Genomic DNA, 57,671 nt, shown 5'->3' with positions numbered 1-57,671 from the left:
CGCGACGACCTGCCCGCGGAGGCCACGGCGCGCGCCGTGCATGCCGCCTTCGACGGACTGCAGGTGCGCTCCCGGGTGGCGACCGATCGCGCGTCCGTCGAAGCCGATCTGGATGCCGTGATCGCCCTGCTCTGACAGCTGCCGCCGACAGCCGGGTCGCCCTCGCTGGTCTCGACTCCTGCGTCGGGGACCGCCCACATTCTGTACCGATCAGTTCAGAACCGATGACCAACCCGGAGGACCCTCATGACCGAGACCCGACCAGCTGGCGCCCCTGACGGTGCCAGGCCGCCGCTGCCCCGTGCCGTCCTGCTGCTGGCCCTGACGATCTTCTGTCTCGGAACCTCTGAGTTCATGATCGCCGGCCTGTTGCCGTCCATCGCAGACGATCTGCGGGTGAGCGTGCCGGCGGTCGGCGGCCTGATCAGCATCTTCGCGATCGGCATGCTCGTCGGTGCTCCGGTGATGACGCTGCTGACCCTCGGCCTTCCCCGGCGGCTGACGTTGCTGCTCTCGACCCTGGTGTTCGCGGCGGCCCACCTCGAGGTGTTGATCAGCGATGCCTATCCGCTGCTCGTGGTGTCCCGGCTGGTCGGCGCGGTCGCCTGCGCCACCTTCTGGGCGGTCGCAGCCGCCACCGCCGTGGCGATCACCGACAGCAGGAGCACGGCGAAGGCCATGGCGGTGCTGGTCGGCGGCCTCACGATCGCGAACGTCATCGGCGTGCCTGGAGGCACCTGGATCGGCGAGCACTGGGGCTGGCGGGCGACCTTCGTCGTGGTCGGTGTGCTGACCCTGGTGACCGGGTTCATCGGCTGGCGAACCGTTCCCGAGACCTCACAGCACACCGGCGAGAAGCTCGGCCGACTCGCCGGACGTGAACTGCGGGCGCTGCGCAACCCTCGACTGCTCGTCGCACTCGCGACCACGGCGGCGTTCCAGGCGGCGATCTTCTGCACGTTCTCCTACCTGGCGCCGCTGCTCTCGGAGGTGTCCGGGGTTCCGGAGGAGCTGATTCCTGTTGTCCTGCTGGTGTTCGGCGCCGGAACCCTGCTGGGGATCGCGGTGGGTGGACGGTACGCGGACCGGAATCTGTTGCGCGCCGTGGTGGTCTGTTTCGTCCTGCTGCTGGGTGGCCTGGTGCTGTTGCGGGCCGCCGCAGGCAGCCCGGTCCTGGTGTGGTTCGCGGTGTTCGTCTTCGGAGCGACCGGATTCTCGGTCGCGTCGGCGATCAATGCCAGGGTGTTCTCCCATGCCGGCGCCGCCCCCACCCTCGCCTCGGCGATGAACGTCTCGGCGTTCAACGTCGGTAACGCCGTCGGCCCTGCCCTCGGCGGCTGGGTGATCGCCGCCGGCGCCGGCCTCACCGCGCCCATCTGGGTCTCGATGGTGTTGGTCGCCATGGCGCTCTCACTGGCCGGCACCTCGTGGCTGTTGGAGCGACCGTCTCCGGCCGCAGCGCCGGTGCGGGTGAGCGCGACGAAGGTGAACTGCGACACCGCATCCTGATCGACCCGTCGAACAAGACGGGATCTCGACTCGTTCGTTCCTCTCTCGCTCGATCACCGGATGGCTCGATCAGCGCGCAGTGTTCATCCGATGTCCCAAGAGTGTCGCGGAGGAGGGCGATGCGCAGCCCTCTGCAGCATCGGACGCGCCGGCGAGCTTGCGAACCGGCGCGTCCGAGCGTGTCTCGTCTCGTTCCTCGCTCGACAACCGAAGCGGTGCGGCGGCCCCATCCGCGGCGCAGGAATCAACGAGCTACCGACCCGAGGATCCGCTCGAGGTTGGCGGCAGTCTCGTTGCCCAGCTTGTGGAAGATGGGTCGTGTCAACGGATCTGCGAGCTTGGCGAGGCCGTGGAAGGTGACGTCGGAGACGTAGGTGATCTCGGTACCGCCCGGCACGGCACGCAGGGTGATGTCGTCGATCGACGTCACCGTCTTGTTCTTGCCGACCAGCATCACCCGCTCCGGTCCGAAGTGCTCGAGCCGGTACCGGATCTTCGACTCGCGACCCAGGAACTTGGTGACGTTGTCCCACTCGGCGCCGACCTCGATCTCACCGCTGCCGCGCCGCGGGCAGCGCACGGTTCCCGGGTCCCAGTCGACAGCGTTCGAGAAGTCGGCGAGGTAGCTGCGCACGTGGCCCAGTTCGGCGGCCACGGTCACGATCCGCTTGGTGATCGGCATCAGGAGTCCCTTTCGTCAGGTATTTCCCCTCCCACTACCCCGACCGCCGGTGAGCCAAGCGGTGGCGACGGGTCAACGACCCGGCGTGCTCCATTCGCTGCGCCGCTCGACGCCGGTGGCAGCGGTGCGCGCCGCCACCGCGGGCGCGCCGCGGGCGGTCAGCGAACCGCTCCCGGCAGGAAGTTGTCGTGCGCGGGGGGCCCTTCATCCGGTGGTCTCAGCGCACGGCGAAGGTGACGATCCCCGACTGCGCGCGCTCCCAGGTGGCGTTGCCGGGCCAGCGGACCTGGTAGCGCGCAGCGGGTCCGGCCGGCCTGAAGGTGAAGCTGTAGCTGCCGCTCCGCAGCGCGGTGGTACCGATCCGGGTCCAGGTGGCGCTGCCGGAGAGCTGCCGGAAGATCTGCACCACCGGCGCCGAGAGCTGCTGCTTGGTCGTCGTCGTGAGGGTCCCCCCGAGCGCCTTCAAGGTGCCCTTGGCGACGGTGGTCGATGGAGTGGTCTGACTCAGCCTGGTGTCCAGGTTGCCGGGCATCCAGGCGGTGCCGACCCGGGTGGTGATCACCGGCTTCTTGGCCGGGTCCAGCCAGCGCAGGATCGCCTGGAGGTCGGCCTGCGTGATGGACACGCAGCCGGCGGTCGGTTTGCCGGTGCTCACGTGCAGGAAGAACGCCGACCCCGCGCCCGGGACCCGGCCGGGGTTCCAGGCCATGTTGACGCCGTAGTTGTAGGCGCTGCCGGGGTAGTAGAGGTTCTCGCTGGCCCCGCCGGGGCTCGATGAGCGGCGCACGTGCAGGTTGTAGGTGGACGACGACGGGTTCTCGTCCCACCAGTCGAGCGGGTCGGTGACGAAGTACGGCAGCTTCGTCCCCGGGTTCGCCAACCGTCCGAACGACTGGTCCAGACGCATCGTGCCGGCAGGGGTGTACTGCGAGCCCTCCTCCGCGGGACCGATGCCGCGGCTGCCGACCCGCGCAGCCACCGGACCGATCCGGCGCGCCCAGGATCCGTCGGAGAGTTTCTCCCAGGCCGTCAACGTCGCGTAGGTGGAGCCCGCCGCGGGCGACCCGACGGCGATCACCTGACGGGAATCCGCCGGCACTCCGGCCAACGGCGAGCCGATCCGCGTCTGCAGCATCGGTACCGGTGGCGCGGCCCGGACGGGCGTGCCCGCCAACGACGAGGTCAGCACGACAGCAACGAGGGTGCACAGCACGCGCAGTGATCTCACGACGGCTCCGATTCTGGACTGCGGAGATTCTTCGACAGCGGGTCCGCCCCATCATGGCCCGCCGGACGCCCCGCGATCCAACCTGGACAACAGAGAGCGGCGCTCTTGCTATTGCCAGGCAGTAGGTGCAGAGTGAACAACGAGAGCAGTGCTCTCGTTTCTCGACCGGTGTGTCGTCGGGCGTGGTCCGGCAGCCGGTCGTGCAAGAAGGAGGAGTCATGGGACTTCACGTCATCGCCGGATCAGGTCCGATCGGGTCGGCCGTCGCCGCCGCTCTGCTGGAGCGCGGGGAACAGGTCACGATCGTCACCCGGGGCGTCAGCGGACCCGAGGGCACCCAGCGGATCGCCGGCGATCTGGGCGGGAAGGGCGGCGCCGAGTTGCTCACCGAAGCCGCCGCCGGGGCCACCGCGATCTACAACTGCGTCAATCCCGCATACCACCGGTGGGCCACCGACTGGCCGCCGATCGCCGATGCGCTGCTTCTCGCCGCGGAGCGCACCGGTGCCGTGCTGGCCGTCACCGGCAACCTCTACGGCTACGGACCGGTCAGCGCACCGATGACCGAATCCACCCCTGCCGGCGCGCTCGGCACCAAGGGAAAGGTACGGAACACCATGACGGACAACGCGTTCGCCGCGCACAGAGCCGGTCGGGTCCGCACCTTCGAGGCCCGCGGTAGCGACTACCTCGGCGGTTCATCGATGCTGTCGATGATTGCATTCCCGGCGTGGCGAGCCGGCAAGCGCGCCCTGCTGCCCGGCCCGGCAGGTGTTCCGCACACCTTCACCGATGTCCGCGACATGGCGGCGATGCTGGTGACGGGGGTGTTCGACGAGCGGGCGCACGGAAGGATCTGGCATGTCCCGAGTGGCGAGCCGACGACGCTCGGGACCGTGATCCGCGCTGCGGCCGACCGCCTCGGCGTACCAGGGAACGTGCTGCACCTGCCCCGCTGGGCGGTGTACGCGGCCGGCGTCACCGACCCGTTCGTCAGGGAGCTGCGGGAGACCCAGCACCAGTTCCGCGGGCCGTTCGTGATGGATTCGACTGCGGCGCAACAGACTTTCGGTCTGCGTCCGCACGGTTTCGACGATTCGATCGGGTTCGACATCGCTCGCAACTGGGCTGCCTCTCCGGCGGCGAGGTCCACAGCCGGAGCCTGAGCGGTGCAGCTCAGCCCTCGGATCCAGGCCCGGGATCGCGACGGCGTACCCGCGCGGCCGACGACACCGCACCCACGTTGGCCGCGACGACGATCGCCATCCCGATCAGCTCGTGCCCATCCAGGCGCTGTCCGAGCACGATCAGACCGGCCAGTGCCGCCATCACCGGGTGGATGCTCATGAACACGCCGAAGAACCTCGACGACACCCGCCGGAGGGCGAGAAGGTCTGCGGCATAGGCGATTGCGGAGCACATCACGCCGGCGACTGCGGCCTGCAGCAGCGAAGCGCCGGTGAACCGGCCGGCGAAGGCGATCACCACCGCGACCGGGACGTAGGCAGTGGCGGAGACTGCCGCAGCAGCCGCCGGGGCCTGCAGTCCGGGCAACCGGATCCCCAACGTGCGGTTCAGCAGGATGTAGGCCGCCCAGCAGGCCGCGGCACCGAGCGCGAGACCGACGCCGAGGTAGTCGGTGCTGGCACCGGGCAGCACCAGCACGTACACGCCGGCGGCCGCAGCCAGGGCGAACAACCCGTCGATCAGGGTCCGGGTACCGGCCAGCGCCACGGCCAGCGGACCGAGGAACTCGAGGGTCACGGCGAGGCCCAGGCCGATGCGTTGGACGGCCGAGTAGAGGAACAGGTTCATCACCGCGAAGACCAGCCCGAGCAGCAGCGTCGGCCACCACTGGGCCCAGGTGAAGCGCCGGAACGGTGGCCGGGCGACCGGCAGCAGGATCGCGGCCGAGACCAGTTGCCGGATCGCGACAACGCCGATCGGTCCGATCGCCGGGAACGCCTGCGCCCCGATGGCGGCGCCGAACTGGTTGGAGGCGCTGCCGCCGGCCATCAACGCGACCCCGGTGAGGGTGTTGCGCTGGTCGTCGGACCGGGGTGAGCTCATGCCCGCCATTGAACGGCAGTCGCCGAGCCGGTCGGACACCGGGCGACGACCCGGAACTCAGATGGGGACCGAGCGGGTGACGTCGAGCAGATCGGCGGACGTGTGCTCGATGCGCTCGTAGATCGCGTCCGCGCCCTCGGGGTCGGTATCGATCAGCGCGATGTCGGCACTGATCAGCGGGAGCAGGGTGACGACGTGCAGGTCGATGTCGCCGGACTCGGTCTCCACGAGGTCCAGTTCGGGGAACCACAGTCCCGGGCTCAGCAGCAGACCGCGGATGTCGGTGCCCTGCAACAGGGGTGTGGCGTTGGCGAACTGGGAGTCAACCGTCACCTGCGCACCGCGGGCGGCCATCTCGACGCCGACGGACACCAGGTGGTGCGCTGCCTGCACCTGACCCTCACGGACCGAGCAGACGAATTCCGTGGGCTGCAGCGCGTTGATGGCCTGGGTCGAAAGCCCCAGCGTCGCCACGTGCACGGCTTCCAGGTCTGGGTCCTCGACAGCGACGATCGCGACGTCCTCGGTCGCGGAGAGCACGGTCAGCTCACGCACTCCGCGACCCAGCACCGCCGTCAGATGGCGCGTCGCCAGGGCCAACTGGGCCTCAGGGGTGAGCGCCATCAGGTCGCCACGTCGAAGATCGAGGGGTCCATGCCGTCGGCCAGGTTGACGTAGTCCAGCGGCGAACTCCCGTACTTGTTCTTCACGGTGCGATCAGCTCCCGCGGCGATCAGCGCCCGCACGATGTCCGGGCCTGATTTCGGGCTCGAGACCGCCTCGGCGAGCGCCGTGTTGCCGGCGATGTCCTGCAGGTCGGGATCCGCTCCGGCCGCCAACAGGGCAGCGACCGTGTCGCGCGCTCCCATCCGGACGGCATAGTGCAGCGCGGTCGCGTTGGCCTGCGGTCCGCGCGCGTTGACGTCGACTCCCTTGCGCAGCGCCTTGCGCACGCCTTTGACGTCGTTCGCACCGGCTGCCGCGGTGAGGTCCACCGCGTTCATTGCCATCTCGTTCACTCCTTGCGCTGTCAACACCGCTGCAGTTCACCTGGCCGCTGGGACCATGTCAGCCTAGGGCAGCAGGTTCTCCAGACGGGTCTGACTCTGGTTGGCGCGATTGGCGGCCCGGTCCTCGAACCCGTGGAAGATGTTCGGGTTCTGCTGGCTCGCCCGCACCTCCGCCTTCGTCCAGCCTTCCGCCGTTGCCTGCACGCTGGTCCACGACCAGGCGTGATCGAATTCGTGACCGATGTCGGCCTTCTGCGGATTCGGCATCGCGACGCCGTCACTCTTCGGCCGACCGGTCTCCGGATTGCGGCGCACCGGCCGGCCGTTCCTCATCTGTACGTCGAGCGGCTGCTTCGTGGTCGGGCAGATGAGGTTGTCGCCACTCTTCTTCTGGGCGGCCGCGACCTTGGCCCGCGTCGTCATGTTCGCGCTCGCGCGCTTGGCAACATTCGGATTGGCTCGGACCGTCGCAATGCCGTCATCGCCGTGGCGTTTCACGTACGCCTTGGCCGCCTGGTAGGGCGTGCGACCCTTGTTCGCCACCCGCCAGAGAGCGGGGGAGTTCTTGAACCGGGTCAATCCCCGCGCTCCGTAGGTACCTGCCTTGCTGTTCTTGAGGGCGGTGAGGGTCTTGGCCATCGCGGCGTTCTTGGCACCCTTGAGCCCGTTCAGTGCCTTCGCGCCGTTGGTGGTGGATTTCAGGGCCTTGCCCACCAGCTTGCCGGCACCCGGGAGCAGCATCAGGGCCGCGTCCAGGCCGATGGAGGCCCACGAGCCCTCGCCGGTGATGACCTTCAGGCCGACGTCGATGAGCAGCGCCGCGCCACCGGTGACGAGGGCGATCGGGCCCATGATCGGGGTCAGGATCGGGATGAACGACAGCACGCCCGCGATGGCCGAGATGATCTTGAGGACGCCGGAGATCTGCTTCAGCACATCGGCGTGGTCCTTGACCCAGTCGACGACGGAGTCCTTGAGCTTGCCCCAGAAGCCCGGCGGCTTCTCGAACCGCTTGCCCTTCGCGTCCTCGATCTGACCGCAGCAGGTGTTGAGCGCTGTGCGGTGCTCCGAATGCACCTGGTTGGCCTTGTTGATCGTGTCCTGGACGGCGTTGTTCGCCTCGTTCAGCTGCGACTGCGCGGCCGACGCACCCGAGGAATAGGTGCTCGGCGGCAACGTCTCCCCGGGCTTCAGCTTCGACTTCGCGTCGGTCTGCTGCTGGTCGTGCGTCTTGTCCGCCGACTTCGCGCCCTCCAGGTTGTTCGCCTTCGCACTGGCCGTCTGGGTGGCGGAATCGTGCTGGGTCTTGAGCGTCGCGAGCCGCGACTGCAGATCATCCAGCGTCGAGGCGTAGGTGATCAACGCCGAACCCACCTGCTCCCACGCCTCATGGGTCTTGTCCAGGCGAGGCGGCAGATCTTCGTTCACCTTGCCGCGATACGTATCGCCCTCATCGCCCTGGAACGACGCCGCGTCCACGCTGCGGATGTCGGAAGAGGCGGAGGACGCCGCGGAAGCGAAGGACTTCCAAGTCTGGCCGGAAGCCTTGATCGACCCCGGGTCACCACCCAGCGAGAACGTGTCCGACATCGTCTGCACCGCCTTGATCGCTCGTGCCGTGTGGCCCGGTCATGGTTCGGCGCAAGTTTCGCGCCCGTCTTCTTCCCCGACGCAGCGTCCCACGCTCAGGTTCCCCCGGGCCACCGTTCCACATGGGGTGAACTCCCCATACTGTCGGCGCCGGGCAGAATGAGGCCGACGGCGGTCACGGACCGAGTGTGACCACCGGCTCGACCAGGAAGGTGTCATCGTGGCGTCCACCCCACCCCCGACGATCCGACAGGGGTCCCTCGGCGACCGGGTCGCCCACGAGCTGCGGGCCCGGATCATCCGTGGCGAGATCCCCGCCGGGACCCATCTGGTCGAGGACACCCTCGCTGCCGAGTTCGACGTCAGCCGCGGCCCGATCCGGGACGCTCTCAGGGCGCTCGACACCGAGGGCCTGGTGCGTTCGCAACGACGCGGGGTCCTGGTGCCGGGGTTCAGCATCGGTGACGTCCGGGAGCTCTACTCCGTGCGCGGCGCGATCGAGGAACTGTCCGTGCGGCAGGCCGTCGAGGCCGGCCCCGACTGGGCGGACGCGGCCGCCGAGGTCGACACCATGCGTCGGGCGGCCGCCGCCGGGGACCAGCACCTGTTCGCCCGGGCCGACCTGGCCTTCCACACCGAGATCTACCAGGGCTGCCGCAACCGACCGCCCGGGGGCACAGTGGAGACATGACTTCTTCGCACGGCACGCAGCCGACAGAGACCGAGTTCGACCTCATCGTGATCGGTGCCGGACCGGTCGGCGAGAATGTGGCCGACCGCGCCGTCCAGGGCGGGCTCACCGCAGTGATCGTCGAGAGCCAGCTGGTCGGCGGCGAATGCTCGTACTGGGCATGCATGCCGTCCAAGACGCTGCTGCGCCCCGGTTCGCTGCTCCGCGAGGTGCAGGCACTCTCCTCCACCGCCGGGTCGGTCGCGGGCAAGCTCGACGTGCGGGCGGTGCTCGCCGCCCGCGATGCGATGACGTCGCACTGGAAGGACGATGGCCAGGTCAAATGGCTAGACTCCGCCGGCATCACCCTGGTCCGCGGTCATGCCCGGCTGGCCGGGCTGAAGAAGGTCGAGGTCACCGCGCCCGACGGCTCTGTCACCACGCTGACCGCCCGGCACGCGGTTGCCGTCTCCACCGGCACGACGGCGATCGTGCCGCCCATCCCGGGCCTCGCTGACGTGAACCCGTGGACGAGTCGTGAGGCCACCTCCGCCACCGAGGTTCCCGGACGCCTGGCGGTGATCGGCGGCGGTGTGGTGGCCGCCGAGATGGCAACCGCCTGGAGTGATCTCGGCAGCGAGGTGACCATGCTGGTGCGGGGCGACAGCTTCCTCGCCGGCGTCGAGCCGAGGGCGGCCGAACGCGTGCTTGAGGCGATGCGCGAGCGCGGCGTCACCGTCACGATGAACGTGTCCGCGAAGTCCGTGGCGCGCCGGGACGATGTAGCCGTGCTGGAGCTGGACAACGGTCAGCAGCTGATCGCCGACAAGGTACTGGTAGCGACCGGCCGCGCACCGGCCACCAGCGATCTGGGTCTCGCATCGGTCGGCCTGAAGGACGGCGACTGGCTGACGGTCGACGACACGATGCTGGTGCAGGACGTCGAGGGCAATTGGCTGTACGCGGTGGGCGACGTCAACCATCGGGTGCTGCTCACGCACCAGGGCAAGTACCAGGCCCGGGCGTCCGGCGACGTGATCGTGGCGCGGGCGAAGGGCACTGCGGTCGACGACCAGCCCTGGGGCACGCATGTCGCGACCGCCGATCACGCTGCGGTTCCGCAGGTCGTCTTCACCGATCCGGAGGTCGCCGCGGTCGGGCTCACCGAGGCGCAGGCCCGCAAGGCCGGCCATTCGGTGCGGGTGGTGGACGTGGAGCTGTCGTCCGTCGCTGCCGCCTCCATCCAGGCGGATTCCTTCGCCGGCGCCGCCCGGCTCGTTGTCGACACCGAGCGGGAAGTGTTGCTGGGCGCGACTTTCGTCGGGCCCGGGGTCGCCGAGCTGGTGCACGGGGCCACCATCGCGGTGGTCGGCGAGGTGCCGATCAGCCGGCTGTGGCACGCCGTCCCGTCGTACCCGACGCTGAGCGAGATCTGGCTACGGCTGCTGGAGGCATGGGGACGACCCCCACGCTGATCGAGCACCCAACCCCCCGCTGGTCGAACGAGCGACTCCTCCGGTGATCGAGCAAGCGAGGAACGAGCGCGTCGAGATCCCGACGGATCATCGACCGAGTTCACGACGGGGGTACTCGAGCCATAGGGACGACCCCCACAGTGATCGAGCGAGCGACCCCCCGTTGATCGAGCAAGCGAGGAACGCGCGCGTCGAGATCCCGACGGGGGTACTCGAGGCGTGATGACCCCACGCTGATCGAGCAAGCGACGAAGGAGCGCGTCGAGATCCCGACGGATCATCCACCGACGCTACGACGCGGTCATGCTGCGGTACGGGACGGGTCAGTGGAACATCGAGACCTCCGTGGTGCCGTGGTGCTGAAACCTGCTGTCTCCCAACGGTAGGCGGCGGCAGGCCTCCGGAACGAGATGCACCACAGATGTGGACAACTTTGTCCCGATCAGGTCGAGTCGCACGGAATCGGTCCGCAGCAGGTGGCCGAGTCGGTAGCGTCCCGAGCGACCAACCGACCGGAAGGCCCACCGTGACGCTCCGTCCCGAGATCACCAACACCGACTCGAACCTGCCCCGCCGGCGCCGCCGCGCGAACGGCATCTTCGGGCTGCTGCCGTTCGTCGCGCTGTCGGCGCTTCAGGTGGTGCTGTTCTTCGCCGGCTACCCGGGCCACGACTGGCGCTACCTGACCGGGCTGCCGGTCACGGCGATCGGGCTGACGATCGCGATCAAGAACTGGGGACGGCCGAAGATGCTGCTGCTGGGAGCGGTGATCGCATTCGTGGGCTGCGTGTTCCCGTTCTTCATCACCGACTGATCGGGGCGCCGAGTCGAAGGATCAGGCGCGCGGAAAGCCCTGCAAGCCCTTGTCCGTCAGCACGATCGTCATCGAGGTGGTGTGCGCGCCGATCCAGCTCGGCCACGCCTTGTTCGCTCCGACCTCGTTCCCGTCCTCGTCGCACCACGACCAGCTCTCGCCGACGGGCCAGTAGGTCTCGCGTACTGGATTGCTGTCGGTGGGGATGTTGCCGGTCTCGGCCTCGACTGTCTTGCCGCACAGCCGCGGGGTGCTGCTCGTCGCCCGGACGGCCCGACCGGTGTTCACGTCGATCGAGAGGGGGCCCTTCGGCCCGGGCACGATCGCGTGGGTCTCGTCGGCCATTCCGAAGCTTCCGGACGTCTGCACGCCCGCTCCCTGCTTCAGCGGCACCTTCCAGCGACTCAGCCAGCCGGTCTTGAGGTCGATGCCTTGGAGCGCGACCGTGAGGCCGGTGTGCGTGGAACCCTGGTTCGAGTACTGCGACTTCGCCGCGGCTCCCCAGGTGCAGACGATCGGGGCGCCGGCGTCGCTGACAGTGGTGTCCAGACAGTCCCGATCGCTGCCGCGGAGAGCCCAGATCCGGTTGCCGGTGGTGGCCGAGATACCGACCAGGCCGATGTCGCGACCACGGTTGATCAGCGGGTAGGCCCCGTCCGACCGGATCGCGAGGCCGAGGCCCCGGACGTACACGTCGTCGACCGCCGGCGCGATGCTGACCGACGACAGCACCCGACCCGCCGGGATGATCGAGGAAGCCGGCACCTGGAAGCGGTTCCAGCCACGGCTCGTGCCCAGGATCGTCTGGGTGGTCCCGTCCTTCGTCAGGTAGACGTCCGGTGCGACCGCGGTCATCGAGGTGTGTACCTCATCCGTCGGTTCGATCTCCGCCGAGCCCGACTGGAGATCGAAGTGCACGGACACGAACCCGCCGTCGGGAACGCCGAGAACGGTGCAGATCAGGTCTCCGCAGCGCTCCAGGGAACTCTTCAGGATCAGCTCGCCGGCCGGACGCACGAGCTCGCGACCCGTTGCGGTGTCGACGATCGCCGGCCGCACCAGGGTGTAGCCGGGCACGGGAACCATCACCAACGCGCGGCTCCCGACCACAGCCGGCCGATGGAGTCCTCCGAGCACCCCGGCCAGGCTGGCGGGTTTCGACCACACCAGCTTTCCGGAAGCCACGTCCACGCCGATCAGCGAGAAAGTTCCCTTGACGGTGCCGTAGACCAGGGCCCGGTCGCCGGCGATCACCGGCTGGGACGCGGCGATGAACCCGCGGGCCGTCCATCGAGCGGCCGTCGCTGCGGTGACCGGAAGACGGGCAGGGACGGGGCTCTCTGCATCGGCGCGAATCGTCCGGGTGGTCACTGTCGCTGTGGTCATGGTCCCTGCCACGAGCGTCCGACCGATGGTGAAGAGCTGGTTCGACCCGATCGTCGCGCCGACGGTGCTCGGCAGCGCTGTGGTCTGCGTGGTGCGCGTGCCGGTCTTGTCGCAGGTGGCGACCGAGTCTCCGGTCTCCCGAAGCGGCTTCACGCCCACACCCTGCGTCGAGGCCGGCCACACCGTCGACTCGATCACGCTGTGGCACAGTGCTTTATCATTCCGGGTGGCCCGTCGTACACCGTTCGCGAGGTCCAGGACGACCCCCGTTCCCGCCGTGACCAGTGCGGAACCGGCACTGACCGCGCGGACCTTCTTCTCGAGATCTGCGGTCTTCAGACCGGCCACCCGGCCGACGACGATCGAGCTGCGGGGCCGACCGGTCGCGAGGTCCAGAGCTGCGACGGAGACCGTTCCGGCAGTGAACTTCTGCTGGGTGCTCCCGTAGCGGGTGTCCTTGCTGAAGGTGCACGTCAGCGCCGCTCGGGCTGCGACCGAGAGGCCGAACGGGTCGAAGCAGAACTGCAGATACCCGGGCTTCACCCACTTCCGCTGTCCGTCGGTGGCGTCGATGGCGAACGTCCTGGAGGCAGCCGAGATCCGCCCGTCCTTGCTGATGTCATCGAGGGACCCGACGAGCAGCCGCTGCGCCGGCAGGTAGCTCACGCTGTAGGCGGCATCCTCCGGCGGCTTGATGCCGAGGATCGAACTCTGGGACTTCTTCCACAGCACCCGTCCGTTGCGCAGCAGAGCGAACTGGGAAGCCGCTCCTTTCCGGGCGATCGAGATCAGACCTGAGTTGTCGACCGAACTCTGGTCGCCGGTGCCCAGCCCTGCAGCGACTGTGATCCTGGCCGTCCGCGGATCGACCGTCGCCATCCGATCGACGTCCCCCACGGTCTCGCCGACGCAGAAGGTGGTCCCGCACGCCCAGACACGCGAGAGGGATCCCTTGACCGCGCTGCTGTAGACGACCTTCCGGGTGGTCACGTCGACGACGCCGACGCGGGTCGAGGACAAGGTGAGCTGATCGGTCTGGGTGAAGGCGACCTTCGTGCCGATCACCGCCGGCTGGAAGTCCCTCACGCCGGAGTTCCACCAGCCACCGGTGGCCGTGCGCCAGATCGAGCGGCCGGATGTCGGATCCACGATGTCGAGGTAGGGAACCTCGTGGGTGGAGGTGTAGACGACGACGTGCTTCCCGACCGCCACCGGCTGGCCGAGCATCGGGTTGTCCTGCTTCTGCCAGAGGCGCTGCCACACCTTTTGCGGCGCAGCTGGTTTCGCGGGTGTCGATGACGGTGGTGATGCTGCGGACGATGCCGGTCGGCCGCTCGGAGCGGAGCTCGGGGCCGAGGAGTCGACCGTTCCGGAGGTGGCGGCGGCCGACGCGGAGACTCCCGCTGCCGCGCCGTCGACGCTGCCCGTGCAGGCAATCAGGCCGAGCGATGCGCTGAGCAGCAGCGCGAGAAGCGGTGTACGACGTGACATGTTTATCCCCCAGAGTCGACGCCCCCAGGGCACCGATGTGTCGAACCTACAACTGTCCGGACGGTGGTCGCTGCAGTTGTCCACAACCCTTGACCCGCAGGGCTGATGCCGCGTCGGTGCGGCTCGAGGTGAGGCCGACGACGACGAGTGTCAGCCTCCGGGCGTCGCATTCGGGTTGTCCACCAGGCGATCTCGGTACTCCAGCACCTGCAGCTGGGCGGTATTCTGTGTCGGTGCGACGTTGTCGACGACGCCGGTGACGACCGGGTCCACTCCGGTGGACTGCCAGCTGACCTCCCACTGCACCGAGGCTCCGACGCTCCACGATCCTGCGCCACCGGTGCGGTCCGCGGTCGACTTCCACCGATACGCGTGACCGCACTCAGGAGTTGTTCGCTGGCCAGGTGTACCGGAATCGGCCGCCGGGGCGCCGGGGCCGTTGCAAGTCAAGGTTGCGGTCGCACCCGTGGGTGACGACGCGCTGGCCGGCTCCCCGAAGTCCCAGGTCACCGACTTCATCCGGGCAGTGACGACCACACCCACACCGCCGGCCAGTCCCGCGGTGGCTTGATACTCCGTCCGCCCACCCACCCAGAACGACAGCGGCAGGTTGACCACCGCATCCTCCGCGTCCGGGCCGATGTTGATGTCGGGGGCGGGGAGGGTCAGCTCCCCCATCGCTTCAGCCAGGAAGTCCTCCGGCTGCGGAGGCGCCGGTGCCGGGATCGCGGGAGCGGGATCGGTGTAGCTGACGAAGGAGGAACCGTCCTCCATCCAGACCTCTCGTTGCTTCAGGTTTGTCCCTCCGGTCAATTCAAGTTGTCCACCGCACACGCGGATCAGCACGAATCCCTCGTCTAGTACTACAGCCGTAGATGGTGGTCTTGGGCGTGTTGTCGCAGGTCAGAGCGGCCAGCGCATGATCATTGGTGGTTGTGAAGACAACAAGAATCGCTGCGCTGGCCGCAGCCCACAGGATAGATCCTGACCGCTGGTGGGATGGGTTCGGCGCGCTGTTGGACCGGATCCGGCCCCGCTTTGCGCGTTACGAACCAGCTCGGCATGCCAGCGCGTTGATGTTGGGTTTGCTGTCCGGGTTGGATCGGAAGAACTGTTGGACCATCGCTGAGCATCGGGGCGAGGTGAGCCCGGATGGGTTGCAGCACTTGCTGTCTCGGGCGAAGTGGGATGCCGACTCGGTTCGTGATGATCTGCGGGACTACGTGGTGGATGCGTTCGGTGATCCAGCCGGGATCCTGGTGGTCGATGAGACTGGTGATGTGAAAAAGGGCGAGCACACCGTCGGCACGCAACGCCAGTACACCGGCACCGCCGGCCGGATCGAGAACGCGCAGGTCGCGGTGTATCTGACGTACGCGGCGCCGAGGGGACACGCGTTGATCGACCGGGCGCTGTATCTGCCCAGGTCCTGGACCGATGACCCGGTCCGCCTCGCTGACGCCGGGGTGCCGGCCGGGGTCGAGTTCGCCACCAAAACGGCGCTCGCGGCCAAGATGATCGGTGCGGCATTGGATGCCGGCGTCCCAGCCCGATTCGTGGCCGGTGACGAGGTGTACGGCAATGACTCCAAACTCCGCTCGGCGCTGGTCGACCGGCGCGTCGGCTACGTGCTGGCCGTCTCGTGTGACCACCGGACACCCAGCCCGGACGTACCGGTCCGGGCCGATCTGCTGGCCGACACCCTGCCAGCCAAGTCGTGGCAGACGTTGTCCGCAGGTGCCGGTACCAAGGGGCCGCGGTACTACTCGTGGGCACTGATCCGGATCCGTCCGGACGAGCCGGGCCGTCACTGGCTGTTGCTGCGCCGCAACATCTCCACCGGCGAGATGGCCTACTACCGCTGCTACAGCCCGCGGCCCGTCCCGCTGGCCGCCCTGGTCCGGGTCGCCGGCCAGCGGTGGAAGATCGAAGAGTCTTTCCAGACCGCGAAAGGCCAGGCAGGACTGGATGAACACCAAGTCCGCCGCTGGTGTTCCTGGCACCGCTGGTCCACTCTGGCGATGCTGGCGATGGCATTCCTGGCCGTCACTACCGCCGCCGAGAAACACCGACACCCCACACCAGCCGGCCTCATCCCCCTGACCATCAACGAGCTCCGCAGGCTCTTCGACGCCCTTGTCGCCGGCGCCGTCGCCACCCGCGAACACATCATCCACTGGTCCACCTGGCGCCGAAAACACCAAGCCACCGCCCGCGAATGCCACTATCACCGCAGGTCAGAAGACCTCCAACCCCAACTACGGCTGTAGTACTAGGGACTTGTTGTAAGCCTGCAGCGACAGCCTGTCGGTGGATGCGCGGTAGTAGCAGTTCGAAGGTTGCGATCTGCCGCCTGAGCTGCTTGGTCGCTTCTCGCCCCCAGCCTCAGCGAAAGCTTTCCGCTCCGCTGGAGTCTTGCCGTACACGGTCGCTGCGACCGTCGACGACGATTGCCCATCGGTCCCCGTGTTTTGAGCGGTAGTTGTGTTGATGGTGCCGTCGTCGGCCTCAGGTGCAGCAAAAGACGTGGTGGCCGAACTGGACAGCAGGATCGCTGCCATGCCGGCGACGAGCCCCGACCGCGTGACGATCTTCATCGGCAGGACTCGTCTTTATTATTGAAGATGCCCTGCACGCGCCAGACACCTGCGACCCGTTTGAAAGTCGCGTTCAAGTTCTCGTGAGACGAGCCGATGGTCACTGCATTTTTTGTGGCAACCTCGTATGTTCCGAACTTCGTTTGGTCCATGCAGTCCCTGATAACTGCCTCGTCACCCGCCAACGGCCCCCACGAGATCCGGCTCTTGATTGTTCCAAAGTAGGCCAACCCGCGCTGCTTAAACAGCTTCGCGCTTGACACAAAGCCCTCGTACTCATGACCCACTGCGACCGCCTTCGCTGCAATCGCAGTTCTTTCCGGTGACACGTTTCCGACGTCGTTGAGCACGTCCCAGTACTTGGCCCAAACGTTCGCGATCTCGGTCCGATCAGCGGCAGGGATACTGCCGGCCGTGGCCCGTGACGTCGTCGTCGGGGGCTTCGAGGTCGGTGGCTCCGTCGACTGCGAAGTCGAGGACGGCGGCCGCGTCGTCGAAGGAGTGGTGCTCGGTGCGGTCGACGACGGCTTCGACGTGGGGGTGCTGGGCACGGAGGCGGTGGGCGAGCCACTCGAGGAGACCGAGCCGGAACTTCGGGACGGTGTTCCCTGCGTCGTCGATCCCGATCCGGACGTCGTCACCACCGAGGGGCTGACCGTCAACGGGACCAGTCCGCTGCTCGTCGGGTCAGCGACGGGGTCCGACGAGCAGCCGGACAAGACCAGCACCGCAGCGACGAGAGCGCACAGTGCGTGTCTGCTGAATTGCGTCATGAATCTCCCCGACCCACCCGCGGAGCGGCCCTCGGGGCTACTCCTACCTGACGTCGGAGATTACCCGCAGAGCTCGGACAGTGCCCGGGTTGTCCACACGATGCACCCGATCCACCGGCTTCGACGTGCGAAATCCACCGATCGTGTGACTGGGTGACACCGAGCCGGCGGCGATTGTGGACAACTTCCGCGCCGGCTCGAGCAGCCGTGCCAATGTCCTGACCCATTGAGGGGAGGACCAGATGATCGGCACCATCACCGCCGGGCCCACGCTGGCCGGCGATCCGGACGCCATCCGCACCGCCGGCCGCAACTGGCGCACCGCTGCCATGGCCTGCGCTGCTGCAGCCGCACAGGTCAGTGCCGTCGCTGTCGTCGACGGCTTCCTCGGCGACGAGGCCGGAATCTGGGAGCAGCGCCTCGGACCACAGACAAGCGAGCTGCTCAGCACCCTCGCCACTGCGCGCGACATCGTCGGCGGCGCGCTCGTCGCCTACGCCGATGCCCTGGAGGACTGCCAGCAGGAGCTCCGCAGCCTGGCTGTCCACCGCATCGAAGCCGCCAACGCAATCGACCGGTGGAGCGACACCCCGACCGCCACACCCGACCTCGTCGACTCCGCCCGGCAGACGATGCACGACCTCGACGCCCGCGCCGCCGCGATCCACGCTCGACACGCGGCCGGCGCGCGGGCGTGCTGCGTCCAGATCGACCGCGCCACTGCGATGTCCCCCAGCCGCGTCGCCGGCGTCCAGCCCGGACTCAACCGGGTGCGCGATGTCGGAGGCGGGGCAGGGCGTTTCCACCAGTCCAGCAACGCAGTCATCGCCGGGTTCGCCCTCACCCACCCGGCCCAGACCAGCGCAATCGGCCCGTTCCTGACCACCGACAACCCCCGCGACGCCGAGAGTGACAGCGACAGCCGTGAGTCCGCGCCGCGACCGTGGATCGATCCCACACTGCAAGCCGCCTACCGCGACCGCTTCTACAACGCCTGCCTCGGCACAAAGACCGGGACGACCAGAGTCGGCGACACCACCGACATGCTGTGCGGCGTCCAGGCCGACGCGATCGTCGAATCACGCGAGAACATCCTCGTCGGCCTCCGCACCTACCCCCTCGCGCTCACCCAGGAAGAGGTCTACGGACTCGACGACGCACTCGCCGACGGCTGGGACCTCTTCACCACCTTCATGTTCAGCGGCTGCAAGACCGGCGGCAGCATCGGGGCCTGCATCTTCGACATCGCCTCCGCCCCGATCCCGTTCGCCAAGGGCGCCAAGGCGGTCAAAGTTGTCGTCGAGGTAGTCGACGACGGAGCCGACGTCGTCAAAGCAGGCGAGAAGGCCGCCGGCGCGGGGAAAGCGGCAGACGACGCAGCAGATGCCACTAGAACGCACCCGAAACCGGATGAGCCGTCAGGGACCGACACCCGCAACCTGTCCGAGAACGGGGCTCCGCGTCCGCCGGAAGCACAGCCCCCGATGACAGCCGAGGCCGCCCGCGCGTGGAACGAGAACCTGACCGACCAGCTCGCGCCAGGCGGGACTCCCATCGGGGCGCAGGGATCCAGACCGGAAATCCGAGAACTACCGGGTGGGGTGCCAGCGGCGCAGGACATGTTCAGCAGACTGGCCGCCCGCGGCAGGGTGGTCGAGAACTCGTCCGAGAGGACCCGCGTGGAGCTCCCCGGTGGCGGCTGGATCCAGTACCGGACGAAGATGACCAAGAGCGGCGACGTGCCTGTCACCATCGACGTCAAGATTCCAGGATTCACTCTCGTGGGAAGGCTGAAGTTCCAACCATGACCCAGCAGACCCTTGCCGCAGCCGTTGCGCTCGCAGAATCGATCAGCCGCGCAGTAGATGACTCGGACGTGCCCCTGCGTGCCGTGATCGATCGAGTTGGGTCGCACCCGGAGCGGGAAGCCATCGTCGAAGGCGTGGTCCGTGGGCTGGGGTTCGCGGGGGTCCGGCTGCTCAATCCTGCCGGGAACTCAAACGGTCAGGACTTCACGGGGTTCACGACGGGTTCACCCACCGACGAACTCGTCCTGCGCCGTCAATGGGGGCCCGACGGCAGATACCACATGCAGGGCAAGGGCGATGGCAGTGATCTTCCTTCCGGATTCGTGGGCCTCGTCGCCCTCGCAATTCGGGACGCGGACGCCCTCTCCCGCGAGATGGACGACGACTACGAGGGGCTCTGGGCCGTCGTCGATCGCATCAGAGCTGCACTGCCAGATGCGCCGGACCAGTTGGTGCACAACGTGGTCGGTGGCATGCTGCTCGGACTGGCGGATACCGGGATCATCGTCTACTCCGACGACTTCAAACCCTGGCCGGATCAACATCGAGCCTTCGAGCGAGTCCTCGAGAACTGGAAGCGCGCCGGAACGGACCCGGACATGTCCGATCCCTGGTTCGCCCGCGATTGATACTGGGACCGCGAAGATGGTCCGCAGACTGCCATCAGAAGATCCTCGGTGAGATCGGAGCCGACATGACCACCCTCGCCGACGACGTCCTGCCGTTGATGCGCTCCCGCGCGGAGTCGCACCGCTGGGACGCGGCGAACGCCCACGGACACGACATGCACCGAGGTGTCGACATCCTGGAAGCAGCAATCAACACGGCAGATCCTGCAGAGGTCTACGCCGTCACCCACAAGGCGCTGGCCAGCGCATGCACAGTGATCGCCCGTGCTGACGATTCCAGCGGCATCATCGGCGACGTCTGCCATCGGCTGCTGGCACTCCACCCGCAGGTCGCGGCGACCGCGAACGTCGCCCCGGTCAAACTGGTGGACTGGATGATCAAGTTCCAGTTCGAGGGGGTGGTCGACTATTTCGAACTCGATCCGGTCGCCTACGCACCCGCTCTGGGAGAGCGCGGCATGGTCACCTACCGGGCGCGGCTGGACGCGATCGCGGCCTCTCTCGGTCCACGCGCCTCCGATGATGCGCGGTTCGGTTCCGGGCACGCCCACGAGTGGTTCACGCTGGACCACAACGCCCGGCGGTTGGCCGTCCTCGATCGCGACATCGACGCGATCATCCGTACACATGCCAGGAGCCGGAAGGTCGCCGCGTGGCTGACGGACACCGCCAAGGCCTTCCAGGAGATCGGTGAGGTCGATCTCGCGATCGACTGGGCCGAGCAGGCCGTCGAGTTCGACCGCGGACACCAGTCGCTCACCGCTGCCTCGCACTGGTGCAGGCTGCTGGAGGAGCATCGGCCGAATGAAGTGTTGGCGGCCCGACTCCGGGTGTTCCGGCACTGGCCCTCAGCGGTCACAGCGGCCAACCTGCACCGGGCGACGGGCGCTGCCTGGCCGGAACACCGCGACGAGGTGATGGCCACACTGGCTGACAATCCCAGTGACAGCGTCACTTTCGTGCTCGGCACCCTGAACGACGTCGAGTGGGCGTGGCGGCTCGCGCAATCGCTCGCCCTCACCAGCGCCACCACCTGGAGTGAGCTGATCAAGGCTTACGAGAAGCTCGACCCGCTCGCTGTCCTGCCAGTCCATCAACGACTGGTGGACGAAACCCTCGTCGACGCAGACGCGCGCAATTATCGGGCCGCCGCGCAGCGTCTGCGGAAGATGCGCAAGCTTGCGGCCGGCACGAACAGAGCGGCCGACATCGATGCGTTCGTGGCAGAGCTGCGCGACACCCACCGGCGTCGTCCCAGACTGCTGCAGGAGTTCGACCGGGCCGGGCTGCCGTGACGCGTCGCCGATCGTCGTGCGGGATCGGCAGAGATCGTGCCGGACAGGGGCTTCGACGGTCGGTCAACACCGCGCATGGAGGACTCAGCTGTCTACGGCAGCTTGTTCGCGCAGATGTTCGCGCAAGTACGGCAGGGAGAAATCCACGTACCCGCGGCGGGTCGAGTGGATCAGTTCGGCCGCGATGAGGCGTAGCCGGTACTGGCTGGCGTAGTTGGCCACGACGTCCATTCGGCGTTGGACGTCCCCCATTGTCGACGGTCCGTCATCGCGAGCCATGGCCATCAGGAACATCTTGTCGATCGCGGAGACATCGCTCAACGCCGGTTCGTGGACGAGCGTTCCGAGTCGCCTGAGAGCGCGGCGAACTCCTTCCGTCGCGTCGTCCTCGGTGATCACCTGCTCCTGCGGGTGCAGACGCCAGGTTTGTGCACCGACAAGTTGCAGCAGGAAGGGGTAGCCGTCGGCGCCGTCCACCATGGTGCTGAGCGCCGCTGATCCGATCTTTCTACCGGCGGCTTCGATGGGTTCGCGGAAGGCGCGTTCGACTTCGCTGCGGGAGACGGTGCCGAGGGTGTGGCGCTCGGCTCGCCGTAGGAAGGTCAGTACGTCGTCATTGACGATGTCGCTGATCCCGGCGGCCAGACCCGCGCCGACGAAGGCGAGTTCGCGACCTTCGCGGAAGGCGTGCTGCACGGTGGTCGCCAACTCACGCAGGTCCGCGATCTGGTTGCGGTGGATCTCATCCAGCGTGATCAGGATGCCGGTGTCGTGATCGACGAGCAGATCGGTCAACACCTCGATCTGATTGCGCAGGCCGGCCTGAATCACGTGGGCCTCGATCGTCTCCCAGGTGACACCACCGATTCGCAATGGCGCCGTGACCCCGGTCAGCCGGCGCCTGACCGCTGCTGGGTCGAAGTCGCGCAGTAGCCGGGGGAGATGCTGGGTGGTGATCCGATCGATGAACCCAGCTGTGGCGGTCTCGCTGACCACCAGCCAGCCGCGCTCACGCGCACGGCCCTCGATCGCGTTCAGCATGACCGTTTTCCCTGATCCACGGGCGCCGGTGTAGAGCGTCGCGCGGCCGGCGGAGCCGGGACCGTCCTCGAGCGCTTCCTCGAAGTCCTGGATGACCTGTTCCCTGCCGACGAGCAACGGCGGGCTCACTCCGAAGCTGGCATGGAAGGGGTTCGACATCTGGTCACCCTAGCATCTGCTTTAGATTCTTTTAGACGCTTTAGTCTCGATTAGATTCGGCTACATCAGTCGTTGGGACGTGTCCAGGTCCTCGACCACCAGACTCAACTCGGCGCCGTATCGCTCGGTGACCAAGGAACATGAGCTTGGCGAGAGCGGAACGTGGACCGACCGCCGTGTTCGCGTGCCCGCGTTGAGTGGGCCCTCGTAGACGGTCACGGCGCCGAACTCGAGGTCGGTGTCACGAAGCTTGGCGGTCACTCGCGCGCGGACGACGGGAGCAGACAGATTGATCTCGATCGCGGTGATCTGCGTGATCCGCGCTACCGAGGCGGCCCACGACCAGCTACGGACGACGTCTGCTCGGAGCTGCGCAGATAGAACTGAATCTGCAGGCGGCTCCGTTTGTTCATCAGCTGGGCCACTGCCATCGGGTTCGTCCAGGGCCGGAGGCGTCGGCTGGGGCTCGGAAGCTCCGGGTGGCGGGAGCGGGCCGAACCAGGGAACTGTCTCAGCACCGGAATCCGGTGGGCGCACCGTTCCACCAGCGTCCGTCACCGTTCCACCCCCGTCACGTCTGGTTCGCTGCTGCGAGCCCTCCCAGCACACTGCCAGAGGCAGATCGTTCGGTCTAGCCTCGTGCTTTCATCGCGGGGTTCTTGAGGGTGTGTGTCGGTGAAGCAGAAAGGTGCTCTGACCTGCAAGGATAGGTCTTGTCTAGGGACCGTCCGTGCTGAAGATCAGGAGCACCTTTCTGGTGTCGAACTCTACCTCGTTGTATCCGCGGGTCCGTGTTGATCAGTCCGCGTCGGGTGTGGTGTCCCATGCCGGTTCGGTGTTGTTGACCGCGACGGCGGCACGGATCGGTCTGGACCGGGCGATGTCGCAGGTGTTGGCGCCGTGGCGGCCGCGGTTGGCGGTGCATGATCCGGGGAAAGTAGTGCTGGATCTGGCCATTTCGATGGCGGTGGGCGGTGACTGTCTGGCCGACATCGCGTTATTGCGGGCCGAGCCGGGCCTGTTCGGGTCGGTCGCATCGGATCCGACGGTGTCCCGCACCATCGACCGACTCGCAGCCGACGCGGACAACGTTCTCGCCGCGATCGGCGCTGCGACGGCTGTGGTGCGGCAACAGGTGTGGGCGCTGCGCGGTCAGGGGTCCCCGATCCACGAGGTGTCCGCGGAGCGTCCGGTGATCATCGATCTGGACGCGACGTTGGTGACCGCTCATTCTGACAAGGAACTCGCGGCGCCGACCCACAAGAAGGGGTTCGGGTTCCATCCGTTGCTGGCGTTCATCGACCACGGACCCGGCGGGACCGGTGAAGCCGCCGCCGGTGTGTTGCGGGCCGGGAACGCCGGTGCGAACACCGCAGCCGATCACCTCATTGTGATCCGGCAAGCGTTGAAGCAGCTGCCATTCGGTGCCCGGCCTGGCCGAAAGGTGTTGATCCGCACCGACGGCGCGGGGGGTACCCACGAGGTCCTGGACTGGTTGACCCGCCGCCGGTTGCAGTACTCGGTCGGGTTCGCTCTGAACACCCGCCATGAAGCGCGGATCCGGGCGCTGCCCGCGGCGGCGTGGACCCCGGCTTACGACCCGGGCGGGGTGCAACGCGAAGGCGCGTGGGTCACCGACGTGACCGGCGTGCTGGACCTGACCGGTTGGCCGGCCGGGATGCGGGTGATCGTGCGGGCCGAACGCCCACACCCCGGTGCGCAGCTGCGCTTCACCGACCTCGACGGGAACCGGCTCACCGCGTTCGCGACGAACACCAGCCGCGGGCAACTCGCCGACCTGGAACTACGCCACCGCCGCCGAGCCCGCTGCGAGGACCGCATCCGCAACGCGAAAGACACCGGTCTGCGGAATTTCCCGCTCCACGACTTCGCCCAGAACCGCATCTGGTTGGCGATCGCCCTGCTCGCCGGGCAGCTCACCGCGTGGCTGCAGCTACTGGCCCTGCACGGCACGAAAGCCGCTGTGTGGGAACCGAAACGACTGCGACTCAGGCTGTTCGCGACCGCCGGCCGCCTTGCCCGACCCCTGCGTGTCAGGCTGAGGTGAGGCCAGTGGTTCATTGCAAGTCCGCCTGACGCAGGGCGAGATCTAGAGGTTCGAAGTGACGGAAACATCGATGGTCCAGGATGAAACGATGTCTACTCCTGGTCCGCGTGAGGGTGGTCCTCGACGTCGTCGGGCGTTCACCCCCGCCGAGAAACTGCAGCACCTGGCCGGCTATGAGCAAGCCCGTGAGGGCGGTGAGGGCGGCGGTGGGGCGTATCTGCGGGAGCAGGGCATCTACTCCTCTCAGATCACCGCGTGGCGGCAGCTGCGCGACTCAGGGGTGCTGGCCGGTAAGCAGGCCGGCGAGAAAGTTGCCCGACCTACGGCTGATCAGCTCGAGATCGCGAGGTTGACGCGGGATCTGGAGGCCGCCCGGCGGCGGTTGGCGACCACGGATGCGGCGCTGAGCATCATGGGAAAAGCACACGCGCTCTTGGAGCAGATCTCCGAGAGCGCGGACATCGCCGATCAGCAACGCAAACGTTGAGATCGACCCATCAGGACCTGATCGGGGCCGGTGTGTCCACCCGGCGGGCAGCAGCTTTGACCGGGCTGCCCCGCTCCACTCAGGACCGCCTGACCCGCCTGACGCGACTGGAAGTGGTTGCGGCACCGAGCGATCCGGCCGGGGCGGGTCGCCGTCCGGTGAACCGGCTGACCGACGCGGAGCAGCAGCAGGTCCTCGGGGTCCTCAACAGCGACCGGTTCGCCGACAAGCCCCCCACACAGGTGTACGCGATCTTGCTGGCGGAGGGCACGTATCTGTGTTCGATCGCCACGATGTACCGGATCCTGAACCGGAACGCGCAGGTCAAGGACCGGCGCCGACAAGCGACCCACCCGGCACGGAAGGTCCCGGAACTGCTCGCGACGGGACCGCAGCAGGTGTACTCCTGGGACATCACGAAACTGAAAGGCCCGGTGCGGGGCAAGTATTTCGACTGTTACGTGATGATCGACATCTACTCCCGGATGATCGTCGGGGCGCACGTGCACCACACCGAAACCGCTGAGCTGGCCAAGGATCTGATGGACGAGGTGTTCGGCATCCAAGGTGTTCCGCACGTCGTACACGCCGATCGGGGCACGTCGATGACCAGCAAGAGCGTCGCGGCGCTGCTGGATGATCTGGAAGTCACCAGGTCCCATTCCCGGCCCAGGGTGTCCAACGACAACCCCTACTCGGAGGCCTGGAACAAGACACTGAAGTACGCGCCGGTGTTCCCGGAACAGTTCACCTCACTGCACGCCGCGCGGGAGTTCATCGCCGAGTTCGTCGACTACTACAACCACGACCACCGCCCCCACAGCGGGATCGGACTGCACACCCCCGCCGACGTCCACTACGGCCTCGCCCCAGCCGCGGCCCGACAACGATCCGAAACGCTCACCGCGGCCCGCGGTCGGCACCCCAGCCGCTTCGCGACCGACCGAGACCCGAAGATCCTCGACCTGCCCGCGGCCGCCTGGATCAACGAACCCAAGAAACCCGAGGAGACCACCGCAGCCTGAAACTCAACACCCGCTGGCCTCACCCGGCTTGACAACTTCCGGACACGCCCACCGAACCTGCCTACGCCTACCCACCCACGCGCCCTGGGCGCACCTGATCACCACAGCGATCAACCAGCTACACCCCGCGCCGACCTGACCCACCCAACCCACCCCGAACCCGCGACGATCAGCAACACCCCTGGGCCAGTGGAACCCCACGCCACCGCGCGACACGCGGCCCGAACCCCTACCCAGCAACACATCCGGAGGCGCAAAATGGTCCACAGACCCCGATCAGCCCGAGCCGGCCACCCGACGAAAGATCGAGGCTAGGAGCGCAAGCTGGCCGGCATCGTGACTGCACCAGCCAGCGTTCGCCACAGCGCGCTTCAATCGGGCCCAAGCAACATAGCCCTGCGCAGATCAGGCCGCGCCGGCCGCAAACCTGTTCCAGCTGAGCTCGAGAAGCTCGGCCGACGGGCGCTCTTCAGTCCTCTTCGGCACAGTCATGAGCTTCTGGCCGTGGCGTCCTTGTAGCCCGTGCAAGAGCATCGGGCCGTCCTTCTCCTGCAGAAGGTCAGCCCTAATTTGAACCACCAGATCAGGCCGGATCCCGAGGAACCCACGGTCATATGCCGCATGGTGAATCTTGCACAGCGCCAACCCGTTCCGAACGGCCGCGACTCCGGCTTCGTCACTGTCGGGAATGATGTGAGCGGCATCCAGGAGCTCGACATGGTTGAGCGCGCAGATGGCGCAACGCTGCTCGTAGGCACGGATCACCCCGACGCGGAACATGGGCTGATGCAAGCGCTGCTTCGTCTGGGTCAGCAGGTACTTCTCGATCCAACCTTCTGCAGGACTGTCAGGACGTAGGTCGACCCAGTCGCCTACGCTCACCACGAACTGGTGCTGATCGGGTTCTTCCGCCACGAGGTAGACATCGGTGATCGGGATGTACGCGTTGGGTTCCGCCCCAATGAACCAGATGAGCGCAACCCTCGATTTCATCGCATCGCGGAGAGCCTTGTTGTGATGATGATTTGGATCCGTTCCGCGCCATTTGTACCTGTGCAAACCATCCGCACCGATCTCGTCGAAGTACGGAGCCTCCTGGCCAGCCGGCGTGTGAGTCGTGCGGATCGTGAACGCGGCTGCCATCCAGGCCGGCTTCCAGATGCCAGCCTGATCAACGAGTCGCACCTGATCGCCACCGAAGAGGAACTCGGATCGCAGGTCGACACCGCGGATCGGAAGGGTCGCACCAAAAGACCGTTTCTCAACCCAATCGCGCGCCGCACTGCGAACAAGGTCCTCACGGGTCGACTCCCCTCCCGCAGCGGTCATGCCTTGACCCTGCCATCCGTCACCCCTCTGGTCTAGTGTCCGAGTGAGCGCGGGGGTAGCCAGCGCATCCTGGGGAGGAACCTCGTGTCGCTCGTCGCCTGGCTGGACACCTCGTTGGAGCAGCAGCGACGTGCGCGGGAGATCATCAAGTTGTTCTCGGACCCCCTGACCATCGACGACCTGGGCATCGGCCAGATCAGAGACGCGCTCGGCGACCGCCTGTTCCCGGGTAGCTCGACCATCCAGACCAGGGCGCGCTACCTGTTGCTGGTTCCCTGGGCGTTCCAGGTGGCGTCCGGGCCGACAAGCAGCACCCGCAGCCTCGTTGCCCGTGCCGAGGAGTACGAGCGGAGCACGCTGACATCGATCCTGAAGACCGACCCAGACGCGGTCGGCCTGATCGGCAAACGCGCCGGCAAGAACGTACGCACGCTCCCCTCGCAGATCTACTGGACGGCGCTCCGCACCTACGGAATCCTCGAGTACCCCATCGGCCGACAACAAGTCGGTCCCACGACGAGACGCGCCAGCGAGGCCACCGAGCTCGCCGAGCGCCGATCGGGACCGTGGGTTGCCACTCTCCCGCCCCGCCCGTCCGATTTCCCCTACTCCGTCGATGGCGGCCTGGAACTGACTTCTGAGGAAGCGAGCTGGCTGCAGGAGCGCATCCTCCTGTCAGTCCCTGACTCACTGCTGGCATCGCTGACGCGAAGCGCGGATCCGGGGGTTATCTATGAGACCCCCTCCGCGTGGGACGCCCTGCGCGCAACCGAGCTGCCCGACGACCAGCGCGATCTGCTGACCCATGCAGAGCTGTTCGCGCGCACCATGCAGGGCGCTGCCTGGGTCTACAACGTGCTGTTGGCCGAGGCCTACGCACGAGACGAGTACACGCCCCAGTACGGCGAAGTCGACGTAGACCATTATCGCGAGCAGTTCCGGGCATGGACCGACGAAATGCGGGCCATCATGCCCCGCACCCAGCATTGGGATCTGCCGGCCTTCTGGCAAACGCTCGGGACAGCCGCGTACCGGATCGCTCCTGCAACTCAGATCTTCGTCAACCGTTGGATCGAATCCGTCCGGGACGGATCTGCCCTCACCGCGCTCGACAACCAGGCGCTGCGAACCATGATTCAGCGGCGGGAGAGCGCGAAGAAAGGCCCGCAGGCGATGCTGGGCAACTCGCGCCGGCTGGCCAGCTGGACAGGCAACTCCGGCACCGGGTTGCTGACGTTCCGCTGGGCGAACGTCACCCGCATCCTCGCCGACATCCGAGAGGGACTCGACAGTGCTGGCACCCGATGACCGACAGCTGCTGCTCAGTCATCTGCAGCCGCCGCCCGGACTCCGACTGCGACACGCGGTCGGCACCACCTTCACGCTTGATCTGGAGGCGGCGCTCCTCGCCCCGCTCGCCGCAGCCACCCGAATTCTCAACGACGCCAGCAAACGTCACCCGATCGCGATTCTCGAGGCGCTGCGCTCCAGCGTCGACAAGATCGACATCTTCTTCCAGAACGGGTATCTCGCAGCACCGGCTGCATACGCCAAGTTGAACGCCTTCCTTGAGCGGTCGTTGCACCCGGTCCGACCGCCCAAGCCCGGGTACCTCTTCCACCCAAAGGTGTGGATGCTGGAGTTCAGCAGCCTGGACGACGACGAACCCATGAAGTACCGACTCATCGTGGCCACGCGCAATCTGACCTCGTCAGTGTCGTGGGACGTGATGGTCGCTCTGGACGGCGAACCCGGGACCCGCCCCCTGGCCAGCAACCGTCCGCTCGCAGCTCTGATCCGCGCACTGCCCGGCCTGGCCCACGACACCCTGCAGCCCGAGCGCGCAGCGCGGATCGCGACCCTCGCCGAAGCAGTCAGGCGCATCAACTGGGACCAAACTGTCGGGGTGGACGAGCTGGCCTTCCACGCCTTCGGCATCGACGGCGAGCCGGTGAACCCGGACTTCAGCGGATCGAAGGGCCTGATCATCTCGCCGTTCGTCTCGTTGCGTGGTCTCGAGCGCGTCGCCGCCGACATGAAGACTCTCGACGTCGTTTCTCGCACTGATCAGCTCGCCCAAATCTTGCCCGCCGACCTGGACGCGTTGCAAGCGCAGCTCTTCGTCGTCCGACCTGATGCCGGTCTCAACCCGGAGGAGACCGGCTCCGACCCGACGCCTGATCCGGAAGATCAAGACCAAGTGGCGGCTACAGCGCCTGGCGTCCTGCTGGACGGACTCCACGCGAAGATCATCGTCACCGAGCGCGCAAGCAAGGCGCACTTCTTCACCGGGTCACTCAACACGACCGACAACGCGTTCACCGGGAACGTCGAGTTCCTGCTGGAGATCGTGGGCGCGCGCAAGGAGTACGGGGTCGACGCCATCCTGCACAAGGACGGCATGGGCGGGATCCTGGAGCCTTTCGCCCGACCCGACGTGGAACCCGCCGCAGCAGACGAGCAGGACCTGGCTCTGGATGCAGAGCTCTCGCGACTGACGGAGCTCCATCTCGCCTGCACGCTGACCGGAGCTCGCGACAGGATTCGTGCGGAGATCACCTCGGCAGAGCCGGTCGCCCTGGACGCCGCCTTCACGGCGAAGCTCAGCATGGCGGGGGTGAACGGGCGTTCCATCGCACTGCTCGGCGGCGAGGCAGTGGCTGGTCACATCCCAGGTCTGTCCGTCGAAGACGTGACGTCCTGGGCAGTCCTGACCGTGGAAGATCATCGCTCCCAAACACGGACCACCTTGGTCAAAATGCGGCTGATCGGCGACGACAGCGAACGCCTGGACGCGGTGATGGCCTCCCAGATCGACTCCACCGAGAAGTTCCTGGCCCTCCTGCGGTTGTTGTTGGCTGAGGACGCCGACAGCATCACCCAGGAGCTGGGTGCCGACATGGATGGCAGCGGGTTCTTCGAGTTCGGCCAGATGCTTGGGCAAGGACTGTTCGAAGGTCTGGTTCGCGGGCTTGCCGCGAAACCGGAGGCGTTGCACACCATCACCGATCTCATCGAGCAGCTCAGGAAGCGCGGGGCCGAAGACGTGATTCCTCCCGGCCTGCTGGAGTTGTGGCCGGCCTTCCTCGAGGCCGGCGCACGCTTGGAAGGAGCCCGCTCATGACGCGCCAACGGTTCTCCGCAGCAGCGGTCCGCGACGAGCTCTACCCCTTCCAACAGCGCACCGTGGATCACGTCATCCGGCGCTTCTACGGGCCCGATTCCACCCGGCGCTTCCTCGTGGCCGACGAGACCGGTCTCGGCAAGAGCATCGTGGCGCGGGGCGTCATCGCTCGTGCGATAGAGAAGCTGCAGGACGATCCCAGCACGAACCGCATCGACGTCGTCTACATCTGCTCGAACGTCGATCTCGCGCGCCAGAACCTCGCGCGGCTGAACGTCATCGGTGACGCTCCGGCCGAGGCGTCGCGGCTGACCCTTCTCGCAGCCGCCAAGGGCCGTATCCATGCTGACGATGGCAAGTGGGTCAAGCCCGTGAGCGTGGTGTCCTTCACCCCAGGTACTTCACTGTCTGGAGGCGGGCTCGGTACTGCGGAGGAACGACTCTTACTGCTCGAGATCCTGACGGAGGACCTTGAACCGCTTGATCACTACGGCCTACGTGCCGCCTACCGGGTGTTCAGGGGTGGCGTCCGCAAGCTGGAACGGATGGAGGAGCGACACCGGTCTCTGAAGCCCAGCTGGACGGACCTCGACGCCGAGGTGGTGGCCGAGGTTCGTCGTTTGGCGCGCCAGCCTTTCGGCGACGGCATCTCACTGATCGAGTGGCTGAACGGGCTCATCACCGAACATCGCAAGGCATCGAACATCACCGACGAACTCACCGCCGAGGCACGATGGGCGATCGGTGAGGGTCGGAAAATCCTGTCGCAGGCCGGCCTCAACGCCTTGTCTCCGGATCTGGTGATCCTGGACGAGTTCCAGCGCTTCGACGATCTGCTGCAGGCCGACACTGCTAGCGGCGAGCTCGCTGAGCAGATGTTCAGCCATCCGCGGGCGCGGGTGCTGTTGCTCTCGGCCACGCCGTTCAAGGCGTTCACCCTCGCCGATGAGCAGGAGACGGAGGACCACGAGCAGGGGCTGTTCGGCACGCTGCAGTTCTTGGCGCGTGGCGGATCCCATCACTCGATCGGCGACATCAAGTCCAATCTCGCAGCCTTCCGAGCCCGGGTCGTCAGTGGGCATGGTGGCGGTGACGAACTAGCGAAGACATTGCGCTCGCAGCTGCTGCCGCTCATGTGCAGGACCGAGCGCCCCGCTGATGTGCAGCGCTCACGGGTGGTCGAAACCGTCCACACTGCAGCGTCCGTCAATGCAGACGATCTGGTGGAGTACGCCCACCTGTCCGATCTGGCGCGCGCCGTGGACAGCGAGTTCAACGTCGAGTACTGGAAATCCTCGCCGTACTTCGCGAACTTCATGGACGGCTATCAGCTGCACACACGGACCAAGGCCGAGCACGCGTCGCTGCTGGACACGCTCAGCAAGATGCGCACCCTGCCGACCGAGCTGATGACCCGTCAGCAGGAGATCGACCTCGGGAACGCCAAGCTTCGAGTGCTCGCTCATCAGACGGTCGGCGCAGGCTGGGAGAAACTGCTGTGGGTCCCGCCGAGCTTGTCGTACACGGAGCCCGACGGCCCGTTTGCCGACGCTGCCGGGATGACGAAGAAGTTGCTCTTCTCTTCGTGGAACGCCGCCCCGACCGCGGTCGCGGCGTTGCTGACTTACGAAGCAGATCGGCGCCTCGCCGGAATGGCCGAGAACGCCGGCCGGGCAACCCGTCCGACCGCGCGGCTCCAGTACCGCGTTGTCGACGGACGAGCCGCATCGATGTCGACGCTCGCACTGTTTTGGCCCATCCCGGCGCTGGCGAAGCTGGCAGACCCACTCGCCTCCGCTCGCAGTTTCGGACGCGCTGCGGGCGTCGACGTGGTGCGCGCGCGCATCCGTGGGGTCGTCACCGAACGCCTAGGAATAGCTCAGCGAGAATCCGCTGCCACAGCGTCTGAAAGTGCCTACTGGGCAGCTGCTTTCGCCTTCGAAGCGACGGGCGCGAGCACGGCGGATGCAGGGAGCCCCGCCAACCTGGCCGCTGCGCTCGCACCGGTTGCAGGCGAGGAGGACGGCGGATCTGCCGGCGCTCTCCGGCATGTCGAGGAAGTGGCGCAGCTGGATCTGAGCAGCGAGAGCTCATGGCCGCCAGACCTGGCCGAGACAATCGCCGATCTGGCAGCGTTCGGGCCGGCCAACTCGGCGTGGCGGGCGCTGAAAAGACTCGTGGGGCCGGACGACACGGTCTCAGACAACGGCCTGTGGGCTGCCGCTTGCATGATCGCCGACGGGATCCGGTCACTTTTCAACCGGCCCCAGGCGATGAACCTGCTCGATGGTCTCTACGGCACGACTTTGCCGTACTGGCGTGCCGTGCTGCAGTACTGCGCCGACGGCAACCTCCAAGCTGTGCTGGACGAGTATCTCCATCAGCTGGCCAACGACCCGCCTGGTCCGCTCACCGACGAGCGGCTCGCGACGATCGCCGACGTCGCACGATCAACCCTGTCGTTGCGTCGTGTCACCTTCCGAGCGTTTGATCCGGCGACGGGCGAGAGCGACATTCCGCTCGGTGCCGGATTCGCCATGCGGTATGGAGCGCGGGCCGGCTCGTCTGATGCTGGACACCGCCCGCAGGAGGTCAGACAAGCGTTCAACAGCCCGTTCTGGCCGTTCGTCCTGACATCCACGTCCGTGGGCCAGGAGGGCATCGACTTTCACCCGTGGTGCCACAGCCTCGTGCATTGGAACATCCCGCCCAACCCCGTCGACTTCGAGCAGCGCGAAGGCCGCATCGACCGCTTCCGCGGGCACGCGGTCCGCCGCAACATTGCCGCCGACCTGACACAAGACATACTCCGGGGCTCCCCCGGTCGGCATCCCTGGGATCTGGCCTTCGAGCTGGCGGAGACCAGGTCGGAGCAGCGTGATCGGCTGTACGCCTCTTGGCTCTACGACGGACCGGCCAAAATCGAGCGGACGCTGCTCCAGTTCCCGTTCAGCAGGGATGAGCTCGTACTCGAGCGTGTGAGACGAAACTTGTTCAATTACCGGCTAGCGTTCGGACAAGGCCGCCAGGAGGATTTTGTCGAACTGGCGAGCACCGCGGGAGCCGCCTCGTTTGGCACATATCTTAAGCCTTGAGCGACGTGCCGGTGAAATCCGGTTCGGCTCTGTTGTGCAGAATGGAGAAACATCACTTCACGCGGCACCGTTGGTCATCTCGTAGACTTCGAACAGGATTGAGGTTAATCGAGCAACGCTGTCTCGCCTGCTGGCCTGCCTGCTCTTGGTCGGTGTGGCTACTAGCGGCGTCAGCCCCCTTGCCCGCAGGGTGACGGAGCACAGGCACCGAGGCGGCTTGACCTGGCTACCAGCGAGTACACCTGTCCTGGGTGGACGAGCACCGGGGCCCCTAGTACTACAGCCGTAGATCGAGGTTTTGGGCGTGTTGTCGCAGGTCGGGGCGGCCAGCGCGTGATCATGGTTGGTTGTGAAGACAAACAAGAACGTCGCGCTGGCCGCGGCTCACAGGATAGAGCCTGACCGGTGGTGGGACGGGTTCGGCGCGCTGTTGGACCGCGTCCGGCCGCGGTTCGCGCGGTACGAGTCGGCCCGGCATGCTGGTGCGTTGATGCTCGGGTTGTTGTCCGGTCTGGACCGGAAGAACTGTTGGACGATCGCTGAGCATCGAGGTGATGTTTCCCCGGATGGGTTGCAGCACTTGCTTTCCCGTGCGAAGTGGGATGCTGACGCGGTCCGCGATGATCTGCGCCACTATGTGGTTGAGGAGTTCGGTGACCCGGACGGTGTCCTGATCGTTGATGAAACCGGCGATGTGAAGAAGGGCGTGCACACGGTCGGCGCGCAGCGGCAGTACACCGGAACTGCAGGCCGGATCGAGAACGCTCAGGTCGCGGTGTACCTGACCTACGCGGCCCCTCGCGGGCATGCGTTGATCGATCGGGCGCTGTATCTGCCCAGGTCCTGGACCGATGACCCCGTCCGGATGGCCAGCGCCGGTGTCCCGGATGGTGTCGGGTTCGCGACCAAACCGGCACTGGCCCTGCAGATGATCCTGTCGGCAGTAAAGGCTGGCGTCCCGGCGCGGTTCGTCGCCGGCGACGAGGTGTACGGCAACGACTCCAAACTTCGTGCAGCGCTCACCGACACAGCCATGGGCTACGTGCTGGCCGTCGCGTGTGATCACCGGGTACCGACCCAGGGCGGAGCTGTCCGCGCTGATGCGTTGACCGGGACGCTGCCCGCGCAGTCGTGGCAGAAGATGTCAGCCGGCGCGGGAACCAAGGGTCCGCGGTTCTACTCGTGGGCGCTCATCCGGATACCCGGTGATCAGCCTGGCCTGCACTGGTTGCTGCTGCACCGCAACGATTCCACCGACGAGATGGCCTACCACCGCTGTCACTCACCGCGACCGGTCCCGCTGGCCACCCTGGTCCGGGTCGCAGGGCAACGATGGAAGATCGAAGAATCGTTCCAGACCGCCAAAGGGCAAGCCGGACTCGATGAACACCAGGTCCGGCGGTGGTGTTCCTGGCACCGCTGGAGCACCCTGGCGATGCTCGCGATGGCGTTCCTTGCCGTCACCACCGCTGCCGAGAAAGACCGCCAACCCGCACCAACCGGACTGATCGATCTCACCCTGAACGAGCTGCGAAAACTCTTCGACACCCTCACAGTCGGAGCGATCGCGACCCGCGAGCACGTCCTGCACTGGTCAATCTGGCGACGGAAACACCAAGCCACCGCCCGATACCACCACTATCGCCGCAGATCAGAGCACTACAAGATCGATCTACGGCTGTAGTACTAGACGGGTGTCTCGAAGTAACCTGCGGTAGCACGGTCGGTCGTACCCCCGTCGTCGGCGCTCCGGGATATCCTGGTCGATACGTCGGAACGTCCGTCGTAGGCGCAGCGTAGGGGTGCACTAGGTGGGACAGCAGCAGCGACTGGCTCTGAGCTGGTTCAACAAGGATAAAGCGCTTCTGCCGCTCGCTGGAGGAGGCTACGAGTGGGTCGAGCGCGACGACACCAGAGTGACCGAGGTTCGTCTTTTGCGCGAGCGAACTAGCGTCGGGGCAGTAGTAGCGGACGAGACCGCCAACTTGGTCATTCAAGGCGACGCTTACGACGCACTGCACTCACTTCGGTCAATCGCCGAGTACAGGCGCGAGTACGCCGGCCAAGTGAAGTTGGCCTACATTGATCCGCCTTTCAACACCGAGCAGATATTCGGCGAGTTTTATGACGACAACTTCGATCACTCAGTGTGGCTCGCAATGTTTAGGGATCGAGTGAGGCTTCTGCGAGAGTTATTGGCGGCCAATGGCTCAATTTGGGTACACCTGGATGATGCGGAAGTCCATCGTGCGCGAATGGTTCTCGATGAGGAGTTCGGCATCAAGAATTTCGTCGCTGAGGTGGTTTGGGAAAAGGCGGATTCTCCCAACAATAGCGCTTCATTCTTGAGCAAGGATCAGGATGTGGTTCTTGTTTACGCTAAGGACAAGGCAGTTTGGCGGCCAAATCGACTGCCTCGCAGTGCGGCATTCGACGTAATCTACACCAACCCGGATGGCGATCCGCGTGGAAGTTGGTATCCCGGCGACCCGTTTGCAAACAAGACTTACAGTCGTGGCCTTTACGCTATCACTGGCCCGTCTGGGCGCACCTTCCGTCCACCAAAAGGTCGTTTTTGGCGGATCAGCGAGGAGAAGTTTTGGGAACTCGAAAGGGACGACAGGATCTTTTGGGGACCTGACCAGACCGCCCGCCCCAGCATCAAGCGCTATCTGTCTGAGGTAGAAGGATTGACACCTCGCACTCTCTGGCGCCAGAAGGATGTAGGAAGCAATCGAACCTCGAAGAATGAGATGCGTTATCTCTTTCCGGACCTTCCGTCCTTTGCTACACCGAAACCCGAGCGGTTCATGCAGCGGGTACTACAGATGGCCACTGCGCCCGGCGATATCGTCATTGACTGCTTCGGCGGCTCGGGGACAACGGCTGCGGTGGCCCACAAGATGGGCCGCCGCTGGGTGACAGTTGAGACCATGGCGTCCACCGTTAGCGACTATATACTTCCAAGGCTATCCAAGGTGGTAGCTGGCACGGACGAAGGCGGAATTACATGGGTTAAGGAGCGGGTGCCTGCTGATGGTGTCGATCTCCCCGCGGGCGTATCATCTGAGGAAGCCAAGGACTTCCAGGCCGTGCTGAGAAGGGTCTTGGAGCCCGCAGACCCCTCCGATGTCCAAACAGGCGCCAAAGATGTACCCGTCTTCGCGGATGCGCTGGACGATCACTCGGTTGCCACGGGTCCGCTTGATCTCGTTGTTGATCTCCCGAAGGAAATGCTCGCCGCCTTGAAAGCTGCAGGTGACGACAGTGGCCTCAAGGAAGAGGAAGCTGCGCAGTTCCGACGACTCATGAGCAAGTTGACTGTCAAAGACGTTAATGTCAGGAAGACCGTTCAAGATCAACTCAATCGGGCAACAAGGACCCGTGACCGCAGGACACAACTCTGGGAAGGTGGAGGCGGTTTTCGCGTGCTTGACGTGGAACCAGCGAAGGCCATCGAGCTAAACGGGCGCGTGTTCCTACGAGAGAACATCGAGGCTCTGCCTGCCTACGTGGCTGCTCAGATCGGCTATACGCTTACTCCAAAGCGTCGAGGCGTGACGGCCGCAAGGAATCGTGACCTGCTAGTGGTAGTCGAGGGACTTGTAGACGCACCGCAGATCGCGTACGTAGTTAGCCTACTCGCCGAGGGTGAGACAGTGACCGTCGCGGGTCTAGCCGTGCATCCCGAGGCGCAACGCCTCTTGGCAGACCAGCGACCTGGCTCCCGCATTCTCAAGGTCCCGGCGGACCTCCACCGCAAATCGAAGGTGATCCGATGACCTGGGTGACGTACGACCCACAGCTCGTAGAGGCCATCGCGGCTCGCCTCGACCTGCGAGACCCCAACCGGCGAGCCCTTCACAAGGTGGCCGATAACCTACAAGAAGGAAACGGTCGGGAGTTCATTTGTGACCTTGCTACTGGCGTAGGCAAGACCTATCTCGCCGCTGGCCTCCTGGAGTATTTGGCCGAGGCCGGCGTGCGGAACGTGGTCATGATCGTGCCGCTGGATGTCATCTACGAAAAGACAATCGCCAACTTCACACCCGGCACACGGAAGTACATCGACGGCGCCGCCTGGGAGCCGGTCGTGATTACCGCTGAGAACTTTAAGCAGCGTGTGGAAGATATGAACGACCCCATGAAGTTGAAGTTGTTTGTCTTTAAGGTGCAGACGTTACTAAAGCCCAGTGACGACATGCGACGCAAGATGCACGATCTAAACGAGAGCATGGGCGACGCGCTGTATACCCACCTGCAGGGGCTGGGCGACCTCGTTGTCGTCGCGGATGAGCACCACGTTTACTCCGGGGATGCCGAGAAGTACGGAGGCACCATCCGTGACCTCGGCGCCCGTGCCATCGTGGGGCTCACTGCCACGCCGAATAAGCAGGATGTTTCGGCGGGAAAGGTCATATTCCGCTACAGCCTCGCTGAGGCCATTGCAGATGGCCTGGTGAAAATCCCCGTAATTGTGTACCGCGAGGACGGCACGAAGGACACACGCTCCCAGCTGGCGGATGCATGTCACCTGCGTGACGTGAAGGAGGCAGCGTGGCGCGCCTACTCACACGCACTAAACAAGTCCGTCGTTGTACCCGTCCTATTCATCGTTTGCGAGGAGGTCAAGAAGGCAGAGCAGGTGGCAGAGACGCTCCGGTCTGACTTCCTCACAGAGTCAGGTCAGGTCCTCCTCATCACGGGCGGGTCGAGCGATCAAGCGCTCCGCGCGTTAAAGGCTGTGGAGGACGCCACCTCGCCAGTCCGTGCGGTGGTCAGTGTGGACAAGCTGAAGGAGGGCTGGGATGTACGAAACATCGGCGTCATCGTAAGCTTCCGCCCCCTGCTGTCCGCCACCCTCACGGAGCAAGTCCTTGGCCGTGGCCTACGTCTGCCCTTCGGTGAGCGCACTTCCATTGAGGCCGTGGACACTGTGGACATCGTTGCCCATGAGTCCTACCGACAGTTGCTCGCCAGCAAGAAGGCCCTGCTGGAACAGGTGCTTGAGGAGCGCGCTAGCGCGGCATCGGAACTCAAGACCACCCCGACAGCCAAGCCCATCGCAACAGACGATAGTCAAGGCGGCGATGAGCAGCCAGCCCCTGCAACAGATGACGGGACTCCGCAGACAGGCCTCACGTTCGTCTTCGACAACCAGCACGTGGGCGAGTCAATCGACCCCGCCGTCCTATTGCTTATGCAGGAGTACAACACCACGGTGGGCCAGCAGGAGAAGGGAGCCGCGGCCACTATGACCTTGGTTGCGCCGGTGCCTGGTGCGCCTCGGATCCTGTTCCCTCGCCTCGAGCGCCAGGCCGTTCCGACGAAGTTCTCGCTCAAGTTGGTCACGGAGCAACAGGCCCGCGACCTCGGTGCTAAGTATTTGTCAGATGAATCGGTGTACATGAAGCGCGTGGCCCTCGACGCAGAGAGAGGAGCCGGCGGCGAGGTTGTGGTTGGTGAGCGTTTCCTCGAGGAGGAGCGGGCATACGTGGAGAATCTCACTTGGTCTGTCGTCAAGAAGCAGCTCGAAGACAAGGTGCTCGCGCTGGGGGTGGTCGAGTCGACGCTGACAGAAGACCAGGCCGCCGGTGAGGTCATGGGTTGGTTCCTCAACGGGGCAGGCGTCACCAGCGATGAGCACGCGCAGTGGAGTGTGAAGCGCACGGCGCTTGCGACACGGGCCATTGAGTCCATGATCGTGAAGGCCTACCAATTGCGGGCGACTACCCCTACTTGGGAATTCAACGTCGTCGAAGTGCCTGTTTTCCCTCCGTCTCGGCCAATGCCGTCGCCGCGGCTCAGCAAGTGGGCTGATTTCGCGAAGGGGATGCATTACGAGGGCTGGCAGAAGAGCATTGAGCCGGTGGCGAACTTTGACGCCAAAACGACCGAGTTCACTCTGTCCCGCATGCTCGACTCCTCCTCGCAGATCAAGTGGTGGCTGCGCATCTACTCCAACGGTCCGGTCTGGATCGAGTGGGACGGGGGCAGGTACTTCGCGGACTTCATCGCCATCGACTCCAATGGGCTCCATTGGCTCATTGAGGGAAAGGCTGACGACGATGCTAACGACGAGAGCGTTGTGGCTAAGAGTCGCGCGGCTAAGGCATGGGTAGCGAAAGTGAACGACGTCGGTACCCACGGGCAGTGGCGTTACCTGTTCGCCACCGAGACCATGATCAAGCAAGCTTACGGGCGTTGGCTGGATCTGATCGAGGGCGATCGCGCGTGAGCGGGGGTAGGCAGATGCCTGGTCCTGAACAAGAAGTTATCGAAACCTTCGTGGCACAACTCAGGAGCAATCACGAAGTGCCGGGTAGTGTTGCGGGTCGGCTGTCCGAGATGCTGTCGGGCCACCCATTGCCCAAGCCGCAGGCCTTGGTTGACCTGTTCCAGGCGGAGTCCGGGGAGGCGCTAGCGTGATCCAGATCAAGGCAATCCGCATCCAAGAGTTCCGTGGAATCCGCGAGCTCGACCTTAACCTGAACCAGCAATCGTTTGTCGTCTTCGGGCCTAACGGCTCCGGTAAGAGCGGCGTTGTCGATGCCATCGATTTTGCCTTGACGGGCAATGTTGCACGGTTGACGGGAGCTGGCACCGGTGGCCTGAGCGTGTTGAGGCACGGCCCGCACGTGCACCAACGAGATAATCCCGACGCTGCGCGCGTCAGCCTGACAATCGTCCACGTGCCGAGCGGCCAAGAGGCCGTTCTCACCCGATGTGTGAGGACAGCGGACCAGTACGTTTTGATGCCCTCTACGCCGGAACTCGAAGACGCAGTCGCGTGGGCGGCACAGCACCCCGAGGTAACCCTCGCCCGTCGCGAGGTAATGAAGTACGTCAACGCTGAACCGGGAAAACGGGCGCAAGAGGTTCAAGCACTCCTCAAGCTTGACCGCGTTGACGAGACTAGGCGACTGCTTCGTACCGCCCTCACCCAAACCAGCAGGTCTGCCTCGGAGGCCGCGAGCGAGGTCAGCGGCGCAGAAGACGCCATGCGTCGCCACCTCGACCTGACCACACTGCTGGCACCGGAAATGACCGATGTGGTCAACAGGCACCGCGAGCTGTTGGGCCTCGATCCATTGGCGATCATCACCGAGCAGACGAACTTGAAAGAAGGCCTGGCGAGCGGTGACGGCATCTCCTTCAATAGGGTGTCGGCGTTGCGTGATGTGACAGCCTTGAGAGAGGCGACCTCACAGTCCGACACTCTAACTAGTGCTGCCAAAGAACTGGTGGACGCGCTTCGTAAGCTGGAAGATGACCCAGGCATCCTCGACGCCCTGCGGCACCGCCAACTGGTCGAGATTGGCCTGCTTCTCACTGAGAGCACCTGTCCGCTCTGCGATCAAAGCTGGCAGGGTGAAAATTCCCTGCGGGATCACTTGAGCGCTAAGCTGGTGCGTTCCCAGGCGGCGGCCGACCTGCAACGCGCCATGCGCTCCGCCACCGACATGCTGACCACCGAGCTCAAAACAGTGCGGGGCCTGATTCAAGCCTCCCAGCCGCATGCTGCCACCCTTCACAGGAACACGTTGCACACGGACCTTGGTTCGTGGGGTACAGACCTCACTATGCTTGAAACGCAACTCGGGTCTGTTGATACCGCCCGTTGCCAGTTGGACCGGCTCACAGGGGACATACTCTCGGTCCCAGCCGCCGTAGCCACGGGTCTACCAGACCTGCAGGCAGCCGTTGAGGCGTTGCCCGACCAGACCGCTACGAAAGCTGCGGAGTCGTTCCTCACCGTTGCACAAGAGCGTTGGAAGCGCGTGCGCCAGGGCCGCGCGAGAAGAACGAAGGCGGCGTCCGCGAACAAGACGGCGCAGACCGTCTACGAAACGTTTAACGAGGTGGCAGACGCAGCGCTCACGGCCCTCTACAAGTCGGTGGAAGACGACTTCAGCAACTACTACCGGCAGATCAACTCTGACGACGAGTCCACCTTCAAGGCGGGCTTGGCACCGACTGCGGGCAAGTTGGGACTCGAGGTGGACTTCTATGGCCTCGGCATGTTTCCACCAATGGCATACCATAGCGAGGGTCACCAAGACGGAATGGGTGTCTGCCTCTACCTCGCCTTGATTGACCAGCTTCTCAGGTCTAACTTCCGCCTTGCTGTTCTCGACGACGTGGTGACCTCCGTCGATGCCAACCACAGACGAAATTTCTGCAAGCTCCTCAAGGACTTTTTTCCTGACGTTCAGTTCATCATCACCACTCACGATGAGGTCTGGGCGAGGCAGATGCAGTCCTCGGGTCTGGTCGGTCGTCGTTCGTTGGCCCGTTTGCATGGCTGGACTGTGGATGGCGGGCCGGTCTTTGGGAAAGGCACGGATATCTGGTCTCAGATCGAGGCCGACCTCGCGATCGATAACGTTCCCGGCGCTGCCCACAAGCTCCGCCGCAACTTAGAGGCCGAGCTGTCAGACATTGCAGCCGGCCTACAAGGGCAGGTGGTCTTCCGCCCGGACAACAGCTACGACCTAAACGCGTTCTTCTCGGCAGTGAAGGGTCGTCATGGCGAACTCCTTAAGAAGGCTGCTGCTTCGGCCAACTCATGGAACAACGACTCCGTTAAAGCACAGGTAGAGGCGATGAAAGCGCAACGGGCCGAGTCTATTTCGGAGCAGGACGGAGAGAACTGGGCCATCAACAAGCTTGTCCACAACAACGACTGGGCAACGATGAGCAGGGCCGACTTTGAACCCGTCGTAGATGCCTGCAGGCAGTTCCTCGGCCTGTTCACCTGCCCCAATGCCGCCTGTGGCGCGTGGATCGAGGTAGACGGTCCGCCTGGTAACGAGACCGCCTTGCGGTGTCCGTGCGGGGCCTACAACCTCAACTTGCGAAAGAAGTAGGTGTCGCAAACGGAGCGCCCCGGGGGCCAGTTCCGGCCGCGGTGGCCTGCCGCGTGTTGCAGGTGTCCCGCTGAGGTTTCCACGCCTAGCCTCAATACCGTTCAGTTAAGGTTGCGGTTGTTGTAGGGTGGCGGTATGCCGCGTGCTGGGTGGGTGAAGCCGGAGTCGGATCGTCGGTTGTCGGATCTGGTGTCGGTTGGGGTGTTGACTCGGGTGTTCCCGCCGGATTTGGTTGATGAGGTGGTGGCTGCGGCGGGGCGGACAGAGCAGCGTCACAGATCGTTGCCGGCGCGGGTGATGGCTTACTTCTCGATCGGGATGGCGTTGTATTCCGAGGGTTCCTATGAGGATGTGCTGGCGCAGCTCACTGATGGCCTGTCCTGGGTGTCGGGCTGGCAGCAGAGGTTCAAGCCGCCGAGCAAGTCCGCGATCTTCCAGGCGCGGGCCCGGTTGGGGTCGGAGCCGTTGGCGGCGCTGTTCGAGCGGGTCGCTGTGCCGCTGGGTACTGAGGCGATGCCGGGGGTGTGGCTGGCAGGGCGGCGGCTGGTGGCCATCGACGGCACCTGCCTGGACGTGGCCGATACGCCGGTGAATGCCGACTACTTCGGTAGGGCGGGGGTGAACAAGGGTGAGCAGGCGGCCTTTCCGATGGCCAGGGTCCTCGCGCTGGCCGAGTGCGGCACCCACGCGATATTCGCGGCGAACGTCGGGGTGTACGCCGAGTCCGAGGCCGCGCTGACCGTGCCGCTGCTGAACCGGCTGGAGAAGGGGATGCTACTCACCGCAGATCGCGGGTTCTTCTCCTATGCGTTGTGGCGCACCGCGTCCGCTACGGGAGCTGACTTGTTGTGGCGGGTGCGAACGGACAAGGCTGGGCCGAAACCCGTACACCTGCAGGACCTCCCGGACGGTTCCTGGCTGGCCCACCTGCAACAGACACACTCCGCCGCGGCACGCCGCGCAGAGCCCATGAAGGTCCGTGTCATCGACTACACCATCGACGACGGACGAGACAATCCCACCGGGTACCGGCTGTTCACCACGATGCTCGATCCGGACGAGGTCACCGCAGTCGACCTCGCCGCGGCCTACACCCAGCGGTGGGAGATCGAAGTCGCGTTCGACGAACTCAAGACCCACCAACGCGGACCCCGCACCGTGCTGCGCTCGAAGTCGCCCGATCTGGTCCTCCAGGAGATCTGGGGCCACCTGTGCTGCCACTACGCGATCCGATCCCTGATGACCGACGCCGCCGCGCACGCCGGTCACGACCCGGACCGGGTCAGTTTCGTTGCCGCGCTCCGGATCACCCGCCAGTCCATCGCCCACCAGGGCGACTTTTCCCCCTCGCGACCCTGACGCCTGCCACCGCAGCTGGCTGACCTTCCTACACCGGCTCACCGGCCGCCTCAACCCCGGCCGGCGCAAGCGAGCGAACCCACGAGTCATCAAGCGCAAGTACGTGAAGTGGCACGTCAAACGCGGCCACCACACCCGGTGGCCACAGCCCACACACTCGCCGATCTACACCACCAGCCCACACTAACTGAACGGTATTGCGCCTAGCCTCGATCTTTCGTCGGGCGGCCGGCTCGGGCTGATCGGGGTCTGTGGACCATTTTGCGCCTCCGGATGTGTTGCTGGGTAGGGGTTCGGGCCGCGTGTCGCGCGGTGGCGTGGGGTTCCACTGGCCCAGGGGTGTTGCTGATCGTCGCGGGTTCGGGGTGGGTTGGGTGGGTCAGGTCGGCGCGGGGTGTAGCTGGTTGATCGCTGTGGTGATCAGGTGCGCCCAGGGCGCGTGGGCGGGTAGGCGTAGGCAGGTTCGGTGGGCGTGTCGGGCAAGGCGGCCGGCGGTCGCGAACAGCCTGAGTCGCAGTCGTTTCGGTTCCCACACAGCGGCTTTCGTGCCGTGCAGGGCCAGTAGCTGCAGCCACGCGGTGAGCTGCCCGGCGAGCAGGGCGATCGCCAACCAGATGCGGTTCTGGGTGAAGTCGTGGAGCGGGAAATTCCGCAGACCGGTGTCCTTCGCGTTGCGGATGCGGTCTTCGCAGCGGGCCCGGCGGCGGTGGCGTAGTTCGAGGTCGGCGAGTTGACCGCTGCTGGTGTTGGTCGCGAACGCGGTGAGTCGGTTCCCGTCGAGGTCGGTGAAGCGTAGTTGCGCACCGGGGTGTGGGCGTTCGGCCCGCACGATCACCCGCATCCCGGGTGGCCAGCCGGTCAGGTCCAGGACGCCGGTCACGTCGGTGACCCAGGCGCCGTCCCGCTGGACACCGCCGGCGTCGTAGGCCGGTGTCCAGGCCGCTTCGGGCAGGGCCCGGATCTTCGCCTCGTGACGGGTGTTCAGAGCGAACCCGATCGAGTACTGCAACCGGCGGCGGGTCAGCCAGTCCAGCACCTCGTGGGTACCGCCGGCGCCGTCGGTGCGGATCAACACCTTCCGGCCAGGCCGGGCACCGAAAGGAAGCTGCTTCAACGCTTGCCGGATCACAATGAGGTGATCGGCTGCGGTGTTCGCACCGGCGTTCCCGGCCCGCAACACACCGGCGGCGGCTTCACCGGTCCCGCCGGGCCCGTGATCGATGAACGCCAGCAACGGATGGAACCCGAACCCCTTCTTGTGGGTCGGCGCCGCGAGTTCCTTGTCAGAATGAGCGGTCACCAACGTCGCGTCCAGATCGATGATCACCGGACGCTCCGCGGACACCTCGTGGATCGGGGACCCCTGACCGCGCAGCGCCCACACCTGTTGCCGCACCACAGCCGTCGCAGCGCCGATCGCGGCGAGAACGTTGTCCGCGTCGGCTGCGAGTCGGTCGATGGTGCGGGACACCGTCGGATCCGACGCGACCGACCCGAACAGGCCCGGCTCGGCCCGCAATAACGCGATGTCGGCCAGACAGTCACCGCCCACCGCCACCGCGATGGCCAGATCCAGCACTACTTTCCCCGGATCATGCACCGCCAACCGCGGCCGCCACGGCGCCAACACCTGCGACATCGCCCGGTCCAGACCGATCCGTGCCGCCGTCGCGGTCAACAACACCGAACCGGCATGGGACACCACACCCGACGCGGACTGATCAACACGGACCCGCGGATACAACGAGGTAGAGTTCGACACCAGAAAGGTGCTCCTGATCTTCAGCACGGACGGTCCCTAGACAAGACCATCCTTGCAGGTCAGAGCACCTTTCTGCTTCACCGACACACACCCTCAAGAACCCCGCGATGAAAGCACGAGGCTAGGTATTGCGGCCGCCGTCGGCCAGAACCGTCGCTGAAGTGCAGCTGTAGGAGACGATCGCCGAGGTTCACGTCATGTCCCGCGATTCCTATGGTGCGCCGCGTATCCACGCGGAACTGAGGCTGGGCATGGGTGTCGGGTGCAGCCGCAAACGCGTCGCCAAGCTGGTGGGCGCCGCACGGCTGGCAGGGATCAGCCACCGCCTCGAACGGGGCTGGAACCGACCGGAAACCGCCACACGCGACGACCTGGTGCAACGCAGGTTGATCGCTGATACCCCGAACCCGGAACCCGGAACCATCGTCCACGCCGACCGCCGCGCTCAGCATTAGGGGCTCATCACAATCCGCGGTGTAGGCGGGGTCTGAATCCACCGGACTCGAGCAAGGATCTGGCGATGTAGTGGGTGACGTTTCGGAAGCCGAGGGCTGACCCGCGCAGGTGCTCGAGCCTGCCGTTGATCGCCTCAGTTGGTCCGTTGCTCGTCCCGGGCCGGTCGAAGTACGCCAGGACATCCGCGGCTCGCTTGACCAGGGTCCGGCCCAGTCGCCGCAGCTCGATCAGAGCTTTCGGGACACCCTCGGCGAGGGAGGAGATCACGGTCTTCAGTTCGACTGCACCGGCCTTGCGATCGGTGATGCGGTAGGCGCCGACCAGGCGCTGGTAGATGCCCCAGGTCGCCTCGACCTCGACGTGATCCTCGATGGCGAACAGAGCTGTCAGTCGGGTGCGTTGCCGGTCGGTGAGCAGATCCGTTCCGGTGTGCAACGTCCGCCTGGCCCGATACAGCGGGTCGTCGCGGCGGCCTCGTCGGCCGTGCAGATCGGTGTGCACCCGCCGGCGGCACTCATCCAGGGCCTGGCCGGCGAGGCGCACGACGTGGAAGGGGTCCATCACCGCGACCGCATCAGGTAGTTCCTCGGTGGTGGCGGTCTTGAACCCGGTGAAGCCGTCCATCGCTACGACCTGCAAGCGGCTGCGCCACAGCGGATCCCGCTGCTGCAGCCAGGTCGTGAACGCAGCTTTGGACCGGCCTTCGACCATGTCCAACAGGCGCGCCGGACCCGTCTTGTCCCTGATCGGGGTCAGATCGATGATCACCGTCACGTACTTGTCGCCCTTGCGGGTGTGCCGCCACACGTGCTCATCGACGCCGATCACCTCCACCCCGTCCAGGCGGTGGGGATCATCGAGCAGGACCCGTTTCCCTTCGGCCAGGACTGCGTCGTTTGCGGTGTTCCACGACACCGCCAGCGCCTCGGCGATCCTGGCGACGGTGAGGTGCTGGCACACCAGCCCTTCCAACGCCCAGCGCAGCCCGCCACGCGACAGCCGGGCCCGGGGCTCCGCCGCGGCAGAGGTGTCCTGCCGCCACACATGGCCGCACCCCTCGCAGCGGTAACGCCGCACCCAGACCATCAGCACCGTCGGGCGCCAACCCATCGGCTCATGCGCCAACCGGCGACTCACACTGTCCCGCAACACTCCTAGACCACAGCACCGTCGGCAGGTTCGGTCATCCGCGGTGACCCGGCATTCCAACACCGCCCGGTCGGGTTCGATGAACTGGCCCACCACACGCAGGCCGAGCCCGTCCAGGCGGGCGAACGTGGTCACATCAGGGGTCGTGAAAGTAGAGTCGGGCATCGTCGAGGTCTTCCTTGCTGGGCGGCGTAGAGAACCTCCATCATGCGAAGACCTCGACACCCACCTGCAGCCACCCCCCAGCATGGCAGGTCAGTCAGGACCTACACCCTCGATTGCGAAGAGCCGCATTAGGGGGTCAGTATTGGCTCAGCATCGACAATGGTCTCTCGCGCAAGCGGCGGGCTCAGGCCGTCCACACCAGGTCGACGAACCTCTCGACCTGACTCGGCGCTCCAGTCAGCCCGGGGCGAGCAACGGATTGCGTCATCAGAGCGACCGTGGCCGCGTGCAGACCTTGCACTTCAGCTGCCGACGGCTGCAGCTCGTAGGCATGACGATGGCAGGCGCGTGACAGATCGTTCCACACCCGTGCGGCGCTCGCACCGACCTCCGGTGGCTGTAGCGCCCGGAGCACCACCAGCTTGGATCGCTGGGTGGGACGTCCGGGAATCTGCACCGGGCACCACAACGCCGTCATCCAAGTCGTCCAGTCCTCGAACGCAGACCTCGTCATCACGGCGGCAACCCGAGGACCGCGCGAACCGAGATCCACGGTGCCGTCGAGGATCTGCTCGGCCAACACCAGCAACCTCAGCGCGGCCAGTCCGGCATCACTCATCCCAGGGCCGCCCGTAGGTCCGCGAGGGTCTTCTTCGTGGACTCCAGCGCGTTCTCCGCGGCGCCGGGGCTCACCCCGTCGTGCAGGCCACTGTTGATCACGTGCATCGTCTGCGCCCGATGACCGTGCAGCCAGGGTTTCAGCTCTGCTGCCACGTCCAGATGCAGCGCCAATGCCAGCCGGTTCCTCGCTGTCTGGGCATCCTCCCAGGCCGCCTCGACCGCCGACAGGGTCCAGCCGGCGCTCAGGGCGCGACCGGCGAACACTTCCCACGCCGTGTCCTCGAACGCTTCCCGGCACAGCGTCGGGATGGTGCGGTTCTTAATCTCGACCGGGACTTGCTGGTCCTTCACCACCGCCCAGCCTTCCTGCAGGCAACGCAAGGCGGGCCGGCTGGCCTCGGTGACCGTCACCGCCGACTGCGATCCGCGGGTCACCTCGAACATCCGCGCATCCACGTTGCGGCGACGGATGGCAGCGGGCAGCCGGTCGTCGTGGGTCAGAACGATCACCTGATGGGTCTGCCCGATCCGGTTCATGACCTCCAGGAACCCGTCGATCTTGGACGGGTCCATCGCCTGGATCGGGTCGTCCAGCACTACGAACCGGAACGGACTCGCCTGCGCGGCGGCGCGCGGCAGGAACACGGCCAGTGCCAACGCATGCAGCTCTCCCTGGCTCATCACGCTGAACGCCTCGGCCGCCGTGCCGTCCACTGCTGCCATCAGTTCGACCTTGCGGTAGTTCCCCTTGCCGGTCAGGCGGATGGCGCCGAGGCCGACGTTGCTCTCCTGTCGCAGCACCGACCAGATCTGAGCGGACTGATCCGCCATCGGCGCCAGGCGCTCGTTACGGAGCTGATCGGCATTGTCCGCCAACCACTTCTGAGCATCCGTCGCAATCTTGCGCGGCGCCTCGGTATTGACAAACAGCTCAGCCGCGGCCAGCCACTGCGCCAGCACCGCAATGGCTGGCTCCCAGGCGTTCTGGTGCGAGGCGATCAGCTCCTGAGCGTGCACAGCGAGGTCGTGGAACGCGGTGCGCACAGCCGCCATCGCCCGCTCCAGGTGATCTGCGAGCGACAGATCACCATCGGGCGGCACATCCCCCAGCCCCGCTCGCGCAGAGGTGGCGGCAGCGCTGTCCAGCTGGTCGTCGTCCGGAACGGAGGGCACCGCGGCGATCAGGGCCTTGACTCGCGATCGGGCCGCCTGGAGGCGCGAGCGGGCATTGCTGAGCGCGGAGGATGCTGCGCGACTCGCGGCGACCTGGGTCGACGCCTCGGTCGCCCATGCCGCGTCGACCGAGCCGGTGCCGCACACCGGGCAGGCGGCGTCGCCGTGTTCGTCGTGAAAGGCCAGCGCCTGCTCCAAGAGCGTCAACCGGTCGGCGGCCAGCACTTGCTCGGCATCCGACTGATGGAAGGCGTCAGCTGCGGCGGCGCGCAGCTCGTTCGCTGCCGCTGCGACGTCCGGCTCGTCGGGAACCACCAGTTCGGCGGCCCGGGACCACGCCTGCGGGATGGACTGGCTGACACCCCCGACGACGTACGGCCGCACCAGCTCGATGGGTGGCTGGTGACGGTTGACCTCCTTCGCCAGCGCCAGCGCGTCCGGTTCACCGACCGCCTCGAGCGCAGCCTTGGCGGCCTTCTTCAGAGTGGGGAGGGAGCTGGCCGGCTCCTTCAGCCGGCGGACCGCGGCATCGAGCCGGTTGATCCCCTCCGTGAGCTGCTCGAGGCCGAGCAACCGGAACAGCTGGTCGTAGAAGTCCTTCGGTGAGCCCTCGAGGATGCTGCCGAGCTCGTCGTAGGACAGCAGCGGGCGGTACAGCTCGAGGGCGCGCTCCCACCCCAACGCGTCGAAGGGTTCCTGTTTGGCCCCGTGCCGCTGCGCCCACCGCTTGCCGGTACCGACGGGAGCATCGGTCTCGGTGGGCCAGTCGACCCCGAGGGTGGTGATCCCCTGCCCCTCCTCGGTGACACAGATCCGCACCTCCGGCTGAACGTCGGCGTGCAGGTTTCGCCACTTGCCCGCCCACAGCTTGCGCTCGGCCTCGGTCATGCCTTCCCAGCGGGAGTTGACGCCGGTCAACGCTATCTCCAGGGCCTCGGCCAGCGACGATTTGCCGGAGCCGTTGCGGCCGGCGATCACCACCAGACCGGGCTTGGCGGGCAGGTCGATCTTCACCTTGCTGCCGATGCCCCGGAATCCTTGGACGGTGATCGACCGCAGGAACGTGCCCGTCGCTTCAACCTGCGGCGTAACCGGGGTCAGGATGCGCTCGCGCACCTCCGGCGGCGTCGCGTCTGCGGACAGCGCGGACTCCAGATCGGCGTCGCTCTCCATCGCGGCGAGCACCACGAGCTGCGCTTCCTCGCTCAGCGACCCGTCGTTCAGTGCTCGGTCAATGACCAAGTTCTTGAGCTGATCGTCAGCCATGCATCCCCCGCCCCCATCGCGCCACCGTGCGCGTCTTGCCTCAGATCATGCCGCACCCGAAGACTCGGCTCCACCGTCGGGAAGGCTGTCACCATTGCACTGGGGTACAAGCAAACTGGTCCGCCCGACACCTCAGTAGCGAAGCCCGGCGCAGACGACTATCTCGGCCAAGCGCCTGTCGGATCTGTCTGCAGCGCCTGATCTCTCGGCCAAGCTCTCGGCGTGTACGGGGAGGAGTCCTCGTGCGGCCATTGCCCTCCCGTCGGCGTCTTACCCCCGATGCGCCTTCACTACGCCGGAAACCCCGATGGTGACATGCCCATGCCTGTAATGTTTCTGATACATCGCACGAAGACATTGGGGACCAATGAAGGCCGTTGACTCGCATCTACTGACTCTCCTGAAGAAGAGCAGCCAGTTCATCGTGCCGATCTACCAGCGGCTGTACTCCTGGGGGGAGGCAGAGTGCGCCCAGCTGTGGGCCGACGTCATTCGCGCCGGCTCGACACCTAGCCTCGGCTCTCACTTCACCGGCTCGATCGTTTACGTTGCCAAGGACCAGTCGACCAACACGTCGGCCGAGCCGGACCTGATCATCGACGGCCAGCAGCGAGTGACGACTGTCACGCTCATGTTGGCCGCGCTGGCTACCCGACTCGAGCAGCTGCCGGAGGCCCAGCGCGAGCCATGGGACGGTTTCTCGCCGAAGAAGCTCCGGAACCGCTACCTCTTGAACGACGACGAGGACGGAGAGCGGCAGTTCAAGCTGATCCTGTCCCAAAGCGACAAGGCAGCGCTGATCGCGATATTGCAGGGCGCGGAGCCGTCAGTCGACATGGTCACGCGGGTGACTGCGAACTATCAGTTCTTCCAAGGCAAGCTTGCAGAGCCAGGTGTGGACCTGGCCACCGTAAGTAAGGGGCTCGACAAGCTGGTCGTGGTCGATGTGAAACTCGAGCGAGGCGTGGACAACCCCCAGCTTGTGTTCGAGGCGATGAACTCCACCGGCAAGAAGCTGTCCCAGGCCGACCTGATCCGCAACTACGTCCTGATGGACCTACCACCGAAGCAGCAAGAGAAGCTGTACTCGGCCTACTGGCGCCCGATGGAGCTGGAGTTCGCCGGGGCGGGGGAGAGCCAGTTCGACGAGTTCGTCCGCCACTACCTCACCATCAAGAACGGCGAAATCCCGCGCTTGGACGACATCTACGACGCGTTCAAGGACCATGCAACCAGGTTCACGACGGCAGACGAAACGATCGACTCACTCGTCGTCGAGCTGCGCCAGTACGCCCGACGCTACGTCGCAATGGCTCTAGGCAAGGAGAGCGACCCGAAGCTGCTGCCAGCCTTCAAAGACCTGGATCAGATCAAGGCCGACGTCGTCTATCCATTCCTGCTCGAGGTGTATACCGATTACAACCTTGAGATCTTGACGCGGGACGATGTGCTGGAGATCGTAAACCTTGTCACGTCATACATCTTTCGCCGCGCCGTTTGTCGCATCCCCACCAACTCGCTCAACAAGACTTTCGCCGGCCTCAGTGCCGCGGTGCGCAAGGATCGATACGTCGAGAGCGTTAAGGCGCAGTTCATGAGCATGAAGAGCTACCGGAGGTTCCCGAGCAACGCCGAGTTCGAAGCGGGGCTCAAAGCGAACGACTTGTACAACTTCCGCCGCCGCTCGTACTATCTCCGTGTTCTGGAGAACTACGCTCGGAAGGAACGCGTGACGATCGAGAACTACACGATCGAGCACATCCTGCCGCAGAACGAGAACCTCTCGGCCGAATGGAAGAACGCTCTGGGCGAGGATTGGCAGGAAGCGCAGGTGAAGTACATGCATACGCTCGGGAACCTGACCCTGACGGGGTACAACTCGGAGTACTCTGACCATCCCTTCGCGAAGAAGCGCGACATGGAAGGCGGGTTCAAGGACAGTCCGCTCCGGCTCAACAAGGGACTTGGGCAGCTCGAGACTTGGAACGCCGACAAGATCCAGGAGCGTGCCACTCGTCTCGCTGGCGACGCCCTCAAGATCTGGACTCGACCCGAACTGCCTGACGCGACGTTGGCGGAGTTCGAGGGCAAGCGCACGGAGTCGGACTTCACCATCGAGGATCACCCGCACTTGCTCCCACAGCCGAGGCGTGCGCTGTTCGAAAAGTTCACCGCCGAGGTCCTGGCCCTCGACCCGGGAATTGCCTACCATTTCCTCAGGCATTACGTCGCATTCAAGGCCGAGACCAACTTCGTCGACGTCGTCCCACAGAAGGCGCGGCTCCGACTCAGCCTCAACATTCCCATCGAAGCACTGCACGATGAGCGCAAACTTTCGTTGGACGTCAGCATGAAAGGCCACTGGGGGAACGGCCCTACCGAAGTCAGCCTCGACGAAGGTACAGACCTCAGTTACGTCATCGGCCTCGTTCGCCAAGCGTTCGAGTTCCAGTTGGGTGAAGAGTAGCGGAACGCTGGTCAATTCGACCACGGAGTGAAATAGGGTATTCTTCGACAAGCTGGTCTTGCCGACGGAGTGGCATGGCGAAGCAGATGAACCGGCTCTTGGACGTTGACCCAGGGCTCCGGCAAAGTCGTGTTTCAGCTGGTCAGGAGTAGTTTGAGGGGTCGGATCGGTTGTCGTGCTTGGTGTCTGAGTGCGGCTGCGATGTTGGTGGCACCGGCGAGGCGGAGCAGGTTGATGGCCAGGTTCCGCAGGGTGGCCATGACCTGAGGACCGGCTGCGGTGCGGGTCTGGGAGTGGTCTTCGCTGAAGGTGACATCCCGTACCCAGTGCAGGCTGTTCTCGATGCCCCAGTGACCTTTCAACCATCCGGCAAGTTGGGTGGGCTGGGCTTGTTCGGCGGGCAGCGACGTGACCGCGTACACAGTTTCGCTGCGCCACTTCTTGCTGTTGATCAAGCGACGCCGGCGGATGATCTGGATGGCTTGCGCGGCGTGTGGGAACAGGATCCCGGCCTTCACCGTGACGACTTTGATGGATCGTTTCTCGATCCGTCCGTGGCCTCGGTCGTGTTGGGTCGCTCCGATGTTCACGCCTGTCCAGGGCAGCGCGGCGAGCTGCGCCCGCAGCTTCGGCTGGTTGCCTTTCACGGTGAACAGGTAGTGCGCGCCGCGCTGCTCGATCAGGTAGCGGGCGTGCTCGGCCTGGCAGTGCAACGCATCCGCGGTGACCAACACACCGAGCAGATCGATGCTGTCCAGAAGCGTTGCGAACAAGGGGATCTCATTGGTCTTCACTGCCACATCGAGTTGTCCCAACACCATCCTGGATCCGTGTCCCAGCGCCGCGAGCAGATGTCGGCAACGCCGGTCGGGGGTCGCTGAGCCGCGCACCGATTTACCGTCGATCGCGATCACCCGCCGTCCCCGGCTAGCTGGTTCCCGCAGCTGCGCCCATGCCCCGAGCAGCCGATCCAGACCGTCACCGTGCAGCTGTTGCAGCGTGCGGCGGATCGTCGATTCCGACGGCGGCCCATCACTGACACCGACCCTGGCGAGCAGCCCGGGCGATGTTGCCGCCACCCATTCCGCGACCGCGGCGAACGAGCGGGCACCCGTCACGACAGCGCACGCAGCGACCGCCAGGATCACTGACAGCCGGTGCCGTATCCCGCGTGCACTGCGCGGGTCAGGAACCGAGTCGAACACCGCCATCAACGCCGCAGGTGCCGCGGGAACATCCAACAACTCGTACTCGTCGAAGGGATCGACGGCAGCGAACATGGGTGATGATGGCATCGGGCGTGGTCCTTCGCGGTGAACTGGGCGGCTAGAGACCTTCAGGTCACCACGAAGGCCACGCCCACCCGCCACAACCACCCGACCGGCGTGTCGCGGACCCATAACCGCAGGTCAAGAAATCACAGAACGACTTTGCCGGGGCCCTGGACGTTGACCGGGGCGCTCTGGGGTAGGGCTCGTGGCCCGCGCATGCTGTTGGTCTCTCACAACGTCCAGCAGCGAAGGCCACGAGCATGGATCAGAGTAGTGCTGCCGCGTCGGCGGCAGATGTGTTGTTCGGTTTGGAAGGTGAGTTCCGCGTCCTGGATGCGGATCACCCTGAGCCGGGCAGGGTTCGGGTCCTGGTTGAGGCCGTGGCTGTCCGCGGCTGCTGCCCGGGCTGCGGGACGGTGTCGTCGCGGGTGAAGGAACGGCCGCTGGTCCGGTTGAAGGACCTGTCCCATGGCGGGCAGGTCACGCAGTGGTGGTGGCGCAAACGCCGCCTGGTGTGTAAGCAGAGCGCCTGTGCCACAGTGACTTTCACCCAGCAGGTTGACCAGGTCGTGCCGCGGGCCAGGACGACGAATCGGCTGCGGGCGGCGACCGCTGACGCGGTCGCGGTCGGGAATCGGGCGGTCAGCGAGGTCGCCGGGACCTTCGGGGTGTCCTGGGGTGTGGTCCACCGCGCGCTCGTGGTCAAGGCCGCCGGCCTGTTGCCGGAACCTGAGCCGACGCGGGTGTTGGGCATCGATGAGACCCGTGCTCGGTCGGTCCGGTGGATCCGGGACGAGGACGGAAAGTGGTTGCGGACGAACCCGTGGATGACGTCGCTGGTGAACGCGGACCCGGACGGTCCCGGAACGTTGCTGGGGCTGTCACCGGGACGCTCCGGTGCGTCGGTGTCGGACTGGCTGGACCTGCAGTCCGCGCAGTTCAAGGCCGGTGTCGAGGTCGTGGTGATCGACCCGTCAGCGCCGTACGCGGCCGCGGTACGCCGGGAGCTGCCGCACGCCCGGATCGCGGTCGACCGATTCCACCTCGTCGCGTTGGGTAACCAGCTGGTGACGAAGGTGCGGCAACGCACCACCCGGGATCGGCACGGCCGCCGCGGCCGGCTCATCGATCCGATCTGGAACAACCGGCGGGTCCTGCTGACCGGCGCTGATCACCTGTCCGAAGCACAGTGGGACCGGCTCCTGGCCACGTTCGACGTCGATGATCCGAGCGGACAGGTCCGGACCGCGTGGATCATCAAGGAGCGCCTGCGGATGCTGCTGGACTCAGGCCGCGATGAAAGCCTGGCAGCGCAACGACTGTGGCGGTTCCAGACCATCGCCGCGGACAGTGGACTACCCGAGGCGGCCACGCTGGCCGGCACGATCGACACCTGGTGGCCCGCGATCCGCGTCGCGTTGGCCGAGGGAGTCAGCAACGGCCGCACAGAGGGCTACAACCGGATCATCAAGCAGACGAAACGGGTCGCTTGCGGCTTCCGGAGCATGACCAACTACCGAAGGCGCATCATGGTCCACATCGCCGTCACCAGGCAGCGACAGACCGCAGCATGAATGGGCCACCGCCCCGGTCAACGTCGAAGAGCCGATGAACCAGCGCCCCATCCTGCTCCCCGCGGTCGCCTACCCTGCCGAAGCCCAAGCCGCCTTCTCGGGCGCCACGCCGGCTTCTCGGATAGGAACTGTTTCCAGCTCTCCGAGAATTCCTGCGGACCAGTGCGGACGGAATGCTCCCTGTTCAGCGATCCGATGCGGGCTGTCCGTCAGCGTCGCGCCGAACAGCGCGAAGGTGTCGAAAAGTGCCGGGAAGGCCATGGCTCACCGAGTTCTCGGAGGTCGCCGGTCGGTCGCTACGTAGAGGTCGTCCTCCTCCGCATCGGACGCCAGAGCGTCGATCGCCGCCCTCTGCTCGTCGCGACGCGCTCGTTGGTACTGCAGGAGATCCTGCAGACGGACGTACCGGTGACGACCCGGCTTCTCCATCGGGATGTCGCCCCGTTCAGGATCTTCACCAAGGTAGGACGCGACACTCCGAGGTGATCGGCGGCCTCCTGCGTCGTCAGCAGCGCGCTGAGTAGAGTCACGCTGACCCCCATGCCGGCAGACAGCGATTCGGCCACCTGTCTGAGGACATCGAAGAGTTCTTCGGGAAGATCGAGGCAGGGACCATCGGCCGCCACCAGGGCCGGCATCCCCGTCATTCCGCTTTCGTTTAGCACATGAATGAAGGCGGCGATCGACTCGCCGCGGTCCTCAGATGCGAGGAGCCCTCACGCTTGATGCCCGGTGATCAGGCTCCGGAAAGTCCGGTTGGGGTTGACCTCCGGCAGCACGCCATCCAACTGCCGGAGGACGTCCGTCGCCGGCTCGCCGCTGATTGCCGCGCCGTACAACGCCGCAACCGTGGGAGTCCGGCTCTGCGCCTGGACGCAGTGCAGCAGAACCGTCTTGCCCTCCGCCCTCAGCGTCTGCAGCACTTCGACGGTGTCGCGCAGGACGAAGCCGAGGTTGCGGTTCGCGTCCGGGTCGGGGGTGTCAATGAGCCGCACCTCGATCTGCTCGGCGTCGGCCGGGACGTCGTCATCCCCGATCCTGCAGAGGGACACCACCGCGTCGACGTAGGCATCCAGCGGTCGCAGGGCACCGATCGCGCCCAACCGCACACCGTCGTCGAGTGGGTGCACCGCCCGAGCGCTCAGGTCGCCCTTGCTGCGGTAGGTGTAGTCGAAGGTGTCCGGACGGTCCTGCCGCAGCGTCCGCTCGGTGAGCACGATCAGATCCCGCGCCCGCAACCCCGGCCAACCGTGCAGCACCCGCCGCCACGCAGCCGGCACCGCCGATGCCCCGTGCAGTGCACCCAGCAACCCACCGGCGATCGCGGCCACCGTGTCGGTGTCGTGGCCACAGCGCACCGCGGCGTCCAATGCCCGGTGCAGATGATCGGCGCGGAACTCACCCTGCAGATCGCCGGCGCGACCGTTCTCGGGGATCGGAGTCCCAGAGATGGCCGACCAGGCTGACTGCAGTGCCCCGACGACCCAGCCGTTCTTCGAGAAGTCACTGGGACGCTTGCCTTCTGCGTCGTCCAGCCGCTCCGCCCAGACCTGCGCGCGGTCGTCCGCGAGGTGCCGCAGACCGCGGCGGACGTCGAGCTCACCGGTCAGCACGGCGTACCGGATGGCGACGCACCAGATCACGCAGGCCTCCGCAGTCTCGGGGTCGGCATGCGTGAGGTCGCTGATCGCAATGGCCGCCTCAACCGTGGCCTGCTCCCCGGCCGACGTCGCGTCGGTGAGGTAGGCGAGCGCGACGGGAGCGGTCCGCATCAGCGAGCCGTTGCCGGCGGAACGGGCACCCTGCTCGAACTGGCGCTGGGCGTACTCCCGCGCCGAAGCCGCGGGCCAGGAATCGTCCACCCGGGACAGCACGGCACGGGTCTGGATCCCGACGTCCGTCGCTGTCTTCGCCCAGGCGACCCAGCGCCGCACGATCGCATCGTGCGCGGCGGTGTCCCGCAGATCGGCTCCGGTAGCGGCGATCTCGGCGATCGCGATGGCCATCGACGTGTCGTCCGTCCACTCCCCGGGCTCCCAGCCGAAGGACCCGCCGCCGACCATCTCGACGGGCAGCTCCGGTCCGCGGGCGGGCTGGAACTCGTACGGTGCGCCGAGCGCGTCGCCGGCGGCGGTGGCCAGCAGTACGCCGCAGGCCCGATCGTTCTGCGCGGTAGTCAGTTT

The 57,671-nt window shown here is 65.8% G+C and carries 41 protein-coding genes and 2 pseudogenes (3 of these 43 running past the window's edge); 24 read left to right on the top strand and 19 right to left on the bottom strand.

The window, feature by feature from the left end:
- Together ABLG96_RS01290 and ABLG96_RS01285 are read left to right on the top strand one after the other, a co-directional pair.
- Positions 1-135: the end of a TetR/AcrR family transcriptional regulator gene (locus ABLG96_RS01290; protein WP_353649624.1), read on the top strand. It extends 444 nt beyond the left edge of the window; the window shows 135 of its 579 coding nt (coding positions 445-579); its start codon lies beyond the left edge, outside the window; its stop codon occupies positions 133-135.
- 111 nt (positions 136-246) lie between these two features.
- Entirely contained in the window at positions 247-1,509 is a 1,263-nt protein-coding gene (locus tag ABLG96_RS01285) for a Cmx/CmrA family chloramphenicol efflux MFS transporter (RefSeq protein WP_353649623.1), read from the top strand.
- A gap of 244 nt (positions 1,510-1,753) precedes the next feature.
- Here ABLG96_RS01285 and ABLG96_RS01280 read toward each other — a convergent pair whose 3' ends face one another.
- Entirely contained in the window at positions 1,754-2,191 is a 438-nt protein-coding gene (locus tag ABLG96_RS01280) for an SRPBCC family protein (protein ID WP_353649622.1), read from the bottom strand.
- Positions 2,192-2,408: 217 nt separating this feature from the next.
- On the bottom strand, positions 2,409-3,419 hold the full coding sequence (locus ABLG96_RS01275; protein WP_353649621.1) for a L,D-transpeptidase family protein: 1,011 nt from the start codon (positions 3,417-3,419) through the stop codon (positions 2,409-2,411).
- A 218-nt stretch (positions 3,420-3,637) separates the two neighbouring features.
- On the opposite strand from ABLG96_RS01275, the gene ABLG96_RS01270 reads away from it, so the two are divergent.
- On the top strand, positions 3,638-4,585 hold the full coding sequence (locus ABLG96_RS01270) for an NAD-dependent epimerase (RefSeq protein ID WP_353649620.1): 948 nt from the start codon (positions 3,638-3,640) through the stop codon (positions 4,583-4,585).
- A gap of 10 nt (positions 4,586-4,595) precedes the next feature.
- On the opposite strand, the gene ABLG96_RS01265 is transcribed toward ABLG96_RS01270, so the two are convergent.
- The 4 genes from ABLG96_RS01265 to ABLG96_RS01250 form a co-directional block, all read right to left on the bottom strand.
- The gene (locus ABLG96_RS01265) at positions 4,596-5,489 is read right to left on the bottom strand and encodes an EamA family transporter (protein WP_353649619.1); all 894 of its coding nucleotides are present in this window, start codon (positions 5,487-5,489) and stop codon (positions 4,596-4,598) included.
- A 57-nt stretch (positions 5,490-5,546) separates the two neighbouring features.
- The gene (locus ABLG96_RS01260; protein ID WP_353649618.1) at positions 5,547-6,113 is read right to left on the bottom strand and encodes a suppressor of fused domain protein; all 567 of its coding nucleotides are present in this window, start codon (positions 6,111-6,113) and stop codon (positions 5,547-5,549) included.
- Complete coding sequence (locus ABLG96_RS01255; RefSeq protein WP_353649617.1) at positions 6,113-6,499, bottom strand: ankyrin repeat domain-containing protein; 387 nt, start codon at positions 6,497-6,499, stop codon at positions 6,113-6,115. The genes ABLG96_RS01260 and ABLG96_RS01255 overlap by 1 nt, the downstream gene beginning before the upstream one ends.
- Positions 6,500-6,562: 63 nt before the next feature.
- Positions 6,563-8,089 carry a putative T7SS-secreted protein gene (locus tag ABLG96_RS01250; RefSeq protein WP_353649616.1) on the bottom strand — a complete coding sequence of 509 codons (1,527 nt, stop codon included), beginning with the start codon at positions 8,087-8,089 and terminating at the stop codon, positions 6,563-6,565.
- A gap of 220 nt (positions 8,090-8,309) precedes the next feature.
- Here ABLG96_RS01250 and ABLG96_RS01245 point away from each other — a divergent pair, with 220 nt between their 5' ends.
- From ABLG96_RS01245 to ABLG96_RS01235, 3 genes are all read left to right on the top strand, one after another.
- A complete protein-coding gene (locus ABLG96_RS01245; protein ID WP_353649615.1) occupies positions 8,310-8,780 on the top strand; it encodes a GntR family transcriptional regulator in 471 nt (156 codons plus the stop codon).
- Entirely contained in the window at positions 8,777-10,234 is a 1,458-nt protein-coding gene (locus tag ABLG96_RS01240; RefSeq protein ID WP_353649614.1) for an NAD(P)/FAD-dependent oxidoreductase, read from the top strand. Before ABLG96_RS01245 ends, ABLG96_RS01240 begins: the two co-directional genes overlap by 4 nt.
- 526 nt (positions 10,235-10,760) lie before the next feature.
- The gene (locus ABLG96_RS01235) at positions 10,761-11,048 is read left to right on the top strand and encodes a hypothetical protein (protein ID WP_353649613.1); all 288 of its coding nucleotides are present in this window, start codon (positions 10,761-10,763) and stop codon (positions 11,046-11,048) included.
- Positions 11,049-11,069: 21 nt separating this feature from the next.
- Here ABLG96_RS01235 and ABLG96_RS01230 read toward each other — a convergent pair whose 3' ends face one another.
- Positions 11,070-14,009: a hypothetical protein gene (locus ABLG96_RS01230; protein ID WP_353649612.1), complete on the bottom strand. Its 2,940-nt coding sequence runs from the start codon at positions 14,007-14,009 to the stop codon at positions 11,070-11,072.
- Positions 14,010-14,075: 66 nt separating this feature from the next.
- Positions 14,076-14,699, bottom strand: a complete 624-nt coding sequence (locus ABLG96_RS01225; RefSeq protein WP_353649611.1) for a hypothetical protein — start codon at positions 14,697-14,699, stop codon at positions 14,076-14,078.
- Between the two features lie 302 nt (positions 14,700-15,001).
- Here ABLG96_RS01225 and ABLG96_RS01220 point away from each other — a divergent pair, with 302 nt between their 5' ends.
- The gene (locus tag ABLG96_RS01220; protein WP_353651345.1) at positions 15,002-16,195 is read left to right on the top strand and encodes an IS701 family transposase; all 1,194 of its coding nucleotides are present in this window, start codon (positions 15,002-15,004) and stop codon (positions 16,193-16,195) included.
- On the opposite strand, the gene ABLG96_RS01215 is transcribed toward ABLG96_RS01220, so the two are convergent.
- Together ABLG96_RS01215 and ABLG96_RS01210 are read right to left on the bottom strand one after the other, a co-directional pair.
- Positions 16,184-16,522, bottom strand: coding sequence for a hypothetical protein (locus ABLG96_RS01215; protein ID WP_353649610.1), 339 nt, complete (start codon positions 16,520-16,522; stop codon positions 16,184-16,186). The two genes, ABLG96_RS01220 and ABLG96_RS01215, sit on opposite strands and share 12 nt — an antisense overlap.
- Entirely contained in the window at positions 16,519-16,872 is a 354-nt protein-coding gene (locus ABLG96_RS01210) for a hypothetical protein (RefSeq protein WP_353649609.1), read from the bottom strand. Before ABLG96_RS01210 ends, ABLG96_RS01215 begins: the two co-directional genes overlap by 4 nt.
- Positions 16,873-16,936: 64 nt before the next feature.
- On the opposite strand from ABLG96_RS01210, the gene ABLG96_RS01205 reads away from it, so the two are divergent.
- The 4 genes from ABLG96_RS01205 to ABLG96_RS01190 all read left to right on the top strand — a co-directional run bounded on the left by ABLG96_RS01205 (position 16,937) and on the right by ABLG96_RS01190 (position 21,027).
- Positions 16,937-17,452, top strand: a complete 516-nt coding sequence (locus tag ABLG96_RS01205; RefSeq protein WP_353649608.1) for a hypothetical protein — start codon at positions 16,937-16,939, stop codon at positions 17,450-17,452.
- An 85-nt stretch (positions 17,453-17,537) separates the two neighbouring features.
- The gene (locus ABLG96_RS01200) at positions 17,538-19,103 is read left to right on the top strand and encodes a hypothetical protein (RefSeq protein ID WP_353649607.1); all 1,566 of its coding nucleotides are present in this window, start codon (positions 17,538-17,540) and stop codon (positions 19,101-19,103) included.
- Positions 19,100-19,732 carry a hypothetical protein gene (locus ABLG96_RS01195; protein ID WP_353649606.1) on the top strand — a complete coding sequence of 211 codons (633 nt, stop codon included), beginning with the start codon at positions 19,100-19,102 and terminating at the stop codon, positions 19,730-19,732. The genes ABLG96_RS01200 and ABLG96_RS01195 overlap by 4 nt, the downstream gene beginning before the upstream one ends.
- Positions 19,733-19,797: 65 nt before the next feature.
- Complete coding sequence (locus ABLG96_RS01190; RefSeq protein ID WP_353649605.1) at positions 19,798-21,027, top strand: DUF6880 family protein; 1,230 nt, start codon at positions 19,798-19,800, stop codon at positions 21,025-21,027.
- An 84-nt stretch (positions 21,028-21,111) separates the two neighbouring features.
- Here ABLG96_RS01190 and ABLG96_RS01185 read toward each other — a convergent pair whose 3' ends face one another.
- A complete protein-coding gene (locus ABLG96_RS01185; RefSeq protein ID WP_353649604.1) occupies positions 21,112-22,227 on the bottom strand; it encodes an ATP-binding protein in 1,116 nt (371 codons plus the stop codon).
- Between the two features lie 757 nt (positions 22,228-22,984).
- On the opposite strand from ABLG96_RS01185, the pseudogene ABLG96_RS01180 reads away from it, so the two are divergent.
- Positions 22,985-24,268: pseudogene (locus ABLG96_RS01180) on the top strand (IS1380 family transposase); the annotation flags it as partial.
- 115 nt (positions 24,269-24,383) lie between these two features.
- A pseudogene (locus ABLG96_RS01175) lies at positions 24,384-25,807 on the top strand (IS3 family transposase).
- 405 nt (positions 25,808-26,212) lie between these two features.
- On the opposite strand, the gene ABLG96_RS01170 reads toward ABLG96_RS01175, so the two are convergent.
- Complete coding sequence (locus ABLG96_RS01170) at positions 26,213-27,136, bottom strand: HNH endonuclease (protein ID WP_353649603.1); 924 nt, start codon at positions 27,134-27,136, stop codon at positions 26,213-26,215.
- Positions 27,137-27,220: 84 nt separating this feature from the next.
- On the opposite strand from ABLG96_RS01170, the gene ABLG96_RS01165 reads away from it, so the two are divergent.
- The 8 genes from ABLG96_RS01165 to ABLG96_RS01130 all read left to right on the top strand — a co-directional run bounded on the left by ABLG96_RS01165 (position 27,221) and on the right by ABLG96_RS01130 (position 43,584).
- Positions 27,221-28,444 carry a DUF6361 family protein gene (locus tag ABLG96_RS01165; protein ID WP_353649602.1) on the top strand — a complete coding sequence of 408 codons (1,224 nt, stop codon included), beginning with the start codon at positions 27,221-27,223 and terminating at the stop codon, positions 28,442-28,444.
- Complete coding sequence (locus ABLG96_RS01160) at positions 28,428-30,260, top strand: phospholipase D family protein (protein WP_353649601.1); 1,833 nt, start codon at positions 28,428-28,430, stop codon at positions 30,258-30,260. Before ABLG96_RS01165 ends, ABLG96_RS01160 begins: the two co-directional genes overlap by 17 nt.
- Positions 30,257-33,355: a helicase gene (locus ABLG96_RS01155; RefSeq protein WP_353649600.1), complete on the top strand. Its 3,099-nt coding sequence runs from the start codon at positions 30,257-30,259 to the stop codon at positions 33,353-33,355. The genes ABLG96_RS01160 and ABLG96_RS01155 overlap by 4 nt, the downstream gene beginning before the upstream one ends.
- Before the next feature lie 430 nt (positions 33,356-33,785).
- On the top strand, positions 33,786-35,039 hold the full coding sequence (locus ABLG96_RS01150; protein WP_353651344.1) for an IS701 family transposase: 1,254 nt from the start codon (positions 33,786-33,788) through the stop codon (positions 35,037-35,039).
- A gap of 127 nt (positions 35,040-35,166) precedes the next feature.
- Positions 35,167-37,137 (top strand): site-specific DNA-methyltransferase, encoded by a 1,971-nt coding sequence (locus tag ABLG96_RS01145; RefSeq protein ID WP_353649599.1) that lies wholly within the window; start codon positions 35,167-35,169, stop codon positions 37,135-37,137.
- Positions 37,134-39,593 (top strand): DEAD/DEAH box helicase family protein, encoded by a 2,460-nt coding sequence (locus ABLG96_RS01140; RefSeq protein ID WP_353649598.1) that lies wholly within the window; start codon positions 37,134-37,136, stop codon positions 39,591-39,593. Before ABLG96_RS01145 ends, ABLG96_RS01140 begins: the two co-directional genes overlap by 4 nt.
- Before the next feature lie 187 nt (positions 39,594-39,780).
- Positions 39,781-42,225, top strand: a complete 2,445-nt coding sequence (locus ABLG96_RS01135; protein WP_353649597.1) for an AAA family ATPase — start codon at positions 39,781-39,783, stop codon at positions 42,223-42,225.
- Positions 42,226-42,360: 135 nt separating this feature from the next.
- Complete coding sequence (locus tag ABLG96_RS01130; protein WP_353648212.1) at positions 42,361-43,584, top strand: IS4 family transposase; 1,224 nt, start codon at positions 42,361-42,363, stop codon at positions 43,582-43,584.
- 379 nt (positions 43,585-43,963) lie between these two features.
- Here the strand turns inward: ABLG96_RS01130 and ABLG96_RS01125 are convergent, their stop codons facing one another.
- Positions 43,964-45,346 carry an IS1380 family transposase gene (locus tag ABLG96_RS01125; RefSeq protein ID WP_353651343.1) on the bottom strand — a complete coding sequence of 461 codons (1,383 nt, stop codon included), beginning with the start codon at positions 45,344-45,346 and terminating at the stop codon, positions 43,964-43,966.
- Positions 45,347-45,525: 179 nt separating this feature from the next.
- On the opposite strand from ABLG96_RS01125, the gene ABLG96_RS01120 reads away from it, so the two are divergent.
- Positions 45,526-45,801, top strand: coding sequence for an IS3 family transposase (locus ABLG96_RS01120; protein WP_353651342.1), 276 nt, complete (start codon positions 45,526-45,528; stop codon positions 45,799-45,801).
- Positions 45,802-45,808: 7 nt separating this feature from the next.
- Here ABLG96_RS01120 and ABLG96_RS01115 read toward each other — a convergent pair whose 3' ends face one another.
- From ABLG96_RS01115 to ABLG96_RS01105, 3 genes are all read right to left on the bottom strand, one after another.
- A complete protein-coding gene (locus tag ABLG96_RS01115) occupies positions 45,809-47,116 on the bottom strand; it encodes an ISL3 family transposase (protein ID WP_353649596.1) in 1,308 nt (435 codons plus the stop codon).
- A 184-nt stretch (positions 47,117-47,300) separates the two neighbouring features.
- The gene (locus tag ABLG96_RS01110) at positions 47,301-47,735 is read right to left on the bottom strand and encodes a hypothetical protein (RefSeq protein WP_353649595.1); all 435 of its coding nucleotides are present in this window, start codon (positions 47,733-47,735) and stop codon (positions 47,301-47,303) included.
- Positions 47,732-50,176 carry an AAA family ATPase gene (locus ABLG96_RS01105; RefSeq protein WP_353649594.1) on the bottom strand — a complete coding sequence of 815 codons (2,445 nt, stop codon included), beginning with the start codon at positions 50,174-50,176 and terminating at the stop codon, positions 47,732-47,734. Before ABLG96_RS01105 ends, ABLG96_RS01110 begins: the two co-directional genes overlap by 4 nt.
- A gap of 367 nt (positions 50,177-50,543) precedes the next feature.
- Between ABLG96_RS01105 and ABLG96_RS01100 the strand changes: the two genes are divergently transcribed.
- A complete protein-coding gene (locus ABLG96_RS01100) occupies positions 50,544-52,643 on the top strand; it encodes a DUF262 and DUF1524 domain-containing protein (protein ID WP_353649593.1) in 2,100 nt (699 codons plus the stop codon).
- A gap of 134 nt (positions 52,644-52,777) precedes the next feature.
- Here ABLG96_RS01100 and ABLG96_RS01095 read toward each other — a convergent pair whose 3' ends face one another.
- Positions 52,778-53,938 (bottom strand): ISAs1 family transposase, encoded by a 1,161-nt coding sequence (locus tag ABLG96_RS01095; protein ID WP_353649592.1) that lies wholly within the window; start codon positions 53,936-53,938, stop codon positions 52,778-52,780.
- A 236-nt stretch (positions 53,939-54,174) separates the two neighbouring features.
- Between ABLG96_RS01095 and ABLG96_RS01090 the strand changes: the two genes are divergently transcribed.
- Positions 54,175-55,488, top strand: a complete 1,314-nt coding sequence (locus ABLG96_RS01090; protein WP_353649591.1) for an ISL3 family transposase — start codon at positions 54,175-54,177, stop codon at positions 55,486-55,488.
- Positions 55,489-56,204: 716 nt separating this feature from the next.
- Here the strand turns inward: ABLG96_RS01090 and ABLG96_RS01085 are convergent.
- On the bottom strand, positions 56,205-57,671 hold the 3' portion of the coding sequence (locus tag ABLG96_RS01085) for an ADP-ribosylglycohydrolase family protein (protein WP_353649590.1). 3 nt of this gene lie beyond the right edge of the window; the window shows 1,467 of its 1,470 coding nt (coding positions 4-1,470); the start codon falls outside the window, past its right edge; its stop codon occupies positions 56,205-56,207.
- Position 57,671: a 1-nt sliver of a DUF6569 family protein gene (locus tag ABLG96_RS01080; RefSeq protein WP_353649589.1), read on the bottom strand. The gene runs 884 nt beyond the window's last position; a 1-nt sliver of its 885-nt coding sequence is all that appears in the window; the start codon falls outside the window, past its right edge; the stop codon is cut by the window's right edge — 1 of its three bases falls inside, at position 57,671. The genes ABLG96_RS01085 and ABLG96_RS01080 overlap by 4 nt, the downstream gene beginning before the upstream one ends.

This window comes from Nakamurella sp. A5-74, from assembly GCF_040438885.1.
Taxonomy (GTDB): Bacteria; Actinomycetota; Actinomycetes; order Mycobacteriales; family Nakamurellaceae; genus Nakamurella.
This window is presented reverse-complemented; position numbering and strand designations above follow the sequence as displayed.

What these genes read in the sequence shown, in the direction of transcription:
- ABLG96_RS01095 (WP_353649592.1), bottom strand. Translation starts at nt 53,938, where the DNA reads ATGCCATCATCACCCATGTTCGCTGCCGTCGATCCCTTCGACGAGTAC.
- ABLG96_RS01155 (WP_353649600.1), top strand. Translation starts at nt 30,257, where the DNA reads ATGACGCGCCAACGGTTCTCCGCAGCAGCGGTCCGCGACGAGCTCTAC.
- ABLG96_RS01265 (WP_353649619.1), bottom strand. Translation starts at nt 5,489, where the DNA reads ATGAGCTCACCCCGGTCCGACGACCAGCGCAACACCCTCACCGGGGTC.
- ABLG96_RS01170 (WP_353649603.1), bottom strand. Translation starts at nt 27,136, where the DNA reads ATGACCGCTGCGGGAGGGGAGTCGACCCGTGAGGACCTTGTTCGCAGT.
- ABLG96_RS01190 (WP_353649605.1), top strand. Translation starts at nt 19,798, where the DNA reads ATGACCACCCTCGCCGACGACGTCCTGCCGTTGATGCGCTCCCGCGCG.
- ABLG96_RS01240 (WP_353649614.1), top strand. Translation starts at nt 8,777, where the DNA reads ATGACTTCTTCGCACGGCACGCAGCCGACAGAGACCGAGTTCGACCTC.
- ABLG96_RS01285 (WP_353649623.1), top strand. Translation starts at nt 247, where the DNA reads ATGACCGAGACCCGACCAGCTGGCGCCCCTGACGGTGCCAGGCCGCCG.
- ABLG96_RS01140 (WP_353649598.1), top strand. Translation starts at nt 37,134, where the DNA reads ATGACCTGGGTGACGTACGACCCACAGCTCGTAGAGGCCATCGCGGCT.
- ABLG96_RS01200 (WP_353649607.1), top strand. Translation starts at nt 17,538, where the DNA reads ATGATCGGCACCATCACCGCCGGGCCCACGCTGGCCGGCGATCCGGAC.
- ABLG96_RS01220 (WP_353651345.1), top strand. Translation starts at nt 15,002, where the DNA reads ATGTTGGGTTTGCTGTCCGGGTTGGATCGGAAGAACTGTTGGACCATC.
- ABLG96_RS01110 (WP_353649595.1), bottom strand. Translation starts at nt 47,735, where the DNA reads ATGAGTGATGCCGGACTGGCCGCGCTGAGGTTGCTGGTGTTGGCCGAG.
- ABLG96_RS01260 (WP_353649618.1), bottom strand. Translation starts at nt 6,113, where the DNA reads ATGGCGCTCACCCCTGAGGCCCAGTTGGCCCTGGCGACGCGCCATCTG.
- ABLG96_RS01255 (WP_353649617.1), bottom strand. Translation starts at nt 6,499, where the DNA reads ATGGCAATGAACGCGGTGGACCTCACCGCGGCAGCCGGTGCGAACGAC.
- ABLG96_RS01225 (WP_353649611.1), bottom strand. Translation starts at nt 14,699, where the DNA reads ATGGAGGACGGTTCCTCCTTCGTCAGCTACACCGATCCCGCTCCCGCG.
- ABLG96_RS01270 (WP_353649620.1), top strand. Translation starts at nt 3,638, where the DNA reads ATGGGACTTCACGTCATCGCCGGATCAGGTCCGATCGGGTCGGCCGTC.
- ABLG96_RS01115 (WP_353649596.1), bottom strand. Translation starts at nt 47,116, where the DNA reads ATGCCCGACTCTACTTTCACGACCCCTGATGTGACCACGTTCGCCCGC.
- ABLG96_RS01280 (WP_353649622.1), bottom strand. Translation starts at nt 2,191, where the DNA reads ATGCCGATCACCAAGCGGATCGTGACCGTGGCCGCCGAACTGGGCCAC.
- ABLG96_RS01215 (WP_353649610.1), bottom strand. Translation starts at nt 16,522, where the DNA reads ATGAAGATCGTCACGCGGTCGGGGCTCGTCGCCGGCATGGCAGCGATC.
- ABLG96_RS01195 (WP_353649606.1), top strand. Translation starts at nt 19,100, where the DNA reads ATGACCCAGCAGACCCTTGCCGCAGCCGTTGCGCTCGCAGAATCGATC.
- ABLG96_RS01250 (WP_353649616.1), bottom strand. Translation starts at nt 8,089, where the DNA reads ATGTCGGACACGTTCTCGCTGGGTGGTGACCCGGGGTCGATCAAGGCT.
- ABLG96_RS01130 (WP_353648212.1), top strand. Translation starts at nt 42,361, where the DNA reads ATGCCGCGTGCTGGGTGGGTGAAGCCGGAGTCGGATCGTCGGTTGTCG.
- ABLG96_RS01100 (WP_353649593.1), top strand. Translation starts at nt 50,544, where the DNA reads ATGAAGGCCGTTGACTCGCATCTACTGACTCTCCTGAAGAAGAGCAGC.
- ABLG96_RS01105 (WP_353649594.1), bottom strand. Translation starts at nt 50,176, where the DNA reads ATGGCTGACGATCAGCTCAAGAACTTGGTCATTGACCGAGCACTGAAC.
- ABLG96_RS01090 (WP_353649591.1), top strand. Translation starts at nt 54,175, where the DNA reads ATGGATCAGAGTAGTGCTGCCGCGTCGGCGGCAGATGTGTTGTTCGGT.
- ABLG96_RS01185 (WP_353649604.1), bottom strand. Translation starts at nt 22,227, where the DNA reads ATGTCGAACCCCTTCCATGCCAGCTTCGGAGTGAGCCCGCCGTTGCTC.